This is a genomic window from Mesorhizobium sp. dw_380, assembly GCF_018588885.1.
In the GTDB taxonomy this organism is placed as follows: Bacteria; Pseudomonadota; Alphaproteobacteria; order Rhizobiales; family Rhizobiaceae; genus Mesorhizobium.
In genome coordinates, this window is record NZ_JAFFIW010000027.1 from 1 (window position 1) to 57,671 (window position 57,671).

Genomic DNA, 57,671 nt, shown 5'->3' on the forward strand with positions numbered 1-57,671 from the left:
CTTAGCCTTAGACGTTGATTGAATTTTGCCCGAGGTACGATGCCAGATGATCGCTGAGATCACGCGCGTCGTCGCCAGCGCCGTCGATCAGAGCAGACTTGCGGCGGCGCAGAAACTGCGTCCCCATCAGGTACAGGCCCGGATGTTCCACTACACCGCCGTCGTGACGGACGTGGCCCTTGCGGTCGAAGACCGGCAGTTCCAGCCAGGAGTAGTCCGGCCGGTAGCCGGTGGCCCAGATGATCGTCCTGATAGCGCCTCCGGTAAGGTTGAGGCCGAGCGGCGGGTTGTCCTCGACACGGGTCGGCGGCAGGCGATCCGGCGGCCCGACCGTAGCGTCAAGGCCGTTGGCGCGCGCCCATTCGTCGATGAGGTCGAGCAGCCGGGCCATCTTGAGGTCGGAAAGCGCGCACATGTTGCGCAACGACCCTGCAAACTGGGCCTTGCCGTCTTCGGTGATGCCGGCCAGGCGGCCGATGAGCCTGACGCCGAGGTCGACCAACGCATTGAGGTCGAGGGTTGTGCGGTCGGGTGTGCCGGCAAGCTGCAGCGAAGGAACCCGTCGCGCCCGCCTGATGTCGTCCACCTCGTCGTAACGCTCGTCGAGCACGCCGGCGGCGTCCATCCACCATTCCAGGTCCTTGCCGCGATAGACGCGGGGCGCCCGGATGTGCTCGCCCACCGACAGGGTCACTTGACGCCCCGAACGCTGCAGCTCCTGTGCGAGCTGGGTGCCGCTCGACGACGCGCCCACCACCATCACGCCACCGTCGGCGACCTGACGCGGATTGCGGTAGGACTGTGCCGTCAGCATGGCGACCGACGGCGGCACGCGGCTGGCGACGTCGGGCAGGCGCGCGATGTTGCACGCGCCCGACGCCAGCACGACGGTCCGACACCGCCACTCGCCGCGGTCCGTGCGCACAAGATATCCCGCCCCGTCGCTGCGAACCGAGGTAACGGTCGTGTGGGTTCTGACCGGAGCCGAGATCGCCTTGGCATAGTTCCCGAGGAAGTCGATCACCTCAGGCATCGTCCGGTAGCCGTCGGGATCGTCGCCGTCATAGCGGAAGCCCGGCAGCCGGCTCTGCCAGTTCGGGGTGAGCAGCCGCAGCGAATCCCATCGCTCGGTGCGCCAAGTATGGGCGATCTCGCCGCGCTCCAGCAGCACATGGTCGATAGAGCGCTCCGCGAGGCAGCGGCTCATCGCGAGCCCCGCGTGCCCTGCGCCGACGATCACTGTGGTGACGGAACTAATCGCGCCCTCTCATCAGGAGAGTCTACGGCTCGTAGCGCCTTTCAATTCACCACGACCGTGACGTTCGTCGGATTGGTGACAATGTCATAGACCGCCGATCGCTTCTGCGACTGAGCCACGAGAGCCTCGATGTCCTCGGGCTTGGCGTCGGCGTCGATGTTGTACTTCACCGTGATGCCGCTGAAGCCGTTGCGGACGTCGCTGTCGATACCAAGTATGCCCGCAATATCCATGTCGCCTTCGATGGTCGCCTTCACCGACTTCAACTGGATGTTCCGGTTCTGGGCGACCGCGGCGATGCCGGCGGTCAGGCAACTGGCCAGCCCGACCAGCACGTATTCGACAGGCGTGGCGCCCTGATCCAGCGAAGCGAAGACCTCCGGATGGTCGGCATCGAATGCGAAGGTGGTCTTGCGATGCTGATCCTGACCGAGACCGTAAAAACTCTCGACCGTCGAATGGCTGTGAGTGCCGTCCTTCCATTCACAGGCCGCGCGCCACTTGAACTGCGCAGCCTCCGGGGCGTTGGTAAGCGCTTCTTTTGCGGCGAGCAGCGCCTCTACGTTAACGCCATTGTTTGCCTGTACTTCGGAAGCCATAATTATTATCCTCCCTACCTTGCACTGGCTCAAAAACCCGACCGATTCCACTGACCTCCCGATCAGATTTCACCATGGCGCGGCATGCTATGGGTCGCGAAGCGTTTCTTCAAGTTGTTTCCGCAGCGGAATGTTCGCCCTCGTGTACCGAGTTGCGCCTTTGCAGGCTCTTGGCGCGACCACGACCTTCAGCGTGGTCAATTGCAGTGTCTGCTTCCGGGCGGAGGCAAAGTTCGCCACTATGGCCGACATAGGCACAAAGCTGCCGTTCGCGTCGTGGAAAACATACGTCGGCCTCGTATCAGACTTTCCCGTTCCCCACAGGTCTTTGCGGCACCGAGACAGGTCCATCACGCCCTACACTGTAGAAAATATCGCAGGGTCTCCGAGTGGGGGGAAAGGCGGTAGCGCTCTACCGACTCGAACCCCAAATGAGTATTTCGATCAAGTTTGCACCACTGCGGATCCACACATCCCAACTTCCTTCATAAGCGTGCGCAATTCCGCTGGAGGCACAAGGCAGAAAGTTCGAAAAGCTTCCAAGAACCCCAGCCAAACTGGATGTCTCTTAGACAACGTGGCTCCATGACTTCATCCGTTGCCGCAGCTGCCGTTGTTTCTGCTAATAAATCAAAAGGTTGCCTGAACTCTGTTCGAACTTTGCCCTAATGCCACTTATAGTTCGACAGCATGATCGCAAAAAGGATGAGCAAGAGACTCGCGTCATCCAACCGTCACGCTTCCTGGGAAAATGGACGAAGACCGGCGCGAGGTGCCGGTCTTCCTATAGCGGTCAGCGAAGGAGGTGCTCTGGTTGCGTGAAGCAGTCAGACCGCCTTGAGCTCCTTCAAGGCCTTGTCGAAGGCGGACTTGATCGGCCTGGATACGTCCTCGACGGCTTTGGTTGTAACGGCTTGGAGTTCCTTGGCCTGCTCGACGGCCGTTTCAACCTGCTTGCGGACGAAGGCGGTTTGCAGTTCAACGAATTCGGAAGGCGACTTAACGGCAACTAGGACTTCAAAGTGCGAGAAGGCGGCTTCAGTATTGGCGCGCAGAACGGCAATTGTCTTCAGCGACAAATCGCTGCCAAAGGCTTTGGCGGTTTCGAAGCTCGACTCGAGAGCCTTCTGGGCGTCATCAGAGCCCGCATTGAACTTGGCAAGAACTTCTTTTGACTGTTCGACGCCCTTTTCAGCGGCAGCGCGGAACTCGGCCGCAGCCTTGGACGGATCGAAGGTCGGCAAGGCGGTGCCTTCGATGATATCAGGGGTTTTTTCAGCGGTGGACATGGTTTCCATCCTTCAGTGGGCAGCCCCAAAACGCCTCGTCAATTTATGAGACCGACTCGACCCGATAGCAATGTTTTTGTGCGCTGCACCATGAATTTCTTCCCTTGCGGTAACCAAGAGCTGAAGGCACTATCTGCGTGTCACATCATGTCAGGCACGTCCTATCGACCGACCTGGCGGGACGGAGACGCTTCGCCTCCGGCCCGCCGTCGGCAATCACCATCGCTACGAGAGCGATGCAACTCCCACCGAGCCTCTCGAGTTCGAAGCGACGTTGGTCTTGGGCGCGGTGAAAAGGCAGCAGGAACTGCCGTTTAAAATGGTTGAGACGGAAGGCACCACCACTGAGTGGCCGCCTTTCAATCGCCTGTCTAGTCAGAGCCTCTATCTCTCAGATTCGGCAGCGCTTTCGTCTTGCCTGACAACTCCGATCGTCAGACTGCTGGGGGACCAGCCGACGAAAGCCGTCATCGCCGCATTGGATGGGGAGAGGACGGCAATGCGCTCCAACAGTGCGGCGGCGCGTATGCGGGTTGCGAATTTGACCTGAGACCCTTGTTCCCACCAGTTCAATGGAGAGTCCGGAGTTTCATTGCTCCGATACCATTCTCTGGACCGCAGGAAGGTAGAGTTTCCCGGCTTTTTCACGATGGCGGGCTGGCAGCGCCATGGGGATTTATCAACGGTATCGGAACCTCGTGTCCTATTGCGGGGCCGAGGGCACGGGCACCGGCGATCGGCCAGACCGAAGGGCATGGCGGTCGGTCATAGTACGCGGCTGGCGCGAACCGAACCAGCCAGTCGCGCGCCGGCAACTGGTCGGGTGTGGCGACGAGAAGGGCCTCGGCCATTGCACCGTTCTCGTCCAGCGCGGCCGCGCGATAACAAGACCGCGCAGGGTCGCGATAAACATTGACGCCGGGCACGTGAGTCCGCAGTGCAGCTATTCAGCTGCCTTCCCAAAGGCAGTGGGGATGTAGTTGAGGATCGGCCCGAGCCAGCGCTCCACTTCGGCCGCATCCATGCCCTTGCGTGCGGCATAGTCCTCGACCTGGTCGCGCTCGACCTTGGCGACGCCGAAATAATAGCTTTCCGGATGCGATAGATAGATTCCCGAGACGGATGAGCCTGGCCACATGGCCATGCTCTCCGTCAGGCTGACACCGGCGTTCCGCTCGGCATCGAGCAGCCGGAACAGCGTAACCTTTTCGGTGTGATCGGGCTGCGCGGGATACCCTGGCGCTGGGCGGATACCCTGATATGGTTCGCCGATCAGATCGTCCAGGGACAGGTTCTCGCCAGGCGCATAACCCCAGAACTCCTTGCGCACTTTCTCGTGCAGGCACTCCGCAAAGGCTTCGGCGAAGCGGTCCGCAAGCGCCTTGACCAGGATGGAATTGTAGTCGTCGTTGGCTCGCTCGAAGCGTTCCGCGATTGCCACTTCCTCTATGCCCGCCGTCACGACGAATCCGCCGAGATAATCTGCCTTGCCGCTCTCGACCGGCGCGACGAAGTCCGAGAGCGCGACATTCGGCTTACCGTCACGCTTGGAGAGCTGCTGGCGCAGCGTGAAAAACGTCGCGAGTTCTTGCACACGACCATCGTCGGTGAAGAGCCTGACGTCGCCGATCGCATTGGCCGGCCAAAAGCCGATCGCGGCTCTTGGCGCAAACCACTTCTCGTCGATGATCTTCATCAGCATCGCTTGGGCGTCTTCGAAGAGCTGCCTGGCCGCAGGCCCCTGTTTCTCGTCCTCGAGGATCTTCGGATAGCGGCCTTTCAACTCCCAGGTCTGGAAGAACGGCGTCCAGTCGATGTATCGGGCAAGCTCCGCCAGGTCCCAGGTCTCGAAGACCTTCGCGCCCAGGAATGACGGCGCCGGAGGCTCGTAGTCCACCCAATCGATCTTGTGGGCATTGGCGCGGGCCTTGGCCAAAGGCAGCCGCAGCTTGTCGGCTTCCGAACGGTGATGCGCTTCCGCCACCTTCTTGTACTCGGCGCGCATGGTCTCGACATAACCATCCTTCGCGTCCTTCGACAGCAAGGCCGACACCACGCCGACCGCACGGCTGGCGTCGTTGACATGGACGGTCTGGCCTCTGGCGTAGCTCGGGTGGATCTTGACCGCCGTATGAACGCGGCTGGTGGTCGCCCCGCCGATCAGCAGCGGGATTTCGAATCCTTCGCGTTCCATTTCCGATGCCACATGCACCATCTCGTCGAGCGAGGGCGTGATGAGGCCCGACAGTCCGATGATGTCGACCTTCTCGTCTTTCGCCGTCTGCAGGATCTTCGTCGCCGGAACCATAACGCCGAGATCGATGATGTCGTAGTTGTTGCAGGCGAGAACGACACCGACAATGTTCTTGCCGATGTCGTGGACGTCGCCCTTGACCGTCGCCATCAGGATCTTGCCGGCGGTCTTGCGCTCGCCATTGTCGATGCCGTTGGCGGCGTTGGCCAGCTTCTCCGCCTCCATGTACGGCAGCAGGCCTGCCACAGCCTGTTTCATGACGCGCGCGGATTTCACCACCTGCGGCAGGAACATTTTTCCGGCGCCGAACAGGTCGCCCACGACATTCATGCCCGCCATCAACGGGCCTTCAATGACATGCAGCGGTCGTTCCGCCTTCAAGCGCGCCTCGTCGGTGTCGGCGTCGATGAACTCGGTGATGCCGTTGACCAGCGCATGGCTGATGCGCTGCTCGACCGGGCGGTCCCGCCAGGCGAGGTCGCGCTCCTTGGCTTCCTTGCCGGCCGCTCCCCTGAAGCGCTCGGCGATCTCCAGCATGCGCTCTGTTGCTGTGCCGCCGGCCTTCGGTTTGCGGTTGAGGACGACGTCCTCGCACGCCTGACGCAGCTCCGACTCGATCGTGTCGTAGACAGCGAGCTGCCCGGCATTGACGATGCCCAGGTCCATGCCGCGCTGGATGGCATGGTAGAGAAACACCGCATGCATGGCCTCGCGCACCGGCTCGTTGCCGCGGAACGAGAAGGAGAGGTTGGATACGCCGCCGGAAATATGCACATGCGGCAGTGTCGAGGTGATCTCGCCGGTCGCCTCGATAAAGTCGACGCCGTAGTTGTCATGCTCATCGATGCCGGTGGCCACCGCAAAGACGTTCGGATCGAAGATGATGTCCTCGGTCGCGAAGCCTGCCTGCTCCGTAAGCAGCTTGTGGGCACGCGTGCAGATCTCGACCTTGCGTGCCTTGGTGTCCGCCTGGCCTTGCTCGTCGAATGCCATCACGACAACCGCCGCGCCATACATGCGGCAGAGGTTGGCGTGGTGCAGGAAAGCCTCCTCGCCTTCCTTCATGGAAATCGAATTGACGATCGGCTTGCCCTGCACACATTTGAGCCCTGCCTCGATCACCTCCCATTTGGAACTGTCGATCATGACGGGCACACGGGCGATGTCCGGCTCGGCGGCAATGAGGTTCAGATACTCGACCATCGCCTTCTTCGAGTCGATCAGGCCCTCGTCCATGTTGACATCGATGACCTGCGCGCCATTCGCCACCTGGTCGCGCGCAACGTCTAGGGCGGCGGCGTAGTCGCCGGCGGTGATCAGCTTCCTGAACTTCGCCGAGCCCGTGACATTGGTGCGCTCGCCGACATTCACGAAGGGGATATCCTTGGTCAGGGTGAACGGCTCCAAGCCCGAAAGCTGCATCAACGGCTTGCGCTCAGGTAGTGCGCGCGGGCCATGCCTGCCCACCGCATCGGCGATGGCGCGGATGTGCTCCGGTGTTGAGCCGCAGCAGCCGCCGACGACATTGACGAGGCCTTCGCGCGCAAATTCCTCGACCTGCGCAGCCATGAAATCCGGGCTCTCGTCATACCGGCCGAAGGCGTTCGGCAGGCCGGCATTCGGATAGGCGCAGATAAAGGTGTCGGCAACGCCCGAAAGCTCGGCCAGATGCGGACGCATCGCAGCGGCGCCTAGCGCGCAGTTCAGCCCGATCGTGAATGGCTTGGCATGGCGCACCGAATGCCAGAAGGCGGTCGGCGTCTGGCCGGACAGCGTGCGGCCGGAAAGATCCGTGATTGTGACGGAGACCATCACCGGGAGCCAGATGCCCTTTTCGGCGAAGATCTCCTCCGCAGCAAAGATCGCCGCCTTGGCATTGAGCGTGTCGAAGATCGTCTCGATCAGGATGATGTCGGCGCCGCCGTCGACCAGCCCACGCAACTGCTCGCCATAGGCAAGGCGTAGGTCATCGAAGGTGACGGCGCGAAAGCCGGGATTGTTCACATCCGGCGAGATCGAGGCGGTCCGGTTGGTCGGGCCGAGAGCACCGGCGACGAAGCGGCGCTTGCCGTCCTCCTGCTGTGCGCGGATCGCCGCACGGCGCACCAGCCGCGCACCGTCGCGATTGAGCTCGTAGACCATCTCTTCCATGCCGTAGTCGGCCTGCGCGATACGCGTGGAGGAGAAGGTGTTCGTTTCGATGATGTCCGCGCCAGCCTTGGCGTAGGCGTAGTGAATGTCCTCGATGGCCTTTGGCTGAGTCAGTATGAGCAGATCGTTGTTGCCCTGCTGATGGCAAGCGCAGCCGACGAACCGGTCCCCACGGAAATGAACCTCCTGGAAGCCCAGACTCTGGATCTGGGTGCCCATCGCACCGTCAAGGATTAGGATACGCTCGCGTGCCGCGGCCTGGAGGGCGGCAAGGATCGCAGAACCGTCCGGCTTGGCTGCTACCGGCCCGAAGAGTTCATCGACTGAGGACATAAGCGACGCTCTTCATTCTCGATACGACATGATTGGTATCATGTCACATAAAGACATCTTTATGTCAACATATGTTGTTAGGCCGAAAGGCTCTCAGGTCATGACTGCAAGCGTCAAACTAACCGCGTAGTGTGAACAGGCGCCATAGCGTGACCCCACCCGCCACTGAGATTGCAATGGCTTATCGTGCCGATCAGCGCGGAGACCCCACGCCGATTGACATACGGCTTTGCCGGTATGCGATCATGAAGGTCTGGGTTCTTCAGACGGCTGCGCCGAGGCATGGAATATCGCGTCGGTATGTTGACCTTCCAGTAACTGGAAGGCCATCCTCCTTACAAAAGGAGATTTTCAGGCATGAACATCGGCATGCATCCGAACGCTCAGGCCTGCCGGCGAAGACGATCCGCTACTACGAGGATATCAGCTTAGTGCGCCCGACCCGCACCGGCAATGGGTATCGCGACTATTCGGTCGCCGACATCCACCGTCTGCGCTTCCTGCAGCGCGCGGGCAGCCTCGGCTTTTCGGCCGACGAGTGCCGGCAGCTCCTGTCGCTCTACCACGACCGGGACCCCGAGAGCGCAGACGTCAAGGCGATCGCCGAAGTGAAGGTGGCCGAGATCGACTGCAAGATCGCCGAACTGGCCGGCTTGCGCCATGCACTGCATCATCTGGTCGAGCACTGCCAACGGGACGGGCAGCCGGATTGCCTGATCATCGACGATCTGGCCGGAGAAGGCATGGTGCATTGAGGCGGGGCGGCACTGCTGGGCGCCGGCCTGCGGCGCACGGTTCAACGATATCGGCGCAATCCAGACAGTTCACGAAACGCAAAAAGCCGCCTCGGTTAGACCGAGACGGCTAGCGTATTATGACAGAAGTGGTTGCGGGACACACGACCGCCAATACCGACATTCGCTTCGCAGCAACAGATGGCAGTAAAGGACGCGGTCGTGGCGCAGCATTGCCGGCCTCCGGCGGCTGCTCGGATGCAGGATTGCCGTCCCGCTCTACGGACGAAGCAAGTCCGAGAGGATGTCCGACTTCTCTATTTTGTCCGTGAGGTCGAGCCCTGATAGGAGGTCGACAAGATGGCTGTTCATCAGTTCGGCCGCTTGGGAACTACGCCCGGCTTCGATTGCATCGACCAGCGCGTGATGGGCGTGTTTCTCACAGGTCGCGTCGCGCCTTTTCCAATAGAGCGCGATGATGAGGGAAGAATGGGAGACAAGGTCGCGAACGAAGTTGGTGAACACCGAGTGTGCGGCGATCTCGGCAATGGCAACGTGGAAACGTGCCGAAAGCATGATCGCCTCGCTGTCTCGGCCGGCGTGAAGTGCCTCATGCTCCTTCTCGAGATGCCGCCGTAACTGTGCAATGTCGCTTGGTACTGCTGCGTTGGCGGCTAGCCAAGCCACTTTGGGTTCGATCAGCGCCCGTGCCTCGAACACCTCGCGCGCCTCAACCTTCGACGGCTGAGCCACGAACGCACCCCGGTTCGGCTCCAGCCGCGCCAACCGGTCATGAGCCAGAGCTTGCAGGGCCGCACGAATGACGGTGCGGCTCACCGAATAGATCGACGCCAACTCGTCTTCCGGCAGCTTTGTGCCTGGGGCGAGACGATGACTGACGATGGCATCTCTCAGACCATAGTAGATCGGCGACCAGCGGGCTGCCGGCTTTTCGTCGCGGTCTTCTTCTCTGAGCACTGTCAACATGCTTTTCAATGCGCAGGCACGACATTGCCTGATTTATCCCAAACCGCTCAACGGTCGATGCAATCTAGTATCGCTTGCACGGCGGTCAATCCCGGGACACAGGATCTCAATGCGTGAGGCCAGGCGCGTTCTAGATCGGCGATATAACTGTTGCGTCAGCGCGAGCCGGAGACAGCGATTCGTAGATGCCCGAAAACCGCTTGCCAAGCGGAGCGGCATAGCCGCCAACCTTCGACGTCCTCAGACCGACCCGGAACAGGCTTTCCGCCAAGGTGATCGCACAGGCGACGCCGTCGAGCACGGGAACGCCGTGTTCCTGCGACAGGCTGTTCGCCAGATCAGCCATCCCCGCGCAACCGAGGACGATCGCCTCCGCCCTGTCATCGCGAACGGCGCGCGCGATCTCTTCCGAGATCCTGTGCCTTGCATCCGAGCCCGGCAGTTCCAGATCGAGCACGGCAACCTCCGACGACCTGACCTTGGCGCAGCGCGACGCGAGGCCATATTTCACCAGGTTGTGTTCGATCGCGGGAACGGAGCGGGCGAGCGTCGTCACCACGCTGAACTTGCCGGCGACAAGGCTGGCAAGGTGGAAGGCGGCCTCGCCGATGCCGATGACCGGGGCCTCGGTCGCGCAACGAGCAGCGTCCAGCCCGGTATCGTCGAAACACGCGATGACATAGGCGTCGATGGCCGCCGCTTTGTTCATTTCGGCGATGATCCCAGGGATGGCGAAGACTTCGTCGAAATAGCCTTCGATGCTCGGCGGACCGTCGCCAGGGTTGACCGAAATAATTTCTGTCCCGGCAGAAGCAACGCTCACTGCGACCTTGCCAATTTTGGCGGTCATCGATGCGGTCGTGTTGGGATTGATGACGAGTATGCGCATGCGATCAGCCTCAAATCTCGCCGCCGAGATAAAGATGCTTGACCCGTTCGTCGGTCAGCAAATCAGCGGAGTTCCCATTCAGCGCGACGCTGCCGGTGGTCAGCGCATAGGCGCGCTGCGAAATGCGCAGCGCCATGCGGGAGTTCTGCTCGACAAGCAGAACGCTGACCTTCTCGTCGCGATTGATCGCCACGATCGAGCGGGCAATGTCCTGGACGAGCTTCGGCGCGACGCCCAGCGAGGGCTCGTCGAGCAGCAGCAGGCGCGGCCTGGCCATCAACGCGCGGCCGATTACCAGCATCTGCTGCTCGCCGCCGCTCATCGTACCGGCGGCTTGCGAATATCGCTCCTTGAGGCGGGGGAAGCGGCCGAGCACCATCTCCAGCGAGCCGACGATCTCGGCCTTGTCGGAGCGGGTGAAGGCGCCCATCAGGAGATTGTCCTTAACCGACATGTAAGGGAAGACGCGGCGCCCCTCTGGAACCATGGAGATGCCCATCTTGACGATGGCATCAGGGGTGGCGCCGTCGATGCGTCGGCCGCTGTAGTGGATCTCGCCGGATTTGATCTTGCGCAGCCCGGTGATGGCGCGAAGGATCGACGATTTGCCGGCGCCGTTGGCACCGATCAGCGCGACGGTCTCGCCCTCGTTGACCTCGAGCGACACGCCTTTCAGCGCGTAGACGTGATCGTAGTAGAGTTCGACATTAGCAAATTTCAGGACCTGGTTCATAGGCCGATAGCCTCGTCTTCGCTGCCGAGATAAGCCTCGATCACCTTGTCGTTATTCTGGATTTCCGCCGGCGTTCCCTCTGCGATCTTCTGGCCGAAATTCAAGACGACGATGCGATCAGAAATCTTCATAACGGCAGGCATGTCGTGCTCGACCAGAAGGATGGTGAGGCCGAGCTCGCGCAACCGTCTAATCATCGCCACCATTCTCATCGTCTCGTCGTGGTTCATCCCGGCGAAAGGTTCGTCAAGCAGCAGGATCGACGGGTTCGTGGCGAGGCCGATGGCAATGCCGAGGGCCCGCAAGTGACCATGCGGCAAGTTTCGGGCGGTCTCTCCAGCGAGCGAGGAGAGGCCAAGCAGCACAAGAATTTCGTCGGCTGATGTACCGAAGGCTGCCTCGTCGGCCTTGGCCGCGCTCGTGCCGAGGAAGAAGCCAAGCAGGCTCGCCCTGGAGCGCAGATGGTGTGCGATGATGACGTTCTCGCGCACGCTCATATTCTTAAAGATCGTCGTTTCCTGAAACGTCCGGACGACGCCTTTGCGCGCGGCGATGTGCGGCGCCTGGTCGGAGATGCGCTCGCCCTTTAAGCGCACTTCGCCCGATGTCGGCCTGAGGAACGACGCGATCAGCTTGAAAAGTGTCGACTTGCCGGCGCCATTGGGACCGATGACCGACAGAATCTCCTTCTCACGCACCGAGAAGGAAATATTGTTAACCGCAACGAGACCGCCGAAGCGTTTCGTCAGAGCCGAGACTTCGAGCAGATCGGCCATGGCTCAGCCCTTCTTCCGGGTCGTGGCGGCGAGGCTGAGCAGCCCATTGGGCAAGAACAGCATCAGCACGATCATCAAGGTCGAGTAGATCAGCAGCTGAAACCGGCCGGTCTGGAACAGGAGGTCCCAGCCGAAATAGAGCACCAGCGTGCCGAGCATCGGTCCGAATACATAGCCGAGCCCGCCGAGGAAGCAGTTAAGCATGAAGTTGACAGAGTCGATGACCGTGAAGCTCGACGGATAGATCGACTGCGAGATGGCGGCGAAGATCGCGCCGGCCACGCCGCCAAAGAAGGACGAGACGGCATAGGCGATGACGCGCAGATAGGCGATGTTGACGCCGATCGACGAGGCCAGCTCCTCGTTCTGCTGGAGCGACTGGCAGAGCTTGCCGACGCGCGAATGAACCAGCCGGTACACCACAGCGAAGCAGACCACCATGAGCGCGACCGCCAGCAGGTAGAAAGCCAGCCGAGCATTATGCAACGTTGCGAAATCCGGGATGATGGTGAGGCCGAAGATCGACAGCGCCCCAGGGAGCGGGATGCTGACCATGCCCTTGGCACCGTTGGTGATCGGCAGCGCCAAAGCCAGAAGCCGCGCGACCTCGGTCAGCACCAGTGTCACCATGGCGAAGTAGACTCCGCGCAGGCGCAGGATCGGCAGGCCGATAAGGACGCTTGCCGCCGCGCAGGACAGACCGGCGGCCGGCAGCGTCGGCCAGAACGACCAGCCATGGGTCACCACAAGTATGGCCGAGACGTAGCCACCCATCAGCGCATAGGCGCCCTGGCCGATGTTTATCCGGCCGATATAGAAGGTAAGCCACACGCCGGCACTGGCGATGCTGAGCAGCGCCACCGAGGTGAGCGTGTAATAGAGGTCGAACCGACCGCTCACCGAGATAAGAACCGGCACAGCGATGAAGACAATCGCCAGAAAGGCGGCAACCGAAGCGATTTTCACGCTACGCGTCATGGCACCATCAACCCCACGGCTTACCCATCAGCCCATTGGGGCGGATCGAGAGGAACACCATCAGCGCTGCGAAGATGACGAGGTAAGTGACGTCGCCATATTCGCGCAGCACAGTGAGGCCTACTGACTCCATCATGCCGAGGATGAAGCCGCCGGCGATCGCGCCGCCGACGACACCGGCACCGCCGATCATCACCATCATGAAGGCCTTGATCGAGATTGGCCCTCCGATGCCGGAATTGACGCCGGTGATGGTGACCAAAAGGCCGCCGACGATGCCGGCCAGCATGGCGCCCATGGCGAAGCCGATCATCGAATAGCGGTCGACCTGGACGCCCATCAATTGCGCGGCCACGCGGTCCTGGGCCAGCGCCCGCATGGCGCGCCCCACCCTGCTGTACTGCATGTAGAGTACGAAGGCCGCAATGAAGACCAGTGCGAGCACACCGACGACCATACGGTCATAGGGCATGATGATGCCGCCCTCGTTGAACACGCCCTTGACGATCTTGGGTACGCCGCGCTGCTTTTCACCGAAGATGAGCAGGATGACGGCGTCGAAGAAAAACGCCGTCGCCGCCGCCAGCAGCATGGTGCTTTCCTCTCGGAGACTGCGCTTGATGACGGTCCGGAAAAGAAACTTCTCCATGAGCGCGCCGATAACGGCGAGCGTGACGCCCGAAGCCAGCAGCGCCACCACGAAGGGCAGGCCGAGCTGGCCGTAGACGGTGTAGGAGATGAAGCCGCCGAGCACATACATCTGCCCGTGGGCAAAGTTGAGGACGTTCATCAATGCGAAGATCAGGGTGAGCCCCAGCGCAATCAGTGCATATTGGGCACCAAGATAGAATCCGTTAGCGATGACCTGTTCCATAGACGCCTTCGATCTTCCGCGAGGCCCGGAACATGCTCCGGGCCCCCGGCAACGCGGGAGGAAGTAACCGCTGGAAGCTAACCCTAGTCGACCGTGCCGACGAACAGGGTGTGGAAGGCGCCGTCCTTGTATTCGTTGACCACCATGGGCACTGCCAATTGGCGCTTCTGGCCGAAGGAGGTCGTGCCAACATAGCTCAGCTTGGCATCGCCCTTCAGATAGGGATTGGGCGCCGAGAAGCTGTCCATCGTCTTCTTGAACTCCCCGACATCGTTGATCGCCGCTGGATTGGCCTTCAGTGTTTCGAGGATATATTCGAGCGCATACACCTTGGTGTTGGACTCGTCGTTATACTCGCCGAACATCTTGGTGTAGCGGCTGACGAACTCCTTCATCATGTCGGAAGCAATTTCCGGCGTGGAGGCGCCACCGACTGAGATGAAACCGTTAGCATACTCGCCAGCGCCTTCTTCCAGAACCTTGGCGTCCTGAGCCGTTTCGGTTGAGATCAAGCCCTCGAAGCCCAGTTCACGGGCGGCGCGAATGAGCAACGGCGCGTTGGCTGGTGCCACGCCCGACAGTACGAGCAGATCGGGCTTCAGTGAAACGATCGGCGTGAGCACCGGGGTGAAGTCGCGGGTGTCATTTTGGTAGGTATCGTTCTGGGCAACGATTTTCAGCCCGAGCGCCTTGGCCGCCTCGACGCCGCTATCTCGCTGGCTGAGCGGGTCCGATTCGTTCGCGGCGACGAAGGCGATCGTCTTCACGCCCTTGTTTTCCTTGAGGTATTTGTATATCGCCGGGCCTGACTGATAGTTGGCGATCATGCCGAGCACGGCATTCGAGGCAGGCTTCTGATACAGCGCCTTCGGGAAAGCATAAGGGAAATAGATGATGCCGTTCGCCTCGGCGACCGGGCGGACGGCGGCGGCGCCGTCATCAACATTCGGCCCGACCACGTAGTGAATGCCTTCCTGGGCCATCTTCTCCATGCCGGCGATGGCGCGCTTGGGGTCTTTCTGATCGTCGAAAGTAACGATGTTGACGTTGTAGGTGGCGTCACCGATCTTGACGCCGCCAGTCTCGTTGATCCAGGCGGCACGCGTCTGCATCGAACGCACATTCGAGGTGCCCCAAGCGGCGGCCGGACCGCTGGTGACGCCGACGAAGCCGATCTTGAGTTCCTTGTTCTGGGCCTGCGCGGGCGGCATGCCCGCAGCGGTCATAGCGAGAGCAGAGACGGCGCCAAGCACCATCGATTTGAGAGTCGAGCGTCGGTTGATCATTCTGGCGTTTCCCCTTTTGGTTATCGCGCTTTGTTTTTGCTCATAGGCTGCGCGGATACCCTAGGGGAAACCCAGATCACCAGATTGTCAACATCTTTCTATAATTTTGTATACAATCCCCCCACAATTGGCCGCTTGGCTTTCTGCCAAAACCGCCCGCCGGTGAGGATCGTTCCCCTCCCCTCGGCTGGACTGGCGCTCCGGCCGGAACCGGCAGCTTTGTCCTTCTCTGCGATGATCCAGACGCTCCGGCGGGGATCTGGCATCACTGGGCGGCCTATGACATTGCGGCCGATTGTGTAGGGTTGGCCGAAGGCGCCGCCCGGCGCCGCGCGATCGGTGCAGCACGCCTTTCAGACCACGCGCGTTCCGCCGGGCATTCCGCGAAACCCAGAACACAGTCCGGCCCGAGATCGTCAGGATGTCCCGAAGTCGCCTGGTTGAAACGGAACCGATTGCTGGCGAGGTGGCTGTTGAGGGAGGGACCACGACGAAGCGTCCACGTAACTCGCCGAGAGGCGTCGAGCCAATCCAAGCTTCCTCTGCCCCAAAATTGGAAAAATTTCGACTAAGCCCCAGGCCTCCGATAGCAAAAGAATGCCTCTTCGATAGTGGGTCTCGAACCCCACAGTGGCTGATCAAGGTTGCATCACAGCGATCCAGGCACCCCAACGTCCTTCAGAAGCGCGCGCATTTCGACTGGAGGCGCAAGACAGAAAATTCGAAAAGCTTCCAGGTACCCCAGGCAAATTGAACGCCGCATTGGACAACAAGGGGCACGGATATTGCAGCGAACGTCCGCGATGGAACGGTGAATGTCGTCGGCAAAAACAGCTAAAAAATAGAGCTGTCGGCGGATACGTCGTGGGAACGAAAAAAGAGAAGCAGAACTTTCGTGTGCGATTTTTGCACACGCTATTCCTTAAATATCTGATTTTATTTACCTATTTGTCCAGTCCATCATTGCCACGGTTTGTGATTTTCGACCGCTCGGGAATCGATTGCGGCTTACTCACGCTGAACGTCGCCGATAGCAAAAGAACGCTCCCTCAATAGTGGGTCTAACGATGTAGCGGTCTCCCGCTACCAAAATCCGATAAGCTGTTGAAATAACTAGCAAATCATGCATATGTGGTAGCGCCCCCGGACAAAATTACCCAATAATTTCAATGCTGCCGACGACAGGATCAACAAGACGCTCATATCCGTCACGAGCAGTCATTCGGGCTGAGGTCCGAGCGCGGTCGACGGCGGACGGCGATGGGTTGTCGCTGAATGCTACATGCATCATTGGTCCGCAGAGGAGCGTCCCAGTTCCTAGTGAAGCCAAGGTGAAGCTACGTCAACGACCGCCCGTCGATGCGCGCCGCCTGACAGAATGAATAGCCGCCGGGGCAACGCACGGCCCGTGGGTCAACGTTTTTGGACGGAAAGGAGCATGCGAGCTCCGGGAACGCGTGGAAGCGCCAGTAGCGGTCATCCGCCGCCGGTTTTCAAAATGACCGCAGTAGGCCCATCGCTGCCGAACAGCAATGCACCCCAATGTCGGACGTTGAGCAAACCTTGGCTTTTCCCAAAGCTGACATTGCGCGCGAACAGGCAGACCGCTCGTTTGCACCAAGATCTGCGTCACAAAACTGTTGCAGAGCCTTCCGGGTTAGGCGCGCTACGTATGTCGCGGGATAGCAACTCATGCCGCATAAGGACCCGCTCGGTTGAGCGGATGATTGCAATCAACAACAGATTGATGACCAGGTAGAGGACTCCAGCGATGGCGAAGATTTCGAAAATCGCGAAGGTCTGGCTCATGAGCCGCTTCGCATAACCGGTGATCTCGAGCACGGTAATTGTCGATGAAAGGCTTGTGCCTTTGACGACCAGAATAAGTTCATTTCCGTAGGCTGGCAGCGCTTGGCGAATCGCCAGTGGAAACTCGATGCGACGAAACCGGAGCATGCGCGACATGCCGCACGCCTGAGCCGCCTCGACGAGACCGACCGGAACGGACATCAATCCGCCACGCAGAATCTCGGACGTGTAGGCTGCCGTATTGAGCGCGAGCGCCATCACTGCGCAGCGCGCGCCGTCGCTGACCACCCACCACAGAGCCGGGTTGTCCTTGATCAGGGACAGCTGGCCGAGCCCATAATAGAAAAGGAAAATCTGAACCAGGAGCGGCGTTCCGCGAAACACATTGCTGTAGTATTTTGCGAAGCCTGCCAAGAGACGGTTTGAAGACAATCTCATCAACGCCAATCCCAGGCCAAGATTGAAGCCGATTAGCACCGAAACAACGGTCAATACCGCCGTCATGCCCAGGCCTTTGAGCAGAACCGGAACCGCAAGCTGGATGAGTTCCATCGCCCTACTTTCCTGTCCGGAGCCGGAGCAGCCGCTCGGTTCCGTCGAAACCGGCCTGGCTTACAAGCGTGATGATCAGATAAACGACCGCCGCGATCAGGTAGAAGATAAATGGGTGACGGGTGGAGTTCGCGCCGATGAATGAAATGCGCATCAGCTCCTGGAGCCCAACCACCGAGACCAGGGCGGTATCCTTGATGGTGGTCTGCCAGACATTGTTGATGCCGGGAACCGCAATGCGCAGCATCTGCGGCGCGATTATGCGGCGGAAGATACGCCCGCGCGACAGTCCAAGGGCGCGAGCCGCCTCGATGTGCCCATTGGGAATCGCGGCCAATGCCCCGCGCACGACCTCGGTCGAGTATGCGCCCGAGATTGCTCCGATGGCGATGACCGCGATGACAAACGCATAGCCACTCTCAGCCACACCGGCGTAGCCGAATGCGGTCACGACCTTCGTCACGAATTCAACTGAACTGAAAAACAGCAGGTAGATGATGAGCAGCTCGGGCACGCCACGCACCAGCGAAGTATACGCGTCAACGAGGAGCGAAAGCGGAAATATCCGGGCCCATTTGATAAGGCCACAGGCTATACCGATCACCAGTCCGGCCGCCATGCTGACGACGCCTACGAGGATTGTTATCGACGCGCCGCGCAAGATTGCGGTCACCCAACCCGCTTCCCAAACCTGCCAGAGGCCGAATTCCATTTGAGTGCCCTAGTCTTTTTTGCGCGAACGAGAATTGCATCCACGCCGGCTGCGATGACCCGACCCAGTCCGCTGTCGTCGGACAAGCGGTACGGCCGATTATCGCATGCGTCCGGGCTCAACCGGACGCATGCGTTGCCGAAATTCCCCGACGTCAGTTGCAGGGGCGGGAAATATCCGTCTTGAACCATTTCTGGCTGGCCTTGCCGATCGAGCCATCCGCGATCAACTCGCAAAGCGCCTTGTCGATCTTTGCCTTGAGTTCGGTGTTGTCCTGGGCGATGCCGACGCCGATTCCTTCGCCGAGCGTCGGATCGAACGTGCTCTTGATCTCAACGCCGACCAGCTGAAAGTTCTTGCCATCCGGCTTGTCCAGAAAGTCCTGCAATGCGGATTGATCCGCGAAAGCGGTGTCGAGACGACTGCTCGCAAGATCGATCTGCATCTGATCGAGCGTGTCGTAGGTCTTCAGATCGGCATTCGGCACACGCTTCTCCAGAAAATGCGCATGAGTCGTGCCGGCTTGCACGCCGACCTTCTTGCCGTCGAGCGCCTTCAGCAGCGCGTCGACGTCGGTGATCCCCGCGAGATCCGAGCCTTTCGCAGCGACGAACATATTGGCCAGCTCGGCGTAGCCGACGCTGAAATTGATCTCCTTCTTGCGGTCGGCGGTGATCGACATGCCCGAGATGATGACATCGAAGCGCTTGGCCTTCAGCGCGGGAATGAGCCCGTCGAACGCCTGCACGACGAAATGGCACTTCACCGCAAGCTTGGTGCAGAGCAAAGCGCCCACATCGGCGTCGAAACCCGTGACGTTGCCACTGGCGTCGGACATGCTCCACGGAGGATACGCACCCTCCGTGCCGATGGACAGCTCACCGTCGGCGGCAACGGCATTTGCCATGCCCCCCACAAGACCTGCGAGCAGCATCAGGATTTTCAGTTTCATGGTCAGTTCCCCTTGTTGTTGGTCTTCATTGTCGTTGTCCGGGTTAACCGAACGCTTCGAGGACGCGGCCTGTACTCACAATGTCCGTGCCAGGAATTGACGCAGACGCTCCGAGCGCGGGCTGCCGAACAGCGCCGCGGGTGCACCCTCTTCCTCCACCTTTCCCTGGTGGAGAAACAGAACCTTGTGGGAGACCTCGCGCGCGAACTGCATCTCGTGCGTCACGAGGATCATGGTGTTGCCTTCCTCCGCCAGCTGCCGGATCACCCGCAGCACCTCTCCGACCAGCTCGGGGTCGAGCGCCGACGTGGGCTCGTCGAAGAGGATGACCTTGGGACGCATCGCCAACGTGCGGGCAATCGCCGCGCGTTGCTGCTGGCCGCCTGACAACTGGCCCGGATAGTGGGCGTGCTTGTCGGCAAGGCCGACCTTCTTCAGCAAGGCGTGCGCGTGTTCGACGGCCTTCTCGCGAGGCTCCTTCAAGACATGCCGGGGCGCCTCGACAATATTCTCCACCACCGTCATGTGCGGCCAGAGATTAAAGTTCTGGAAAACCATGCCGACGCGGGCGCGAATTCGTTCCACCTGAGCCATATCGGCCGGCCCGAGACGGCCGTTCGCCAATGGCTTCATCTTGATGATCTCACCGTCGATGGCGACCTTGCCGCCGTCGGGCTGTTCCAGAAGATTGATGCAACGCAGGAACGTGCTCTTGCCGGACCCGGACGATCCGATCATCGAGATCACTTCGCCGGCGTGCGCCGTGAGATTGACACCCTTCAGCACCAGAAGGGAGCCGAAGCTCTTGTGGAGTTCGTCGATCTGAACGGCCGGCGTCGTGATCTTCGCCTCGTCCGCAGGAACCGAATTGTCCGCCGGGAAGCCGACAATCGACGGCGTCTGTCCGGGAACGTGGCGATCGTCTTTTGCAATCTCGACATTCTGCAAGTCGATCAGCGCCCGGTCGAAGTAGCGCAGGCTGCTCGTCAGGCAGGTCCGCTGCCAATCCGGATCATCGGGAATGAAGGCGGTGCGCAGCGTTTCCCGGATGCGCTTGCCTAGTGCGGAATCGATCTTGCCGAAAAGATGCAGCCAGTTGTCCGCCTGCACTGCCTCCATGACGGCAGCTCCGTCCAGCGTGCCGCATTCGACAACAAGCGGCAGCACGCGTGCGTTCGGCATGGCCTTGCGGACAGCATCGGAGACATAGCCGGTCGCCGTAGCCGCAATGCCGGTGCCAGTCTTGGCCTCCGGACCTGTGATGACGGTGGCTAGCGCTGGACCGAAGATGGATTTGCCCCAAGCCAGGCCGGCATGCTCTGAACTCGCTACGGAAAGCAGAGCCGGATAACCATAGGGCCCTGCCCCGGTATGCATGTCGAAGACTATGACCTGGCGTGCCGCGCCGGCAAAGGTCTTCAGGATTTCGTTCAAGGTGCGGTTCGACCAGACCGGGCCACCGCCGCCGTAGAACATACCGTCGGCGAACTCATACTGGCCGGCCTCGACGATGGCCGCCAGTCCGACATGCCCAAGCCTCCTGCGCGCAACGGCGAGCTTCTCGTCGGACGCAATGCGGCCCGGCCCTTCCCATTCACGGTACGCCACGGCGTCGTGCAGGCCGGCATAACCATTGTTGACGGGAACGGCCTGTGACCAGTCGATGAAGTTGCGGTTGAGGTCGACGTTGTCCTCGTTGACGCGCCGCGACCATGCCGTACCCCAGGGATTGATGAGATGGATGGCAAGGATCGCCGTGTCGTCGGGCAGGCGTCGCAGGTTCTTCTGGCCGAGCCAGGCGGTCTGGCAGATTGAGCCGAACGGGCCCTCGACGCCATGCGTGCCGGAGATGAGCACGATCAGCTTGCGTGCATTGCGGCGGCCAAGGAGCGCCACATCCGTCGCCAGCGTCTCGCCATACGGGCCGTTGAGCGGATGAACATACTCAGATAGTTCCGCGCCCGCCCGCTCGGCGGCTTCGCGAAATCCCTTGCGCAGGGCGGCGAAATCACCTGCATGGGCCGGGGCTGTCTCATCATAGCGCATGGTCGATCCCACTGGACCGTTGACGGTTGCGATCAATCCGTTCATTCCCTGTCGTTCCACCATGGGGCTATTCATCGTTTTGATCGCTCGCGTTCGGAGGCCTGGAGGACCTGACGTACCAAGCGTCGGAGGGAAGCACCTTGTCGGGGTTCATGATCGACTGACCGTCCAGCGCTCGTTTCACCAGCTCCATCGCGGCGAGCTTCGTCGGGTCAGCCGTCGCCAGCAGCGATTGGATGCGCTTGGACCCAACACCGTGCTCGGCGGAAAAGGAACCGCCAATCTCCCGCAGTTGTTGATACAGGACGCTGTCGACAGCCTGCGCCACATCAGGCGCCAGCGGACCCTGGTTGAGGATGATGTGCAGGTTCCCATCGGCCAGATGCCCGAAGACATAGGGGGCCAGACCCGGTTCGATCGCGGCGAGCCCGGGCAAGATTCTGTCGAGATAGGACGGTATTTCCGACAAAGGAACCGACACGTCGAAGGAAGGCGCATGGGGATGGGTGCGATAGAGCACGCCGGTGTCCTCGCGCAACCGCCACAGATCGTCCTCTTGCCGCCGCGAGGCGGCAATGATGCCGGTGGTTTCGGGATAGCGCTCCATCACTTCAGAATAGATCCGCTCGAAATCCTCGCGCAGCGCTTCTTCGTTCGCGCCGCCAAGCGACAGCAGCAGGAACAGCGGTTGGTCGAGCGGCACGCCGGGTTCAGACCACCCAAGCGCGGCGGCGGCCAGGCTGAAATATGAGGTCCACATCGCCTCCGCCGCGCGCAGATGCCCGGCACCCGATTCAAGCGCCAGGCGAATGGTTTGCAGCGCCGCTTCGACGGACGGCAGCCCGAAAAGCGCGGTGGCGGTGGCTCGTGGCGAAGGGTCGAGCTTGACGACCACGCGGGTCACGATGCCGAGCGTTCCTTCGGCGCCGATGAAGAGATGCTTCAGATCGTAGCCGGCGGAATTCTTCACCACCCGCGTCAGATCGGAATAGATGGACCCGTCGGCAAGCACGGCCTCGAGCCCAACGACGCGATGGCGCATGACGCCGTTGCGAAAGGCCATCACGCCGCCGGCATTGGTGGACACCATGCCGCCGATCGTCGCCGAGCCGCGTGCCGCAAGGTCGATGCCCGGTTCCAGCCGGTGTTCAAATGCGGCAGTCTGCAAAGCCTCCAGTGTGACACCGGCACCGACCACCGCCACGCGTTCGAGTGGATCAAGACGCTCGATGCGGTTCATGCGTGCCATCGAAAGAACGATCTCGCCCGGCCGCGAGACAGTTCCATCGACCAGGCCAGTCCGACCGCCTTGCGGCACGATCGGGATCTCATTCTGACGGCAGATGCGCACCACCGCCGCGACTTCGCCGGTCGATGACGGCGCAACGACGATGCCGGCGCCGCACGCGACACTGTTCGACCCAAGGTCCGGTATCTCGGCATCCTCTCCCGCCAGCACATTCGAGGCACCGACGACATCACGGATGCTGTCGACAACTGGCAGCGGCACCGCATGGTCGATGCAATTCGCCCGCGTTGGAGAAACAGGGCCGCTCATCGCGCCGCCAGTCCCTGAAGCGCGACGATCAGCCGGTCACTATCCGCCGGTGAGCCGATGGTGACACGCAGATAGTGTTCGTAGCCGGTTTCGCGCCAGGCCTTGACGATAATCCCTTGCTGCAGGAGGCGGGCGGCGATGCTCGAACTGTCGTCCTTGCAGTCGAAGAACAGAAAGTTGGTCTGCGACGGCGAGACCCGAAATCCAAGGCGGGCAAGCGCCGTGGAGACACGCTCACGCTCGGCCCTGACACGGCCTGTCGATGCCTTCATCCAGCTTTCGTCGGCGAGCGCCGCGATGGCGGCCGTTTGTGCCGCCGCATTGACGTTGAATGGCGTCTTGGCGGCCGCGATCACTCTGGCCAGTTCGAGGCCGGAACAGACGGCATAGCCCACGCGCAGCCCCGCCAGACCATAGGCCTTCGAAAATGTCCGCAGAACCACATAGTCGATGCCGCTGTCGCGCAGGACCTGAATGCCGTCGGGCGCGCCAGGATCGGCGAATTCGAAATAGGCCTCGTCCAGGACAAGAAGCGTGCCGGGCCGCACGGCGCCGATCAGCCGCCGCAGGCTAAGATGGTCGAGACCCGGCCCAACCGGATTCCACGGCGAGGATATGAAAACGATCCGCGGCCCGGTGGCGATCGCCGTTTCGAGCGCGGCAAGATCGAACCCCATTTCGGGCGCCATCGCGACCTTGACGACATCGGCGCCTGCAGCCAGCGGCTCTATTTCATGAAGCCCGAAGCTCGGCACCGTCGTGACGACCGAGGCGCCCGGCACCAGGACGGCGCGCGAGATGGCGGCGATCATCTCCTCGGAACCATTGCCGGCAACGATCAGGCCGGGATCGACCGCCAGTTTTTCGCCAAGCGCCTCCCGCAACGCCGCGCAGGCCGGATCGGCATAGCGCCATGGCTCGAAGGATGAGGAGGCCAACGCGGCTATGACGGCGGGAGAACACCCATCGGGGTTCTCGTTGCTGGCCAGCCGAGCGATATCGTGGCGGCCACTGAGCGCCCGCGCCATCGCGATGTTCATGCCGGCATTGTAGGGCGGCAAGGCGGCGACATGTGGATTGAACGCGAGGCTCGATGCTGACTTGACCGACTGTTCCAAAACCCGACTTCCGTTTCCCCGCGTCCAGGCGCGGCATCATGATCTTGTCAAATATCCAGGACGACTGATCCGCGTGGCTTGGAGCAGCACAGCAGCACTTCGCCTTCCCGAAGCTCGTCCAGCGGTTCTTCGAAATAGGCGACATCGCCCGCGATCAGCCGCGACTTGCATGTGCCGCAGATGCCGGCCCGGCAACTGAACTCCGGCAACAGACCCTGGTTCTCGGCGAAGTCGAGCAACGATGCCGCCGAGCCATCCCAGACGGCCGTCAGGCCCGACTTCCGGAATTCCACGGTTGTCGCCTCCCCGGCCGGCTCGATCCTTGCCGGCTGTGCCGGAGCCGCGGGTGCTCGCATGGCATCGGGCTCAAGCACCGTCGCCGGGCCGAAAAATTCATAGGCAATGCGATGCCTCGGTACGCTGAGCTCGCGCAGCATGGCGTAGATGGCCTGCATGAACGGTGGCGGGCCACAGAGATAGAAATCATAGTCATCGATCGGCAGCAGCCGCTGCAGCAGCTCGCGCGAAATCATCCCTTCGCTGTGGAAGCGCTGCTCGGCTTTGTCGCGCTCGGACGGGGACCGGTAGCAATAGTGCGCGGTGAGGCCGGGCCGAGTGGTGATCAGGCCGGTCACCTCCTCGCGCAAGGCATGCACATCGCCGTTCTCGCAGGCATGAATGAAGACAGCGCGGCCGTCGGGCAGCGAAGCCAGCGCATGCAGCATCGACACCATCGGCGTCAGCCCGACGCCACCGCTGAGCAGAACGACTGGACGGTCGCTGGCCTTGTCGAGTACGAAATCACCGCGAGGCCCTTCCGCCTGAAGCACATCGCCGACGCCGATCCGCTCATGCAGGAAGCACGAGCTTAGCCCGTGAGGCAGGCCCGGCGCGGGTGCTGTTTCACGCTTCACGCTGATCCGATAGCGAATGCTGTCTGGCGGACCGGAGACACTGTAGTTGCGCAGCACATATCCCCTTTCGCCGGCTGCATCCCGCGCTACCGGAATCCGGAACACCAGGAACTGACCCGGCTGGAAGTCGTGCCAGTCCCGTGGATTGACCGGCTCGAGATAGAACGACGTGATGATGGCGCTTTCCTTCACCTTCGCGACCACCTTCAGGTCGCGAAACCCGCTTCTTTCAATACTGTCACGGGCGGTGAATGCGTTCATTCGGCGGCGGCCAATTGCCGGCTTTCGGCGGCGATCAGTTTGGCGAGGTTGCGGCGAAACCGCAGCGGCCCGACATCGATCTTGAGGTCGAGATTGGGCGTCCGCTTGTTGGCCATCCCCTTGTGCACGGCATTGAGCACGGCGCGGTCCTCGTCGAACGCGCCGCGCACGGATGTGGCGAACTTGCGCGAAACCTCCAGATCGTCGGGCGCGAAATTGCGCATCTGGAACCAGTAGTATTTCGTCTGGTTCTCATCGACCGGCGTCATGAAGTTGTAGCTGTCCATGAGGAACACATCCTTGTGGAGCGGCTTGCCTTCCCCGCCGGTTTGGGCCGGCACGAAAATCGCCTTAATGATCGCGTTGGAGGGATAGCGCACCTCATAGTGCTGCTTGCGGTCGCAATTGCCGGCGAATTTCAGGAAGGGCGCATAAAATGGCGCTGGCGCCGCATCGACAACCCAGCGCCACACAGTCACGCCGTCCGCACCGACCGTGGTTTCGAGCGGCGCATCCTCCATCGCCTGCACACCGCCGAACGAGGATTGGTGCACCCATGATACGTGTGACGGATCGAGCAGGTTGTCCGTCATGTAGAGATAATTGCAGTCGAGCATCATCGACTCGCCGCGATTCACACCCCAGGCCGGGTCGCCCCAGTGATCGACCTCGAAGATCAAGCCAGGATCGGCCTTTTCTGCTTCGCCCATCCAGATCCACAGCAGCCCGTATCGTTCGGTGATGGGATAGGAACGAACGCACGCCACGTGCGGTATCTTTTCAGCACCGGGCACACGCGTACAGGTTCCGGTGCTGTCAAAGGTCAGACCGTGATAGCCGCATTCGACCGTGTCACCTTTGATGCGGCCCATGGATAAAGGCAGCTTGCGATGCGGGCAGGCGTCTTCGAGCGCTGCAACCACTCCGTCGCTCTTGCGATAGAGAACGATGTCTTCCCCGAGGACCCGTACCGGCTTCAGCTCATTGGAGACTTCCTGGTCCCACGCGGCCACATACCAGCAATTTCGAAGAAACATGGCGTCCTCCCGTGCTCGTGAACGCCAAAACGAATAGCTCTCGGGCACGAGACGACATAGTGCTTGCATCTGCGTTCTATTTTAGAAATGCTAAAACAAGCGGACCCCCAGGATCTACCCAGGTGAAGAAAACGCCCCCTCTGCGTGCGATACAGGCCTTCGAGGCTTTCGGTCGCTGCGGCAGCGTGACGGCTGCCGCCGATGAACTTGGCGTTTCGGTCGGCGCAGTCAGCCAGCAAATCCGCAAGGCAGAGGGCGTGCTGGGGCTTAGTCTGCTCGAGCGCCGTGGCAGGAATGTTACGCTGTCGTCCTGGGGGCGAACCTACCATGCGGCGATTTCGTCGGGGTTCGACCAGATTCGCAACGCCCAGGACCTTGTCGAGCGAGCACGATCGGAAAGCGCGCTGACCATCTCCTGCCTTCCCTCGCTTGCCAGCAAGTGGATCGCGCCAAAGCTTTTGGACTGGCAAATTGGCCATGCCGGCGCGACGGTGCGTCTTATCGGCGCTGAACAGGAGCCGCGTTTTGACAAGGATCAGGTCGACTTCCGGATCTCGTACGGCACCAAGATCCACGAATACGACCACTATACCGAATTGTTCACGGATTGGGTGGTGCCTGCTTGCGCACCCGGATTGCTGGCCAATCGACCGCTCGGCAAGCCCTCGGATATTCTTGATTTTCCTCTCTTGGGCATCGAATGGGCGCGGGATCATCAATCGCCGCCAAGTTGGACAGAGTGGGCGAGCACGATCGGTGTGTCACATCGAAGGACGTCAGGCGAAGTTGCGTTTTCATTGTCGAGCGCCGCGATCGACGCGGCGATCAATGGAAAGGGGTTTGTGCTTGCCCAATTGTCTATGGCCGCGGACGATATCGCGGCGGGCCGGCTCATCGTGCCGTTCAACCAGCGGATAAGGTTGTCCGATGCCTATTTCCTTGCCTGGGACCGTTCTGCGCTCGAGAAGCCATTTGCACCGGAGCTTCGTGCCTGGATCGTTACGATTTCCAAACGCCTGAACGCTTCCCCGGGCCATTGATCGCTGAACCGCGGTCTCGGGGCAGTTCGTTCATCGCCGATGTTTTCGCTCCCTGAAAAAGCCGATTCGCATGCACCAATTTCCAGACAGTTGGGGCAGAGACTTAAGTTGGTCCACTTGCGATGAGAGTTAAGCCCTTTGGCTAAAGAGCACAATTGACCTGGGGTTAGGTTCACTCCGGCGTAATGCTGCCAACCCGGCGCCGCGGTCGAACGTGTTTTGTTTGCAGTGACAATGAGCATAATCGCGGCTGAGGTCAGAAACGGAACGACCGCTTTTGCCGGGTTTGTTCAAAATATCCGACGGTCAGCTTCCGTGAAGAGTTTCGGGCGCCGGCAGGCGTACGAAAGTCCCCGAGGAAGGAACCCGCGGGCCACCGGCGATGGCTATGGGGATTTCGATTTGCGGCAGATGTCGGCGATGGCGCGACCGCCGCCGCGAAGCGGCGGGTTTGATGCGGACGGACCGCTTCGTTGCGCCACGTCGATCAGCGCGCCGGCCTCCCCAGCCACCGGCGAGATCGACGGCCAGGAGGTGATTGGACAAGGCATCTTCACGCGCGCCGATGGTTCCTCCGGCTCTTTTGTAGAAGTGGCGCTTGAAACCGCGCTCGGCACTCCGGCCGGCGATCAATTGCTCATAGGCGGAGATAGCGATGACGTGTTGCTCGGCGCGGCATCGCAGATACTTTGGTGGGAGGCAACGGAGCTGACAGGTTTGTCTTCAACGACGTCAAGGCCGTTGACATGGTCGCCGACTACAACTTCGCCGAGGACAAGGTGGACCTATCCTTACTTTTCCAGGCGGGGGCAGGCGATGTCCACGATTTCGTCTCATATGATTCCCAGAGAGGCGACCTGAAGGTCGATGTCGACGGAACTGGCAGCGGCGGAATCGCTACCATTGCCACCTTCGAGGACCTACCGCCGAACCTGACTATTATCTCTAACAGTGATGTATTCGTACTTTGAAAAAAGATGCCCACGAGGTGCCGAGACCCGAGCGTCATTGATTGCGGGGGGCCACCGCAGTAGACCATGCCCGCGGCGCACGACCCAACGATAGGGGTGACCGCAAGCGGCAGCAGCTCGCTTTCCGTAGCAGCGGAGCCTGGACTGGCTCGATGAGTGGGGGAAAGGCGGTAGCGCGGTTTCGCTACAAAAATCCGAGGGAGCGCGCAGAGAACTGATACGGATTGCAAGGGCTTCGTGCGGCCGTTGACGAGTGGCAGGCAGCAGTTCACCTTTCGCTTGGTTTGCCACGCTCAGGCGCCTCAATATTCGGAATTTGATCAACCCCTATGCAAGACACGGCAATACCGGCGACGAAGCGCACCGCAATGACCAACCAGAGCCAGGCTGTCAGCGCGGACCTGATCGCCGTCGTGATTGCTGTGACGAACGGTGAGCCACGCGTCCTGACCATCGGAAAGCCGGGGGCTTTGCCGTCCGGCCCCTTTGAACTGGGCCACCGCTCCCTGCAGTCCGGTCTGAGGGCCTGGGTAGAACGGCAGACCAATCATCCGCTTGGCTACGTCGAGCAGCTTTACACCTTTGCCGACCGTGACCGGATCGGCGATGAACGCGTGCAGATCTCGATCAGTTACCTCGGCCTGACGCGGGAAGAGCAGGCGGAGAGGTCGCCGACGCATGGATGGCACGGATGGTACGACTATTTTCCGTGGGAAGATCACCGCGCGGGAGTGCCACCCATCCTGCCTGACATCCTCACGCCCCGACTTTTGGCCTGGGCCGACGACGTTGAAGATCCGAGCATGCGCCGCGACCGCCGGCAGCGCGTGGCATATGCCTTCGGGCTGGATGATCGCGACTGGAACGAGGAACTCGTCCTGCAGCGATACGAACTGCTCTATGAAGCAGCGTTGGTGGCTGAGGCCGCACGCGGCCGAGACACCAGCGGTGCTCCGGCTCTTCCCGGTCGGCCGATGATCGCCGACCACCGCCGCATTCTGGCGACCGGGATCGCCAGGCTTCGAACCAAGATCAAATACCGCCCCGTTGTGTTCGAGTTGATGCCGCCAGCATTCACGCTATTGCAATTGCAGCGTACCGTTGAAGCGCTTGCTGGCAGGCTGGTGCATAAACAGAACTTTCGGCGGCTTATCGAACAGCAGGATTTGGTCGAAGAGACTGGCGAGACGATGTCGGACACAGGCGGGCGTCCGGCGAAGCGTTTCCGCTTCCGTCAGGCGGTTCTTGCGGAACGAGCTGTCGCAGGGACGAAATTACCACTTACACGCGCTTGACATTTCTTATGCTCAAAGTAAGCATATGTCCAAGTTATACTCGCTATGAGCATAAGGAGCGCAAGCATGCTCAACGTCTCCACGCGTACGGCCGCGCTCTACGATCGGGTGAGGCGGGTCATCCCGCCAATCGAGTGGCCAGCGTTTACCGATGATATCGAGGCAATTCTCGATCTGAGACGGCAGCGCAATGCCGTCATCCTGGCGCACAACTACCAAACGCCGGAGATCTTCCACTGTGTCGCCGACATCGTCGGCGACAGCCTGGCGCTTGCCCGCAAGGCAATGGCAGTCGAAGCGGATGTCATCGTGCTGGCCGGCGTGCATTTCATGGCCGAGACGGCGAAGCTGCTCAATCCGGGAAAGACGGTGCTTATTCCCGACGTGAGGGCCGGTTGCTCCCTCGCTGACTCGATCACTGCGGAAGATGTCCGTCTCATGCGGCAGCGCTACCCCGGCGTGCCGATCGTCACCTATGTCAACACCTCCGCCGCGGTGAAAGCGGAGTCCGACATCTGCTGCACTTCGGGCAATGCGAAAGCCGTGGTGGAGTCCCTGGCTGTTCCCCAGGTGATCATGCTGCCGGATGAATACCTGGCCCTGAACATCGCCGCCCAGACCGATGTGCGGATCATCGCCTGGAAAGGGCATTGCGAGGTGCATGAGCGGTTCAGCCCCAGCGACATCCGGCAGCTGCGGGAGGATCATCCAGGCGTAACCGTGCTGGCGCACCCGGAATGTCCACCGGAAGTGGTCGCGGAAGCGGACTTCTCCGGCTCGACCGCTGCCATGTCCGATTATGTCGGACAGCAAAAGCCGCCGCGCGTCGTGCTGATGACGGAGTGCTCGATGAGCGACAATGTCGCGGTCGAGCATCCCGAGGTCGAGTTCATCCGGCCCTGCAATCTGTGCCCGCACATGAAGCGAATAACGCTCGCCAACATCCGCGCGGCACTTGAGCAGAACCGCCATGTCGTGACCATCGATCCCGAGATCGCCGGACGCGCACGGCTGGCCGTCGAGCGGATGCTGGCTATATGAGCATGGACGTCCGCGATCTCACCGGCCTGCCGGTGATCATCGGCGGCGGCATAGCCGGGCTGATGACCGCACTCTATCTGGCGCCCGAGCCGGCGCTTCTGCTGTCGAGATCACCGCTTGGCGCGGACGCTTCCAGCGGGTGGGCGCAAGGCGGGCTTGCCGCGAGCCTGGGCGAGGATGATGAACCGGCGCTCCATCTTTCCGACACGCTCGCCGCAGGTGATGGTCTTTGCGATACGCAAGCAGCAAGACGCATCGTCTACGCCGCGCCCGCCGCGATCGAGGATCTGGCACGCCTTGGGGCTCGCTTTGATCGGACGCCGGCAGGCGCGTTTCGTCTCGGACTGGAGGCTGCGCACGGCCGGCGACGCATCGTTCATGCCGGGGGCGACGGCAGCGGACGGGAGGTCATGCGTGCGCTTGTCGCCGCCGTTCGCTCCACGCCCGCGATCACGGTCGTCGAAGGCATCGAAGCGCGCAGGCTGGCCGTGCAGGACGGCAGGGTCACCGGTGTGCTGGCCAACCGTTCGACGGGTCCGGTGTTCTTCGCCACGGGACGGGTCGTTGTCGCCACTGGAGGGATCGGCGGCCTCTTCCATGACTCGACAAACCCATTGGGCAGCTGCGGGCAGGGCCTGGCGCTCGCGGCGCGCGCCGGTGCTGTCCTTGCCGACCTGGAGTTCATCCAGTTCCACCCGACCACGCTTGACGGGCCGGATCGGCCGATGCCGCTGATCAGCGAAGCGGTTCGCGGCGAAGGCGCGGTGATCGTCGACGAGACAGGGCGGCGCTTCCTCGACGGTGTGCGAGGCGCGGAACTCGCGCCGCGCGATATCGTCGCGCGCGCTGTCTGCAAGCACGTCGCGGAGGGCCATCGCGTTTTCCTCGACGTACGCGAAAGGCCGGGCGCGACATTCGCCCGGCAGTTCCCGACGATCGCGTCGGCCTGCGGCAAGGCCGGCATCGATCCGGCGAGCGACCTCATTCCCATCCGGCCGGCACAGCATTATCACATGGGCGGCATCGCCGTGGATCTGGCCGGGCGTACCTCCGTTCCGGGACTTTGGGCCTGCGGCGAAGTCGCCTCAACCGGGCTGCACGGCGCCAATCGGCTTGCCAGCAATTCACTGACCGAAGCCGTTGTTTGCGCGCGCTGGGTTGCGGAAAGCGTCGCCGCTTCACCCGACTGCGGCGGAAAGCGAGATATAACAACGTATCTGCCTGTGCCGGATCCAACGCCAGTCCGCCCTCTCCTGTCACGTGGCCTTGGCGTCACGCGAGATGGCGAAGGGTTGAAAGAGGCAGCGAGGGCCTTGCTACCGCTGTCGCAGAGACACGACGCGGCATCCGATCCTGCCGCTGTCGGGCTGATGATCACAATTGCCGCCTTGCGGCGCCGGGAAAGCCTCGGCGCTCATTTCCGGATGGACTTTCCGCACCACGCAACCGTCGCCCGCCGTTCCGAAATCACGCTCGACGCGGCCGTGGCGGCAGCGCGGGAACTTGCATCCTGCCCAACACTGGAAAGCGTCCTGTGAACCTCTCACCACTTCCCGCGATCATGCTCGAGCCTCTGTTGCGGGCGGCTCTGCTCGAAGATCTCGGCAGGGCCGGCGACTTGACCACCGATGCCATCGTGCCGAAGGACCTTCGGACAACGACCGTCCTTTCGGCACGCCAGCCGGGCGTAGTCGCCGGCCTCGATCTGGCGATGCTCGCATTCCACCTGATCGACCAGAATGTCGAAATGGCCGTGCATCGGCCGGACGGTAGCACCGTCGCGCAAGGCGAGATCATTGCCTCGGTGAGCGGTCCGGCCCGCGCCATACTCACGGCGGAACGGACGGCGCTCAACTTCTTGTGCCATCTGAGCGGCATCGCCACGGCGACGGCTTCCGTCGTCGCAGCGGTTTGCGGCCATGGTGCAAAGATCGTCTGCACCCGCAAGACGACACCGGGACTGCGAGCTGTCGAAAAATATGCCGTGCGCGCAGGTGGCGGATCCAACCACCGTTTCGGCCTCGACGACGCCATCCTGATCAAGGACAACCACATCGCCATCGCTGGTGGAATTCGCCCGGCAATCGAGCGGGCGCGGAGCAGCGTCGGCCATCTCGTCAAGGTCGAAGTCGAGGTCGATACGCTGGCCCAGTTGGAGGAAGCCTTGGACCTGGGACCCGACGCTGTCTTGCTCGACAACATGTCGGTCGACGAGCTTCGCCAGGCAGTGGCGACGATTGCTGGCCGGGCGATCACCGAGGCGTCTGGCAGGATCACCGCCGCGATTGCGCCAGCCGTTGCCGCAACTGGTATCGACCTGATTTCCATCGGCTGGTTGACTCACAGCGCGCCGATCCTCGATATCGGCCTCGACTACCGTGAGCCTTGATCGTCGAGGCTGACCATCTAGCCTACCCAGCTTCTCTCGACCGTGTCCGCCAGTCCAAAGGCGCTCGTGTCGCCACATCGCAAGGAACAGGATGGAAATGCGCGCAGCAATTTCGGAAAAAACCCTGCCTGAAGCTCAATCCTTCGACGGCCACCGGATGTGGACCCTGGAAGAAGCCCGGGCGCTCCACGATGCGCCCTTCAATGACCTTCTGTTTCGGGCACAAAGCGTTCATCGCCAGAATTTCGATCCCAACAAGGTCCAGCTCAGCCGGCTTCTCAGCATCAAGACGGGGGGATGCCCGGAGGATTGCGGCTATTGCAGCCAGTCGGCGCATCACGAAAGCGGGTTGAAGGCGTCGAAGCTGATGGAGGTCCGACGCGTCATCGCCGAGGCGACCAAGGCACGCGATGCCGGCGCCACCCGCTATTGCATGGGCGCTGCCTGGCGAAACCCCAAGGCCCGCGACATGGATGCGGTGGTGGCGATGGTCGAGGGCGTCAAGGCGCTTGGCATGGAAACCTGCATGACGCTTGGCATGCTCGATCTTGAGCAGGCCGCTCGTCTGAAACAGGCCGGTCTCGACTACTATAACCACAACATCGACACCTCCGAGCGCTACTACTCAGAGATCATCTCGACCCGCAAATTTGCCGACCGGCTGGATACGCTCGCCAATGTCCGCGACAGCGGCATCAAGGTCTGCTGTGGTGGCATTGTCGGCATGGGTGAAGAACCGGTCGACCGGATCGACATGCTGGTGACGCTGGCCAACCTGCCGGAGCATCCCGAAAGCGTTCCAATCAACATGCTGATCCCGATCGACGGCACCCCGCTTGCCGAAGCCAAGCCCATCGAGCCGATCGAGTTCGTGCGTGTGATCGCGCTGGCGCGCATCATGATGCCGAAGTCGCATGTGCGTCTTTCCGCCGGCCGCACCGCCATGACCGACGAGATGCAGGCGCTGTGCTTTTTTGCCGGCGCCAATTCGATCTTCGTCGGCGACACGCTGCTGACGGCGGACAATCCCGGCGAGGACAAGGATACCCTTCTGTTCCAGCGTCTCGGCATCGAGCCGATGGAAATCGGCACGCAATGAACGAGGCACTTCTTGCCCGGTATGACGCATCCTTGCGTGGACTGGCGCGAAAGGACCGGCTGCGGACGCTTGCGCCGCGCGCCGGTCTCGACTTCTCGTCGAACGACTATCTCGGGCTTGCCGCCTCCAAAAGACTGGGCGACGCGGTTGCGGCGGCGATCGCGCGGGGTACGCCGGTCGGCGCCACCGGGTCGCGCCTGTTGCGCGGCAACGCGCCGGAGCATGAGCAACTGGAGGCGGACGCGGCGACGTTCTTTGGCGCCGAACGCGCGCTGTTCTTCGGCAGCGGCTACATCGCCAACTTCGCTCTCCTGACCGCGCTGCCCCAGAAGGGCGACCTGCTGGTCCTCGACGAGCTCGCCCATGCCAGCATGCATGAGGGCGCGCAGGCCGGGCGCGCCGAGTTCAAGCTGGCCGCGCACAACGACGTTGGTGCTATCGAGGACGCGATCAGCCGCTGGCGCGCCGAAGGCGGCATGGGGCGCGTCTGGATCGCGGTCGAAAGCCTTTACAGCATGGATGGCGACCGCGCGCCGATGGAGAGTATCGTCGCGCTTGCCGATCGGCACGAGGCATTCCTCGTCGTCGACGAGGCGCATGCCACCGGCGTCTGGGGACCGGACGGCCGCGGGCTGGCCGCCGCTTTCGAGGGCCGCGACAACATCATAGCGCTCCACACGTGCGGCAAGGCGCTCGGAGCGTCGGGCGCGCTCGTCACCGGACCGCGAACGCTGTGCGACTATCTCGTCAATCGCTGCCGGCCGTTCATCTACGCCACCGCGCCATCGCCGCTGATGGCAGTGGCGGCGCGACAAGCGCTCGCCATGTTGTCCGACGAGCCCATGCGCCGCGTTCAACTGCAGGAACGCGTTGCCTTCGCCGGCCGGCAATTGGCCGCGCGCTGCGGCGTGACGCCCAGCGGCTCGCAGATCCAGCCCTTTGTCATCGGCGATAACAGGCGCACCATGGCGGTGGCGGCGGCACTGCAGGCCCGCGGCTTCGATATACGCGGCATTCGTCCGCCGACGGTGCCCGAAGGCACATCGCGCCTGCGCATTTCCCTGACGCTCAACGTCGACGAAACCGATATTTCCGCCATGGTCGAGGCGCTCGCCGAAGTGTTGGCCACGGGATGACCAAGCGCATCGTCGTCACCGGAACAGACACCGGAATTGGCAAGACAGTATTTTCGGCCGGGCTCGCCGGCCTGCTCGACGGCTTTTACTGGAAGCCCGTGCAATCGGGCCTTGACGAGGAGACTGACAGCGAGGTTGTTGCCCGGCTTTCCGGTTTGCCCGCCGGCCGCGTGCTGCCGGAGGTTTACCGTCTGAGCATGCCGCTGTCGCCGCATCGATCAGCCGAAATGGACGGCGTCGCGATCGAGGCGGCCAAGCTCTCACTTCCAGACTTGCCGGGTCCGCTTGTCATCGAAGGCGCGGGCGGGCTGATGGTGCCGCTCAATCGACAGACAAGATTCATCGATATTTTCCAGGAATGGCAACTGCCGGTCATCCTTTGCGCCCGCACCGCGCTCGGTACCATCAATCACACCCTGCTATCGATTGAGGCCCTGCGGGCGCGATCCATTCCGCTCATCGGCATCGCCTTCATCGGCGAAGAGGTCGCCGATACGCAAAGGACAATCGTGGAATTCGGCGGCGTGCCGCAGCTCGGCAGGCTGCCGCGCCTCGATCCGCTCACGGGTGAAATGTTGAGAGATGCAATGGTTGCCGGCTTCGACCTCGCCCTTATTGCCGGAGGCGCCTGATGCCGCAGTCTCGAGTCTGGCATCCCTTCACCCAGCACGCGCTCGAGCCCGCGATCCCTGAAATCGTCCTGACGGAAGGCGCCTATCTCCACAAGGCCGACGGCGCGCGCATCCTGGACGCCATTTCCTCCTGGTGGGTCGTCACCCATGGCCATCGCCACCCCCGCATCATGAAGGCCATCGAGACGACCGCATCGAGCCTCGACCAGATCATTTTCGCGGGCTTCACCCACGAGCCTGCAGAACGGCTGGCCGAGGCGCTTGTCGGCCTTGCTCCCGCCGGCCTCGACCGGGTGTTCTATTCCGACAGCGGCTCGACCTCCGTCGAAGTCGCGCTGAAGATGGCGCTCGGCTATTTCCGCAACATCGGCGCGCCGCGCTCGCGCATCGCCGTCATGGAGCACAGCTACCATGGCGATACCATTGGCACGATGAGCGTCGGCGCCCGCGGCGTGTTCAATGCTGCCTACGAGCCCTTGCTGTTCGAGGTCGACACCATTCCCTTCCCGGCCACCGGGCGCGAGCAGGAGACCCTGGATCGGTTCGAGGTTTTCTCTCGCGACCGGCGCGCGGCCGCGCTGATCGTCGAGCCGCTGGTGCTTGGTGCTGGTGGCATGCTGATGTATCCGGCCTGGGTTCTGGCGGAATTGAAGAAGATCGCCGAGGCCTCCGGCACACTGCTGATCACCGACGAGGTGATGACCGGCTGGGGTCGCACCGGAACCATGTTCGCCTGCGAGCAGGCGTCGATCTCACCGGACATATTGTGCACTTCGAAGGGCTTGACCGGCGGCGCCGTCCCGCTGGCCGCCACGCTCGCCACCGATGCCATCTTCCAGGCCCACTATTCCGAGGACCGGCAGAAAACCTTCTTCCATTCGAGTTCCTACACCGCCAATCCGATCGCCTGCGCGGCCGCACTGGCTAATGTCGAGATCTGGCAGGACGAGCCGGTCGCCGAGCGGATCGCGGCCTTGAGCGTGAAGCAGGCCGAGGGGCTTCGACGCTTCCGGGAGAACCCATATTTCACCGACTGCCGGGCGACCGGCACGATCGCTGCTCTCGACCTACGCACCGGCTCTGCCGGCTATCTGGCCGAGATCGGACCGAAGCTGCGCGCTTTTTTCCTCGAACGAGGCATGCTCGTGCGCCCGCTCGGCAATGTCGTCTATCTTCTGCCGCCGTATTGCATCACCGGCGACGAACTGGACGGGCTCCATGACGCCATCGAGGAGGCCGGCGAACGTTTCGGCTCGCGACAATGAACCGATCGTCGCGCATCCTCGGCTTTGGCCATCATGTGCCGTCGCGCAAGGTGGAGAATCCGGAAATCGAAGACCGTCTCGGGCTTGAACCCGGCTGGATTGAGCGCCGCACCGGGATACGGTCGCGCTTCTGGGCAACCGACGAAGACACGTTGTCGGGCCTTGCCGCCTCTGCCGGCGACATGGCCCTGGCCAATGCCGGCACCGACCGCAGCGACATTGGCCTGCTGTTGCTCGCCACCTCGACACCCGACCACCTTCTGCCGCCCAGCGCGCCACTGGTCGCGCATCGCCTCGGGCTCAGCCGCGCCGGCGCGATCGATCTGACCGGCGCGTGCGCCGGTTTCATCTATGCGCTGATGTTTGCCGACGGATTCACCCGCCTGCACGGCAAAGCGAGCCTTGTCATCGCCGCCAACATACTCAGCCGTCGCATCAATCCCGCCGAGCGTGCCAGTGCCGTGCTGTTTGCCGATGCCGCCGGCGCCGTGGTCATCGGTCCGTGCGAGGATACCCACCGGGGCATTCTCGGTGCTTCGGTGGATTCGGACGGCTCGCGCTACGGGCTGATCCAGATTCCCGCCGGCGGAAGCAACACCCCGTTCCATGGCGACCTCGACCTAGAGCAGACCCGGATGACGATCACTGACGGCCGCGAGGTGTTCGCCAAGGCCGTGGAGATGATGACTGTATGCTCGCAGGACGCGCTCACTGCAGCCCAAATGCGGCCGCAGGACATCGATCGGTTTGTGCCGCATCAGGCCAATGCGCGCATTTTCGATGCGGTCGGCAGGAACCTCGGCATCCCCGATGAAGCGATCGTCAAGACGATCGCCGAATATGGCAACTCTTCCGCCGCGACGATCCCTTTCTCGCTGTCGCTGGCCCATCAGACCGAGCCGTTCCGGCCGGGCGAGAAAATCCTTCTGGCTGCGGCAGGCGCCGGTCTTAGCGGCGGAGCGCTCGTGGTCGGAATTTAGCGGCGGGAACCGGCTGCGAAAATTTGATCTTGTATTATGATGAATAGGGACAACACAACCAATGCGAAAACTAGTCGCCGGCAAGCTGCACGGCATCCACATCACCGAAGCAAATCTCAACTACCATGGCTCGATAACGCTCGACCCCGACCACTGCGAGGCAGCGGGGATACTGCCCATGGAATTCGTGGAGATATGGAACAAGAATTCCGGTGCGCGGATTTCGACCTATGTCATCCTCGGCGAGCGCGGCTCACGATGCTGCATCCTCAACGGAGCGGCCGCCCGCACCTGCCAGGCCGGCGACCAGATCATAATCTGCAACTCGATCTACCTGGATGAAGCGCAGATCACCTCGCTGAAGCCGCGGATCGTCACCTTCGACCAGGACAACCACATAATCGACCGGTTGAGCTACTCCGTCGACCTTGACGCAAATGGCCGGCACAGTTTCTCGATCCTTGACGAGGCGAATAAGGCTTTGGCCATACCTGCCCTCGTCTCCAGGACGTGACTCGCGACCGACATTTGCGCGAGCTTTTCCGGCCAGTTTGATTGGCCGCCGGTCAACGCCGCACGGCCAAATACGCTTGACAAGATAGCGACGGCCCGTTCAGGCGTGTAATGAGGTAATTGTGGATTCCAAAAGACCGTTGATGAGCTGACCTGCCCTTCAGCTTTTGCCGGAACCCATCAATTAATCCTTGGGTTTCCTTCACGGTGTCGCGACTCGCAACTTGGCTGCTTCATAATCGAACGAAACGCGGTTTCGTCCACGTTGTTTCGCCTCAAAAAGGCATCGTCCGGCGGTGCGTAGTACATCCTGAGTATCTGCGTTGCGGTGAATTTCCGTACCCCCGATGCTGACAGTCACCTTCACATCGTCTTTTTGCCCTTTGACGCGAGGAAGGGCTTCGATGAGCCGACGGATGTTCTCCGCAACGGTCCCTGCCTGCTCTTTGCGCACGCCGTGTAATAGAACCCCGAACTCTTCTCCGCCAAGGCGCCCCACCGCGTCCCCTGGGCGTGTCGTGTAGACGAGCGCCTTTGCAATCCGAACCAGAACCTCGTCACCCTTGGCGTGTCCGAGCCGATCGTTGACTGAAGAGAAGTGATCTGGATCGATCAGGAGAAGTGTGTCGCATTCCCCTTCGTCGCGGCTTCTGTCCACCCGTGCCATGAATCCTCCACGGCTAAGGAGTCCCGTCATCGGGTCGTGGCTGGTTACGAAGGTGAGCCTGTCGTGTGCCTCTTTCAGAGCTGCATGTGACTTCTCCAGCTTGTCACAAGTATCTTGGATCGTTTCCGACTGAGCGAAGATGTAGGCGCTGACCGGCATTCCAATCAGAATGGGAATTAAGGTACATTCGACCCAACTCAGCCAATCGATCGGCATCTTCAGCGCAAGTCTTGCCGTGAACGACAGACCGAAGGTCGCGACGACTGCAATAGTCGTTACGACCAGTGATCTACCCGCAATTCGCTTTGTGCGCGGCGTCATATATTGTTCTTTAGAGAGGGGCGCTGAACAGGCCGTCACCACGTCGATTAAAATTATCTCCAACTGGAAGCGATGGAGCTACCAGTCAAGTTTGAGCGAGCGAGTTTCTTCGAATCTGCTGCTGTCGGTTTCAAATGCTGGCCCATGCTGCATGGACGGTGACCGTCGAATGTGCGTGGCCTAGACTGGACTAAAGGCTTACAGCAAGCTGAAGGTCAGCAGAAGCGCTGTCGAGATTTCTCACGCAAACCGACGTCCGGGGAAAGCTATTGCCTCGGCGGTCCTTCCTCACCACTTGATCCAGAACCGCCTCATCTTCATCGCATCGATTCTTCCGCAACATAGCTCGCCGACATTGTTCGGCTGCGCCTCAGGCGATGATCGAAACCTTTGACGAGAGCGCGAATACCGGCGAAGTGTTCGCGCGGCTCGAGCGCGGCAAACGCAAGCGCGCATACGTGGATCTGTAGCAAATCAGACCGACCGCGCAGTTTTCCGAGAATTTTGCAGCCTTTGCGCCGCGCGCGCACTGCCGCCTCCGTGTTGTTGTGTGTCAAACAGGGCCGGTAACAAGACGAGGGAGCACGTTCCATAACGACCGCAAATGAGATCGCCGACAAGATCACAGCCGACAACGGTCTGACGACGACGCAGGCCAAGAGCATCATCGACAGCGTGTTCAAGGCGATCGCCGATGTGGCCGCAAGCGGTGCCGAAACGAGCCTGCCCGGTTCGGCAAGTTCAAGGTGAAGGAAACACCTGAACGTGAGGGCCGCAATCCGTCGAGGGGCGAGATCTCTGCCTCGAGCAAGCTGTCCTTTACGCTGGCAAAAGCGATCAAGGACGCGCTCAACGGCTGATCTTTTGCCGGGACATACCCCGACAGAAAGAGCCCGGCGGTCTACCTTGCGGGGATCAGGTGCAGTGCAGACTTCCCGCCCTTCACGGCCGCCGGCGACAGCTTGCGGTCAAAGCTCGCAAGTTGGCCGCCATGCGCCTTGGCGAGCGCAAGAAGATAGGTATCGGTGACCTGTGCCGAGGTCAGGATTTTCGCCGCATCGATGTCGCCGGAGCCTACGAGGCTCACATCGTCAGGCCAGAAGCTGTGCCCATGCAGGGCGCGCAACTTGGTAATGATTTGCGCAACGACGGCAGGTGAGCCAGGAGAATTGGGATATTTTTGGTTGCCGAGGATGCGGAGGACGCCGTTTTCGGTGATGGGACAGGTAGCCCATGCGGCGTGACCGGTCACTTCGAACCAGCCATGCGCGTCGTCATGGGCGACATGGCCAGGATCAATCAGCGCGATCAGCACATTTACATCTAACAGGAAGGTCACGGCAGCTCGTCACGCAAGGCGTTGACCGTCTCAAGCGTGACAGGAGGTGCATCCGGCCGGGGCGACAACAGAGGAATCCCATTGCGCTCCCCGCCGGCTTGAGGCCGGCGCAGCGAGCGCCGGGCGAGATCGGTAATGACCTCGCCAACGCTGCGATCCTGCTGCCTAGCCATGGCCTTGGCCGCCACCAGGACATCGTCATCGATCGCGAGTGTCGTTCTCACATCGCACTCCTTAGTTCGCATCAATCATCACGCATCATATAGAGCAGCAATCACGGATACTCAAGCAGTACGACTTCATAGTCCTGGGACAGGGAGCCGTATTCGCCTGCGTGGCGTGTCCTGGCGGCGCTCGAGGGCGTGAACGGGTTCTTGCTTATTGGCTGGTCGACCGCCTATCTGATCGCGGCAGGCACCCGCATCGGGCCGTTCAAGGCCGGCGAGCATTTCTGACCAGCCGACGCAAGGATTTGCTCCCGATCAATGAACGCGCGGCAATCTGTCGGTAACTTTTGTCGATGGGATACCCCACGATTGGCCAGGTGATAGGCGGGAGACATCCGCCTTCTGCTTCTTTCGGCCAATTGACTATGCGCTGATCGAGCCGCAGACCGGTCAGACCGGGAGGAAAGACGTCGGGTTGGCCAGTCCACTCCAGCTTATATCGTCTTCAAGCCTGGCGTCGATCTCAATACAACGCAGACAGCGAAAGACGAGTGCAAGATTGCGTCTTTCAAAGAGATTCCGCAGTCGATAGCGACCGACTACCATCCCGGCTACAACAACCCTGGGACAGTCCAGTGTAATACAATCGGGACAATCGTCTCCTGCAACACGATCGGCGCGGTAAACATCCCAGGATCAACGACGACATATGACGTCAACCAAGACCTCAGGGACCGCTACATGGTTCGGTGTCTGGAAAGCAAAGGCTTTGGCGTCAAGCTTGCAAAGACGTGCTCCACAAAATCGGAGGAAGCGAAAGCTCTTGCTGACCGGGCGGCCGGCCAGTTCCCGACATGCGCTGTTGCTACGGGCAGTAGGCTAACAAAGAACGTCTATCTGACCGTCCACGAATTAGACGACGACAGCGAGACGGACGAGAGTGCTTAGGCCACGGGTTTCGCGATCACACCTAACGCGATCACGCAGTTCACAATACAGCTACAAGCGGTAGGGATGTAGCCACTCCGGAAGCCCGCCGCAGGTCGCTCCCGTGGCGGGCTTTTCATCGATCAGGGATTAGGGTTTCGGGCTAGAATTTCGGGCTTCCCGCATAAGCGAGGCCCAATGGTTCCAACCCTGTCGTGAAAGCTATTTTGATCGACCTCTCTGCGAAAACAGCTCGGCAGTGATTTCGTCTCTGTCCCCACTATGCCTAGCAATCAAAGACAGCGCTTCCTGGCGGCCAATGTTGCCGAGCTTCATGAGGTACGGAACCTCAAACGTTCTCTTGTTGAGGCGCCATTCTGGCACGTACCGTGTTGCTGCTTTTCGGGCTGTTGTTCCATCTTGACGCATCATTTTGACTCCTCCCTGATATGATGATGCAGTCGCAAATTCCGCGCCACGTCCCGCTTCGGAGGGGTATCCGAGGGCGTGGTTGTCGAGCCGGCGCGCTTGCTCCCGCGCTCGTCCTTGCCGCCTCCCCTCGAGCCAGACTGGTCAGGCCCAGCGGCCACCGCTGCTAGTCCCCCTCGACCCAAGCCGCTGGGCCGCCCCGGTAAAAAATCCGCTCCCGTCAGCGCTTTACCTTTGGCGTGATCTCCTCGACCCTCACCTTGTCGCCGATCTCCTTCGCCATCGCCGGCGCTTTGGCCTTGTCCTTGGTGGTCAGGACCGTGCGCTAATGCGGTTTCTCGAAGACGCTCACGTTGTTGCCCCGATCTTCAGCAGGTGATGGAGGGCAACCTGCCGCCAGGCAGGAACATTTAGAGGTCGCTAATGTTCCGGCGACTGATGATGCTATTCATCCTCGCTCGAAAGTCGGCTTCCAGTCTCGGTTTCGCTCCCGCTGCTGGCCTTCGTAATCAGGGATCACCGTGAAGAACACCGACCGTCGATCGCGCCTCGCGGCCTTGCAATCCGAGCATCCAAAGAGCACTACCAAATCCCAATGCATCGAGCCGTGACAAGGTCCGAGCCTGTCGATCAGCACCTGGATATCGAGCTTTGTCGATTTGCAGCACATAGGGTGCCCGCAGGTGACATAGATGGTTTCACCGGCGGCCAAGGTATCGGCGAGGGTCTTTTGAGGCATGGCAATCTCCGTCAAAGGGATCGCCGCAACGGAAGGATTATATTCCTGATCTCCGCCGGAACTGGCAAGGCAAATCCGCGCCTGAATATTAGTCATTGCTAATCCTTGACGAGGTTAAGAGCCACCCAAGAATCGGGTCTATGGCACGCGGGATCAAGGTTGGTGACGAGGTGGCGATCATGGCGACCGTGCGGCGGCGCGTCACGGAGGATCGCGTCAGCGTCACGATACCCAGCTACAATTTCCCGCATTCGATTGTCGACCCGACGACCAAGGTGAAGAAGGGTCAGCCGATCGAGTTGATCGGCGATGTCACCAGGATCGACGAGGACAAGGTGACCGTGAACCTTGGCGTCCTCGTCACGGTCGACGCGAACACGGTGCGCCTGGTGCAGAGCTATGTTCCGCCGAAACGAAGGAAGGCACTAATTGACAACCCGGATTGACGACCCCGAGACAGCGCGGCGCCCGTGGGCCCGCACCAAATAGCCTCAGAGCCTCGCCAGCGCGCTTCGACCCGACGCGCCTAGCCGGCAGACTTTGGAACGCCCGCAATTCAAGTAGCGGGGAGCCGTTTCCGTTTCCATTAGCAGTTGCTGAAATACCTTGCCGCGATAAAGCATTCGCACTAAAGTCATCCGTTCTCGCAGCGTGCCACGTCCTCCGGTTTGACACAGGGTGCCGAATGCGCATGTCCCTGCTTTTCATTCCACTGCTGCTTGCACCGATTGTATCGCATGCCACCGCCATTCACGACGCCGCCATGAAGGGCGATGTCGCGGCGATCACGGCAGCGCTTGACGCTGGTGCCGGCGTCGATGAGAGCGACGGGCGCACGACACCACTCTATCTTGCGGTTAGGGGCGGGCATTTCGCGGCGGCAAAACTGCTCATTGAACGCGGTGCCGACGTCAACGCCGCCTCGGAGCCGCTTTTGGGTCCTGCCCTCATGCTGGCTTTGGCAAAACGCAGGATCGACTTGATCAATCTGCTGCTGGACGCGGGCGCAAATCCTAATGCGCAGCGCGGCCGCGAGGCCGCCCTCCACATCGCCGTCAGATCCGGGTGCCTCGATTGCGTGAAGGCACTGGTCGAGGCCGGCGCCGATGTGAATGCGAAGACAAAGGACGGCAAGACACCGCTCCATCTGGCAAAATTCAAGGGGCAACGCGAAGTTGCCGACTATCTCATGTCGCACGGCGTCGTCTTGCCAACACCAGCCCCGATCTCAATGAAATTGGCTTCTGCCGATGTCGAGAAAGGCCGAACCTACTTCACCCATGTGTGTCACGGTTGCCACAATGCCGAGCCACAGGGAGGGACCAAGACGGGACCCAACTTGTGGGACGTCGTCGGCCGCGACAAGGCATCCATGGCAAATATGCGTTACTCCGACACCTTGCTGGGCTGGGAGGGTGTATGGACGTACGAGGACCTGAACAGATATCTCTTCGGGCCCATGCTCACCACCCCAGGCGTTAAGATGGAGACTCCTGGTGTCCCGGACGAAACCGAACGGGTCAACCTGATCGCCTACTTGCGAACACTCAGCGACAAGCCGATCCCGCTGCCCTGACCCGTCGTCCCCCCAGAAGGACGCGCGTGCAGCTCCACATTGCAGAAGCGGCACAGATTAAGTCTGCCGAAGCGCGCCCGCCTGTGGCCAGCCGCATGCATTGATGCGCCATCGACCGGGATAACCTCGTCCTGCCGATCGACCCATGGCCCGAAACGACCGTGCACGCTTGGGGGGCGATGCGGGCCCGGCCAAGGCTTGCGGACCTCAGCCAGCAGCGACGGGGGCGCTGCCACCGTTGAAACGTGCCTCGAAATATCAGGTTCCGCTTATGCAACAAAGAAGCTCGCCACATTTCGGCGCGTCAACGACAAGTCTAGTGAGATCATCCAGCGCCGAACTGTCGTCCGTCAACCATGGCACGCGACCGCGCTTCGCCCAACTTTCTCCCTTGCCCGAGGAACATGCTTCCGACATCGACGTTCTGACTGGGCTTAGTGTCCTCCAAGCAAACTAGCAGGGGCCCGTCACTGTTTCCCTCAAGCCAGTGACGGGCCTTCGCTTTTCGAAGCGCTGGGCAGTCGATGACAAAGCTATCCGACCTTGGACCTCCCATCAAAGGTACGCGGCACGGCGGGCCGCCAGCCAGCCAAGCTGACCATTTCTATACTTGCCCGACCTGCGGCCAGCCCGTGGACCGGCGCGACCTGCGGCAGGTCATCTGGCACGAACAGCCAGGGCACGAGCCGCTGGAAATGGACGCTTAGAGAGCGGTGCGGCCGTTTATGTCACCACCCGGAATGCAAAGCGGTTGCGGTCGTTAAAAATAGCGGCCTTTGGCAAAGGCAGATTTGAACGCGGCGAAAGTCTCCGGTGGCACGTCCAAGAACTCGTAATGCCTGCCGCTTGCTACAAACCATACTGAGGGAACCCTGCTGTCTGGATGATATTCGAAGTTGCGTATCGAGGTCGACGGCATGGCATGCCCGAAAAAGCCCGCCGACCGGAGCCAGCGAGAAGGGTCTGGAGTGTGCTGGGATCAACCAGCATAGGTCAACGAGCCCCGGCGGGGTTGGTTGCGATAGTCAGGCGGACGCCAACACTCCAACATCGTCAACAATGCCCGCTTGTCGGTCTTCACGAGGTGATGCGACGAAAAATCCGCCGCCTGCTGATCTTGCCTCTGGCTCAGGATTTCTCAACGGCTTTCCTGCGGCTCGTGCGGCATGCTGGCACCATTTAACGGAGGTTGGAGGCAGTGGCCCGCGAAGTCGAGTTCCAGGATGACGATGTGGTCGTCACATCGCGCAATCCGTTGAAAGGCACCTTGCTGCTGATCGCGGATGACCATGCTGAGGTCGAGCTGCAACTCGACAGGGAAACCGCCGAGGCATTGATGAGTGCGCTGGGAGCCTTTCTAATGGAAGGCGCGATCGGCCCACTATAGCCGCCCTGCCGAACCTCCAGCGCGCGTTATCCGCCGCCGCTGTCCTAAGCCCTGAATGGTCTGCCCGCTCCCTGCGGGTGGATCAATCGGGCAAGTATCCTCCGATGCATAACTTGGGAGGCGGGGATCGCTTCCGGGCTCTTATTGCGCAAGCCTTAGCGATAGCGGCCTTGGCGCCGTTCAGTTGCACCTGCGCTCTGGTGAGCTCGTTAAGGAGCTCGGGCATTTGAGCGACGGTATCCTCAACGAACCGCATCGCTGGGGCGCAAGCCAGGTACTCGCCTCGCAAATGGTCCGCTGCATCACGCTCAGCGCTGGCAAGCATCCCCGGGCTAAATCTGTCCTGGGATTTAGCCGTTTCCTCAACCCCGACGCCTACAACTTTAGTGTACGATTTTGCAGGGAAGCAATATCGGTCGATCGCTTCCGCGTAAGCCTATGCCCTGATGAACGGCATCCCCATCCACTGCTCCTTAATGCCCTCGACAGCAGCTTCAAGCGTCCAGTTCTCGCGAATAATGACAACAGGCTCAGCCGTGTTGTCGGTAGCCTTCGCCATGTCAGCGTTGGGGCCAAGGATCAATAGGCAGGAAACAATCGCCCGCTTCATCGAAATGTCCATCGGACGTTCGTATGGACCAAATAAGCGCAAAAGAATGGCCGGAGCAGAACGTTCCTTGCATTTTAGCTAAATTAGTTGTGTCAGTGTGGCCATGGAATTCCGAGCGGGGGCTCATGACCACAGACCTATTCCTCACTGGTGTCGCGGCATTCGCAATGCTCGTCCCGCTCTACTTTGTCCTCAAATGAGAACCATGCTCTTCTGAGGCCTGCCTTGGCACAGAGGGCGCCGCTTCTGGACTCTTTATCGAAACGGCCGCATCCTCCCGTCGGGGAGAGAGGGACGTGGGCAAACGCCAGCTTCACATTGCTGCCGATCAGGCAGACCGGTGGCGCAAGCGCGCTGGACGGCGTTCCAGTGCGCCCATGCGGCTGATCTTCCTCACAGTGGCCGCTGCCGCCGCCTTTGCCACACAGTATTTAAGCACCAATGGCACGGTGTTGCCGTCAACCTGGTTCGAGCCTTTGCCTGCGCCAATGGGCGGGCGTGCCTCGGTCATCGACGGGGATACGATCGAGATCGCCGGCCAGCGCATCCGCTTCAACGGGATTGATGCGCCAGAGAGCCGTCAATACTGCAACGATGCAAAGGGCTTCGAATACCCCTGCGGTCAACAAGCTGCCCAGGCCCTAGACGAGTTTTTGGCTGCGTCGCGGCCGCTCTACTGCAGTTTCGTCGATCGCGATCGATACGGACGGCTTGTCGGCGATTGCTGGAGAGCCGATCGGCAAAACGTGCAGAGGTGGCTTGTCGAACAGGGCCTCGCTCTGGACTGGCCGCGCTATTCGAAGGGAGCATTCGCAACCGAGCAGGCCACTGCCAAGGCTGCGCACAGTGGCCTATGGCAGGGGCGATTTGACCAGCCCTGGGACTGGCGAGCCGCCAACGCCGACAAGGTGGAAACCAACGAGCAATCGAGGGGCTTGTTCGGTCTTCTAGGCATTGGCTGCAATATCAAAGGCAACATCAGCGTCAATTCCGGCGAGCGCATCTATCATCTGCCTGGCCAGGAATATTACAGCCAGACAGTGATCACGCCCGGCAAAGGCGAGCGCTGGTTCTGCTCTGAAGCCGAGGCACAGGCGGCCGGCTGGAGAAAGGCAAGACGATGACTTTGCAGGGCCAATGGCCGGCCGCCCTAGTTACACTTGATCCGCAACCTTTCAGATGCCGATGACCTGCCGGCGACCTGGGAGAGTGGCCCTCCTGCGGGCGGTGCGTTGTGAGCGCTGGCATCCACTCGATTCTTGCTGAAATTCCGGCTAGCTTGGGCGACAGATGGCTCAGTTCTGGTCGGTGAATCACAATCAGACCGCCCGTCAAGAGATTGATGGGCAGCACCTTTGGTCCCCCAAGACCGAGAGCAATGGCGCGCGAAATGAGTTCTACAACAATATGGCCGTGCGACGCCCGGCGACCGATCAATTGGCTATATGGGCAGGATAGCGGAATTCGCCTTCACCGCTCCGAAACCAATGGAGTTCGGAGACACCGGAACTTATTGGAATCAGGAGGGATGATTTCTGCCGATCTTTTGGATACCACTTTCCCCTTCGATCCATCCCAAAACAACAACAGCGAGTCTCGGCCCGCTCCCGCCGAGGCGATATTCGTTAATCCATCAAGTTTCGGACTCAGGCAATCAGAAAGCCGATCTGACAGGCATTCCACAGAAGTAATACAGATTGAAAATGGCGGCCTCATTTTTCAAAACCAGGATGGTTTCGAAGCCGGCGCGTCGCTCACGGTCCTCAAGGCGAGAATTCTAAGAGACGTTCAACAATGACCCATCACGCAGAAGACGCTCGAATTCTCATGTACAGCCACGACACGTTCGGGCTCGGCCATTTGCAGCGCTGCCGGACTATCGCGCATTCGCTGGTCGAGGATTTCCGCGGACTTCAGGTGCTTATCATTTCGGGTGCGACCATCGCTGGCGCCTTCGACTACCGCGCTCGCGTCGACTTCGTGAAGATCCCCAGCGTCATCAAGTTGCGCAACGGCGAGTACACCTCGCTGGAAAAGGACATCGATCTGCATGAGACGCTAAGGATGCGCCAGTCGATCATCCGCCACACAGCCGAGACCTTCCGGCCGGATATCTTCATCGTCGACAAGGAACCGCTCGGCCTGCGCGGTGAGATTGAGGACACGCTGTCCTACCTCAAGACACGGGGCACTACGCTGGTGCTTGGCCTGCGCGAGGTGATGGATGCGCCGCACCTGCTCGAAGCAGAGTGGGCGCGCAGGGATGTGATGCGCAAGATAGGCCTGTTCTACGACAAGGTCTGGGCCTATGGCCCGCCGGATTTCTACGATCCGTTGACCGGCTTGGATGTGCCGCCGGCTGTCAGGGCAAAGATGAGGTTCGTCGGTTTCCTGCAACGGAGCCTGCAGCGGAACGAGTTGCCCGGCCACCGGCCCGAGGGCGACTATATCCTCGTTACCACCGGTGGCGGCGGCGACGGCGCCGAATTAATTCACGACGTCATCGATGCCTATCAGCAGGATCCGCAATTGCAGCACAGGGCGCTGATCGTGCTTGGGCCTTACATGCCGGCGCGCAAGCGCAACAAGCTGCTCAAGAAGGGGTCCAAGATCCCCTACATCAAGATCATCGAGTTCGACAACCGCATGGAAGACCTAATTGCCGGCGCCAAGGCGGTGGTGGCGATGGGCGGTTACAACACCTATTGCGAGATACTATCTTTCGACAAGCCGGCGCTGATCGTGCCGCGCATCGAGCCCCGCCAGGAACAACTGATCCGCGCTCGCCGCGCAGCCGAACTCGGCCTCATCGAGATGCTTTTGCCGGAGGAAGCCAAGGATTCCCAGCGGTTTGCCGATGCACTGGTGGCGCTGCCGGACCGGCCCCGCCCATCACAGAGCAATCCGCATCTGACGCTCGAAGGGCTGCCTCATATCTCCGAGATCGTCGCGGAACTGCTCGACCGGCGGGCCGGCCATCACCTTTCGGTCATTGAAGGAATCAACTGACTTGCAACATCGCAAGATCGTCGTGGTTCTGAAGGGCTATCCGCGGCTGTCGGAAACTTTTATCGCGCAGGAACTGCTCGGTCTGGAACGTGCGGGGTTCGCCCTGATACTCGTCGCACTCAGGCGGCCGACCGACGCAAAACGCCATCCCGTGCATGACGAGATCAAAGCGCCCGTCCACTACCTGCCGGAATATCTGCACGAGGAGCCGCTACGCGTGCTTCGCTCGCTTCTTGCTTATTTGCCGCGGCCGGGCTTCTGGCGCGCGCTCGGATCGCTGGCCGCCGATATCCCCCGCGACTTTACGCGCAATCGCGCACGCCGCTTCGGGCAAGCGCTCGTGCTGGCGGCCGAATGGCCGGAAGACGCGGGATGGTTGCATGCACATTTCGTGCACACGCCGGCATCGGTGACGCGGTATGCCAGCCAGCTTCGTGGCCTGCCCTGGAGCTGCTCAGCCCATGCCAAGGACATCTGGACATCGGCGGACTGGGATTTGGCTGGCAAGCTTTCCTCGGCGCGCTGGACGGTCACTTGTACGAAGACCGGCTTCGATCGTCTGAAAAAACTTGCGAACGGCAACTCGTCTGTGCATCTGAGTTATCATGGGCTCGACCTTCATCGCTTCGGCAGTTTCGGCGAGGCGCGAAAACAGCATGACGGCTCGCAGCCGGGCGGACCGGTTGTCGTTCTGAGTGTCGGGCGCGCCGTCGAAAAGAAAGGTTACGATACCTTGCTGGAGGCCCTTGCCCTCTTGCCTGGCGATTTGGCCTGGCGTTTCGAGCATATCGGCGACGGCGAGGAACTGGAACGGCTCAAGGCGCTGGCGCAAAAGCTCGGACTGGATGATCGCGTCTCTTGGAAAGGCGCGCTTGCGCAGGAGCAGGTGCTTGAGCACTACCGCTGCGCGGACATCTTCGCCCTGGCCTGCAGGATCACGGCAAATGGCGACCGGGACGGTCTGCCAAATGTTCTTGTGGAGGCAGCTAGCCAGCGGCTTGCCTGCGTGTCCACCGATGTTTCTGGTGTGCCGGAGCTTATATCGTCGGATGAAACCGGGCTGCTGGTACCGACCGATAGCCCAATTGCCCTTGCACAGGCGCTGGAGCGCCTGATCCGTGATCCCGTGCTGCGCGCCCGCCTCGGCGACGCCGCGGAGCGGCACGTGCGCGGCAATTTCGATCATATGGCGAGCATTGGACAGCTCAAGGAACTGTTCGAGCGCGAGTGGCGGGTCGCCGATTGAAGCAGCTGCGTGCCTTCCTCTATGTCCAGCACCTGCTCGGTATCGGCCATCTCGCACGCACCAGCCGCGTCGCGGCGGCTCTGGTCGATGACGGCTTTGACGTAACCGTCGTGACCGGCGGAGCGCCGGTCGCCGGGTTTCCGGGACTGGGGGTAAAATCTGTAACCCTGCCACCTGTCACCTCCGGTGATGAAGGATTTTCCGGACTTGTCGACCCGCAGGGCATACCCATCGACGATGATTTCAAGAAACGGCGTTCAGAGATGCTGCTTCAGGCATACCGGGATTGCGGGCCTGATATCGTGATTGTCGAGGCGTTTCCATTTGGACGCCGGCAAATGCGATTCGAACTCTTGCCGCTGATCGAGGCCATCGAGGCGACGTCGCCCAGACCGCTGCTGGCGACGTCCGTCCGTGATATACTTCAGGAGCGCCTCAAGCCGGGCCGAAACGAGGAAACGATTGATCTTGTCAACAAGCATTTCGACCTTGTTATGGTCCACGGCGACCCGGCTTTCGCAACCGTCGACAAGACATTTCCACTGGCCGGGGCGATCAAGGCCGAGGTCACCTACACGGGACTCGTTGCCGCGCCGCCATCGCCCGCGGCCTCCGAGCGCTTCGACGTTCTGGTGTCTGTTGGCGGCGGAGCTGCCGGAAAGAGCCTTGTCAGGTCCACCATCGCGGCGGCGCGGAATGCCAACAACGGTTGGAAATGGTGTTTGATCACCGGCCCAAACCTGCCGAAAGACGAGTTTGACGCGATCGCACGCGATGCCACGCCGGGCCTGTCCATCTTCCGGTTCCGCGAGGATTTCGCCAGCCTGCTGACCGGCGCCCGCCTGTCAGTCTCGCAGGCGGGTTACAACACGGTCTGTGATGTCCTGCGCGCGGGTTGTCGCTCCCTGCTCGTCCCATTTGCAGCCGGCGGGGAAACAGAACAAACGGTTCGCGCCCTGATGCTCGAAGAACTCGGTCTTGCGACGGTTGTGATGGAAAAGGACCTAACGCCTGAAGGTTTGGCGCAAGCGATCGAAGAGGCGCTTGTGGCACCGGGACCATCCGCGCATCGTCTCGATCTGGAAGGCGCGCGTCACTCAGCGCAAATCCTGCGCGACCGGTATCGATCATGGTCCCTAAAAATGGGGCCCGGTTTCAGAAAAGCCCATGATCAAACAGACGATGGATCCTAAAGCGGTTCATCGTTTCACGGAAACGCAGAACCGCTCTATCTCTTTGTTTTGACGCAAGTCCGGACGGGAAACCGTTTCACACTTTCCTGGAATTGCTCAGTGCGCGTCGCGTCTGGTGAGATTCGTGCGACGCGCTTCAAGTCCTTGTTTTTATGCATGTCCCAAAACCGCTACGCAATTTTGGGCGAAATGCATTAGACAGTTCCAATCAGCATGAAGCGCGTATAATTTTTTGTCGGCAGTTCGCCGGAGAACCGCATCTCCCGTAGCGCCGCCATTGCTTCGAAGGCTGCCAGTGACGCCACGCAGTTGACGTGCGTCGGCTCGCTGAAATAATCGTTCGATTGCAGCAGAACATTCGTGCCCTGCGGAAGCAGAGCAAGCCAGGCGCTGAGATCGGCTATGTGTTCGCAGCTCGTATTGACCGTCAGGTCGGGACGCCCGGCCGCATAGTCGAGTGCGTACATATCTGCCGTCAGCGCCCGGAACCGGTCGCCGGCTTCCCGGTTTAGGGTCAGGGCGACCGGCGCGACTTCGGGATCGATGTCGATGCTATCGACCGCCGCGATGTCGAAGCGGGCGTCGTTGAAAAGCATTGCCGGCAATACGCCATACCAACCACCGAGAACCCATATGCGCCCGTACCGGCCGCCGCAGCTTTCGAACAGCCTATCGAGCGCCCACATCTTGCAGGCGATCTGCTTGTGGTTAAAGGCGTTGGCGATGTCGGCCTTCGGATGCTTGGCGATGACGCGCGCCAGCCCTGCCACGAGAGGGTGGTTAACGTAGGCAGCAATTCCCCGGGTGAGGTCCAGGGCTTGCTCGCGCCCGTCCATGCCGGCATTGCGTGGCTGCGTGACATCCATCATATTCGTCTTCTATGTTGGGATTTCGGGCGACACAACGCAATATTGCCTCACGCAAGGCTGTTCGACTTGCGGATGAGACTATGCCGCAAGCCGTTTTGCCATCGCACGGTGGCGAAGGGGGCCGGTTGCATCTGTCCGGACGATCGGCGTCCATCCGCCAGGCTCCCAGTTGCAGCTGCGAGCCTGGCGCTGGCGACGAAGACATTGCCGATACATCATTTGCCAGCAGGTGCTTTCACCTCCTGCATCCTTCAAACTGACAGTCGCATATGGAACCCAGCCTAGCCCGCTATATCTGGACGCACACCCGGAAGCAGCAGATCTGGATATTGATGATCGTCTTGCTTTCGATGATCCCGTATTTCATGTCCTTCGACCTCCCGAAGCTGATCGTCAACGGCCCAATCCAGGGCAAGGGGTTCGAGCAACCGGGCGCGACCCTGCCCTTCATGAGGTTGCACTATAACCTGCCGCTTATTGGCGAGGTCCTGATCTTCTCCGGTTTTCAGCTCGGCCGCAAAGCGACGCTGTTTGCCCTGAGCCTTGTGTTTCTCTTGCTGGTCGTCATCAACGGCCTCTTTAAACTCTACATCAACACCTACAAGGGCCGTCTCGGCGAACGCATGCTGCGGCGTATCCGCTTCGATCTGGTCGATCGTGTGCTGCGGTTTCCGCCGGTTTATTTCAAGCGGGTGAAATCCGCCGAAGTGGCGACCATGGTGAAGGACGAGGTGGAGCCGCTGGGCGGCTTTATCGGCGATGCCTTCCTGCAGCCGGTACTGCTCGGCGGCCAGGCGCTGACGGCCATGCTCTTCATCATGGTCCAGAACGTCTGGCTCGGAATGATAGCGGTCGTAATCGTGGTGATCCAGATCGTGCTCATCCCGCGGATGCGGCGGCGGCTGATCGTCCTCGGGCGCCAACGGCAGTTGACGGCGCGCGCACTTTCGGGCCGGGTTGGCGAAATCGTCGACGGCATCGGCGCGGTTCACGTCCACGATACATCAAACTATGAGCGCGCCGACATAGCTGCCCGGCTCGGGCTCATCTTCAAGATCCGCTTCGATCTTTACCAATGGAAATTCATGGTAAAGTTCCTCAACAATTTTCTCGCGCAGCTCACGCCCTTTCTGTTCTACATGATCGGCGGGTACCTGGTCATCCTTGGGCGGCTGGACGTCGGCCAGCTCGTGGCCGTGATCGGCGCCTACAAGGACTTGCCCGGACCGATGAAGGAACTGATCGACTGGGATCAGGATCGGCAGGATGTCCAGGTCAAGTATCAGCAGGTCGTTGAACAGTTCACCGTCGAGGGTCTCATCGCGCCGGCAATCGGCGCGTTGACGATCGACGATCCCGATCCGATGACCAAGCCGCTGTCGGCGATCGGTCTGTCCATAGCAGACGACGGCGGTGCAATGCTCCTCAACCGTATCTCCCTCCAGGTGAAGCCGGGTGAGACGGTGGCGCTGGTCAGTACGGCAACAGGTGGAGCCGAAGCGCTTGCAGAAGCCTTCGCGCGGCTGAACTGGCCCGACAGCGGAAAGATCGCTTCGGGCGCCGACGACCTGCTTGAACTCCCCGAAGCAGTGACCGGACGGCGCATGTCCTATGCCTCTTCGGATGTTTTCCTGTTCCAGGCAAGCCTCCGCGATAACCTGCTATACGGGTTGAAGCATGCGCCGCTGACACCGGTGACTTATGACGGTGCCGCGGCAGACCAGCACCGATGGAACATCGATGAGGCACGCCGGTCGGGCAATCCGGATCTTGATATCCATAGCGACTGGATCAACTATGCTTCCGCCGGCGCCACCGGCCCGCACGACCTCTTTGAAGCCGTGCGCCGGGTGCTCGACGCGGTTGTTCTGTCGCGCGACATTCTGGATCTTGGCTTGCGCTCCTCGGCCGACCTCAAGCGTCACACGGAGCTTGCCAGGCGGATCGTCGAACTGCGTGCGGCGCTGCGAACCCGGCTGGAACAGGAAGGGCTGAGCGGACTGGTGGTTCCTTTCGAACCGGGCGCCTACAACAAGGAAGCGACGATCGGCCAGAACCTGCTCTTCGGCGCTGCCGCCGGCCCCGAACTGGCCGACAGGGCCCTGGCGGCCAACCCCTATTTTGCTTCTGTGCTGAAGCAAGCCGGCCTCGACCGCACGCTCTACGAAATGGGCATGGAAATCGCCGAACAGGCGATCGAGCTGTTTGCCGACCTGCCACCCGATCACCAGTTCTTCCAGCAGCTCGCCTTCATGAGCGCCGAGGAGATACCGGCCTACGAAACCTTGCTGCAACGGCTCAAGAACCGTCCCTACGAGGCGGTTTCGGAGAACGACCGCGCCATGATCGTTAGCTTGAGCTTTGCCTATATCGAGCCCCGGCACCGCTTCGGCCTGCTGAGCGATGAGCTGATGAGCAAGATCGTCGCTGCCCGCAACCGGTTCTATGAAAACCTGCCGCCCGAGCTGCACAACGCGATCGAACGGTATGATCCAACCAAGTACATTGCCGCGGCCACCGTCATGGACAACGTTCTGTTCGGACGTGTGGGCAACAATCATCCCGACGCGCCGGACCGCATACGCTCCATCCTCTATGACATTCTTGACGAATTGGGGCTTTATGGCGAACTTCTCAATGTCGGCCTGGATTTCAACGTCGGCGCCGGTGGCAGGCGGCTGACCGGTGGACAGCGACAGAAGCTCGATGTTGCCCGAGCCCTGCTCAAGCGTCCCGATTTTCTCATTCTGAATCGGCCGCTGTCGGCGCTCGACCAACGCATGCAGGATAAGGTGCTGCGAAACGTGCTCGAGGAAGCCAGAAGCGACGGCCATTCGCCGGCAATTGTGTGGGTCGTGACGAATCCGTCAATGGCGATGATGTTCGATCGCGTTATCGTCTTCGACTCGGGTCAATTGGTGGAAGACGGAACACACGAGACACTTTTGGCAGGGAACGGTATCTTCAAGGAACTGGTGTCGTAGAGCGACGTCTCGGATACGGAATCAATTCCATCTGGACGCCCGTTGCTCTAGTCTGGCAAACGCGAATTTTGAGGTTTGCGACAATGCTGCTCAAGGATGAAGTTGGAATGCTGCAACGCGTTCCCTTGTTTTCTGGCATCGAGTTGACAAAGCTCAAACTGCTTGCGTTCACATCCGATCGCGTGAGCTACAGCGCGGGCCAGATCCTTTTCCGGCAGGGCGACGAGGGAGATGCCGCCTATGTCATCCTTTCAGGCAGGGCCGATATTCTGGTCGATTCCGACAGCGGACCGATAAAAGTAGCCGAAATGGTGCCAAATTCGATTGTTGGCGAGATCGCCATACTGTGCAACAGCTCCCGCACTGCCACCGTCAGAGCGGCAAGTCAGCTGGAAGCCTTGAGAATCCGCAAGGATCATTTCCTGAGGCTTATGAAGGAGTCCCCGGAAATGACTATTGAGATATTGCGGGTTCTTGCCGATCGCCTAAGCCATACCACCGCGGATCTGATCGACGCACGAAGCGCCAAATAGCCAATGACGTGCGGTCGATCCTCCCCGTCGTGGTAGCACTGGCCTCTTGCTGAGAAGGTCACTGGAAGAAACCAGTCTCGCCTCTTGTTTTGACGCAAATTCCGGACGGAAAACCGGTTCAAACTTTTCCTGGAATTGCTCTAGCAGCAGTTGTTTGGCTACGATGAGCGACGGGAACTGCGAAGGGGCTACCATGGACGACGACGTTTTCCTGGTCAGGTTTTGGGGTGTGCGCGGCAGCATTCCGGTATCGGGGCCAGAATTCTCTCGCTATGGCGGCAACACAAGCTGCATTGAGATGCGATGTGGTAAGCATACGCTTCTGTTCGACGCGGGCTCTGGCCTACGGCCTGCTGGCGGGGCGCTTCGGACGTCGGGCGTGACCGATTTCGACCTGCTCTTCACCCATTGCCACTACGATCACATTATCGGGCTGCCGTTCTTTGCGCCGATCTACGACCGGAGCGTCAAGGTTACGCTTTGGTCCGGGCATCTTGCAGGACGCATGACGACCCGGCAGATGGTCGATGAGTTCATGCGGCCGCCGTGGTTTCCGGTGAAACTGGAGGTCTGCAAGGCAAGCCTCGACTGCCGCGACTTCGTGCCCGGAGATGTGCTTCGGCCGCGCGAAGGGGTGGTGGTCCGGACGGGCAGTCTTGTTCACCCAGGCGGCTGCATCGGCTACCGGGTCGAATGGGGCGGCCGCGTCGTGGCGGTGATCACAGACACTGAGCACGAGCCGGACAAACTCGATCGCGCGGTGCTCGGCCTGATCGAAGATGCCGACCTCGTCATTTACGACTGCACCTACACCGAGGAGGAAATGGAACGCCGCCGCGGTAACGGGCACTCTACATGGCAACAGGGCGTCAAACTCTGTGGGGCGGCCGGTGCGCGAGGGCTTGCGCTGTTTCACCACGATGCGACACGCACCGACGAGGAACTGGATGAGATCGAGAAACTGGCCAAAGACAGGTTTGCCGGCGCTTTTGCCGCGCGGGATGGCCAGACCCTCGAATTTCCAGTCTCATTGCACAAAAAGGGCTGAGCTATTTTCCTCTACCTGCGCAGCGCCCGATCAATGTCCTGATTGGAACCCACGCGCAGGGTTCAGTCCGTGCAGTGACTGTGAACAGCCGTTCGAGGAAAAGCCATGCCGATTCATCATGTACGAGATGGTGGGTGAGCAGGCCGACCGGTTCGTCGTCGAATGC

The 57,671-nt window shown here is 60.9% G+C and carries 54 protein-coding genes and 2 pseudogenes (1 of these 56 running past the window's edge); 28 read left to right on the top strand and 28 right to left on the bottom strand.

Annotated elements, in window-relative coordinates; all coding sequences use genetic code 11:
• Positions 1-7: 7 nt before the first annotated feature.
• From JT360_RS22710 to metH, 4 genes are all read right to left on the bottom strand, one after another.
• Entirely contained in the window at positions 8-1,240 is a 1,233-nt protein-coding gene (locus tag JT360_RS22710; RefSeq protein WP_352128133.1) for an NAD(P)-binding domain-containing protein, read from the bottom strand.
• A gap of 59 nt (positions 1,241-1,299) precedes the next feature.
• Positions 1,300-1,908 carry an OsmC family protein gene (locus tag JT360_RS22715; protein WP_352128135.1) on the bottom strand — a complete coding sequence of 203 codons (609 nt, stop codon included), beginning with the start codon at positions 1,906-1,908 and terminating at the stop codon, positions 1,300-1,302.
• A 776-nt stretch (positions 1,909-2,684) separates the two neighbouring features.
• The gene (locus JT360_RS22720; RefSeq protein ID WP_502845485.1) at positions 2,685-3,146 is read right to left on the bottom strand and encodes a phasin; all 462 of its coding nucleotides are present in this window, start codon (positions 3,144-3,146) and stop codon (positions 2,685-2,687) included.
• A 943-nt stretch (positions 3,147-4,089) separates the two neighbouring features.
• The gene (gene metH / locus JT360_RS22725) at positions 4,090-7,884 is read right to left on the bottom strand and encodes a methionine synthase (RefSeq protein ID WP_214474260.1); all 3,795 of its coding nucleotides are present in this window, start codon (positions 7,882-7,884) and stop codon (positions 4,090-4,092) included.
• Positions 7,885-8,241: 357 nt separating this feature from the next.
• Here metH and JT360_RS22730 point away from each other — a divergent pair.
• A pseudogene (locus JT360_RS22730) lies at positions 8,242-8,639 on the top strand (MerR family transcriptional regulator).
• Positions 8,640-8,897: 258 nt separating this feature from the next.
• Here JT360_RS22730 and JT360_RS22735 read toward each other — a convergent pair.
• From JT360_RS22735 to JT360_RS22765, 7 genes are all read right to left on the bottom strand, one after another.
• Positions 8,898-9,605 carry a GntR family transcriptional regulator gene (locus JT360_RS22735; protein ID WP_214474262.1) on the bottom strand — a complete coding sequence of 236 codons (708 nt, stop codon included), beginning with the start codon at positions 9,603-9,605 and terminating at the stop codon, positions 8,898-8,900.
• A 130-nt stretch (positions 9,606-9,735) separates the two neighbouring features.
• Positions 9,736-10,494, bottom strand: a complete 759-nt coding sequence (locus tag JT360_RS22740) for an aspartate/glutamate racemase family protein (RefSeq protein WP_214474265.1) — start codon at positions 10,492-10,494, stop codon at positions 9,736-9,738.
• Positions 10,495-10,504: 10 nt separating this feature from the next.
• Positions 10,505-11,227 (bottom strand): ABC transporter ATP-binding protein, encoded by a 723-nt coding sequence (locus tag JT360_RS22745; RefSeq protein ID WP_214474267.1) that lies wholly within the window; start codon positions 11,225-11,227, stop codon positions 10,505-10,507.
• On the bottom strand, positions 11,224-12,003 hold the full coding sequence (locus tag JT360_RS22750; protein ID WP_214474272.1) for an ABC transporter ATP-binding protein: 780 nt from the start codon (positions 12,001-12,003) through the stop codon (positions 11,224-11,226). The genes JT360_RS22745 and JT360_RS22750 overlap by 4 nt, the downstream gene beginning before the upstream one ends.
• A 3-nt stretch (positions 12,004-12,006) precedes the next feature.
• A complete protein-coding gene (locus JT360_RS22755; protein ID WP_214474274.1) occupies positions 12,007-12,981 on the bottom strand; it encodes a branched-chain amino acid ABC transporter permease in 975 nt (324 codons plus the stop codon).
• A 7-nt stretch (positions 12,982-12,988) separates the two neighbouring features.
• Positions 12,989-13,855, bottom strand: a complete 867-nt coding sequence (locus JT360_RS22760) for a branched-chain amino acid ABC transporter permease (protein WP_214474276.1) — start codon at positions 13,853-13,855, stop codon at positions 12,989-12,991.
• 83 nt (positions 13,856-13,938) lie between these two features.
• A complete protein-coding gene (locus JT360_RS22765) occupies positions 13,939-15,141 on the bottom strand; it encodes an ABC transporter substrate-binding protein (protein ID WP_214474278.1) in 1,203 nt (400 codons plus the stop codon).
• A gap of 143 nt (positions 15,142-15,284) precedes the next feature.
• Here JT360_RS22765 and JT360_RS22770 point away from each other — a divergent pair, with 143 nt between their 5' ends.
• Both JT360_RS22770 and JT360_RS22775 read left to right on the top strand, forming a co-directional pair.
• Positions 15,285-15,713 carry a YbhB/YbcL family Raf kinase inhibitor-like protein gene (locus JT360_RS22770; protein WP_250889008.1) on the top strand — a complete coding sequence of 143 codons (429 nt, stop codon included), beginning with the start codon at positions 15,285-15,287 and terminating at the stop codon, positions 15,711-15,713.
• Positions 15,714-15,771: 58 nt separating this feature from the next.
• The gene (locus JT360_RS22775) at positions 15,772-16,197 is read left to right on the top strand and encodes a hypothetical protein (RefSeq protein WP_214474279.1); all 426 of its coding nucleotides are present in this window, start codon (positions 15,772-15,774) and stop codon (positions 16,195-16,197) included.
• A gap of 573 nt (positions 16,198-16,770) precedes the next feature.
• Here the strand turns inward: JT360_RS22775 and JT360_RS22780 are convergent.
• The 8 genes from JT360_RS22780 to JT360_RS22815 all read right to left on the bottom strand — a co-directional run bounded on the left by JT360_RS22780 (position 16,771) and on the right by JT360_RS22815 (position 26,100).
• Positions 16,771-17,502, bottom strand: a complete 732-nt coding sequence (locus JT360_RS22780; RefSeq protein WP_214474281.1) for an ABC transporter permease — start codon at positions 17,500-17,502, stop codon at positions 16,771-16,773.
• Positions 17,503-17,506: 4 nt separating this feature from the next.
• Positions 17,507-18,214 carry an ABC transporter permease gene (locus JT360_RS22785; RefSeq protein WP_214474282.1) on the bottom strand — a complete coding sequence of 236 codons (708 nt, stop codon included), beginning with the start codon at positions 18,212-18,214 and terminating at the stop codon, positions 17,507-17,509.
• 154 nt (positions 18,215-18,368) lie between these two features.
• The gene (locus JT360_RS22790) at positions 18,369-19,166 is read right to left on the bottom strand and encodes a transporter substrate-binding domain-containing protein (RefSeq protein WP_214474285.1); all 798 of its coding nucleotides are present in this window, start codon (positions 19,164-19,166) and stop codon (positions 18,369-18,371) included.
• A gap of 75 nt (positions 19,167-19,241) precedes the next feature.
• Positions 19,242-21,212 (bottom strand): DUF2817 domain-containing protein, encoded by a 1,971-nt coding sequence (locus JT360_RS34005; RefSeq protein WP_214474377.1) that lies wholly within the window; start codon positions 21,210-21,212, stop codon positions 19,242-19,244.
• 67 nt (positions 21,213-21,279) lie between these two features.
• Positions 21,280-22,770, bottom strand: coding sequence for an FAD-binding oxidoreductase (locus JT360_RS22800; protein WP_214474288.1), 1,491 nt, complete (start codon positions 22,768-22,770; stop codon positions 21,280-21,282).
• Positions 22,767-23,888 (bottom strand): histidinol-phosphate transaminase, encoded by a 1,122-nt coding sequence (gene hisC, locus JT360_RS22805; protein WP_214474289.1) that lies wholly within the window; start codon positions 23,886-23,888, stop codon positions 22,767-22,769. The genes JT360_RS22800 and hisC overlap by 4 nt, the downstream gene beginning before the upstream one ends.
• Positions 23,889-23,935: 47 nt before the next feature.
• Complete coding sequence (locus JT360_RS22810) at positions 23,936-25,063, bottom strand: 2Fe-2S iron-sulfur cluster-binding protein (protein WP_214474291.1); 1,128 nt, start codon at positions 25,061-25,063, stop codon at positions 23,936-23,938.
• Complete coding sequence (locus JT360_RS22815) at positions 25,060-26,100, bottom strand: aromatic ring-hydroxylating dioxygenase subunit alpha (RefSeq protein ID WP_214474293.1); 1,041 nt, start codon at positions 26,098-26,100, stop codon at positions 25,060-25,062. Before JT360_RS22815 ends, JT360_RS22810 begins: the two co-directional genes overlap by 4 nt.
• Positions 26,101-26,222: 122 nt before the next feature.
• On the opposite strand from JT360_RS22815, the gene JT360_RS22820 reads away from it, so the two are divergent.
• The 13 genes from JT360_RS22820 to panD all read left to right on the top strand — a co-directional run bounded on the left by JT360_RS22820 (position 26,223) and on the right by panD (position 38,462).
• A complete protein-coding gene (locus tag JT360_RS22820; protein ID WP_352128144.1) occupies positions 26,223-27,140 on the top strand; it encodes a LysR substrate-binding domain-containing protein in 918 nt (305 codons plus the stop codon).
• A gap of 234 nt (positions 27,141-27,374) precedes the next feature.
• Complete coding sequence (locus JT360_RS33670) at positions 27,375-28,001, top strand: hypothetical protein (protein WP_250889003.1); 627 nt, start codon at positions 27,375-27,377, stop codon at positions 27,999-28,001.
• Positions 27,920-28,111: a hypothetical protein gene (locus JT360_RS34105; protein ID WP_352128163.1), complete on the top strand. Its 192-nt coding sequence runs from the start codon at positions 27,920-27,922 to the stop codon at positions 28,109-28,111. Before JT360_RS33670 ends, JT360_RS34105 begins: the two co-directional genes overlap by 82 nt.
• A 329-nt stretch (positions 28,112-28,440) precedes the next feature.
• Entirely contained in the window at positions 28,441-29,406 is a 966-nt protein-coding gene (locus JT360_RS22830; RefSeq protein WP_214474297.1) for an NrtR DNA-binding winged helix domain-containing protein, read from the top strand.
• Positions 29,407-29,472: 66 nt separating this feature from the next.
• On the top strand, positions 29,473-30,447 hold the full coding sequence (nadA, locus tag JT360_RS22835) for a quinolinate synthase NadA (RefSeq protein WP_214474298.1): 975 nt from the start codon (positions 29,473-29,475) through the stop codon (positions 30,445-30,447).
• Positions 30,444-31,985: an L-aspartate oxidase gene (locus tag JT360_RS22840; RefSeq protein ID WP_214474299.1), complete on the top strand. Its 1,542-nt coding sequence runs from the start codon at positions 30,444-30,446 to the stop codon at positions 31,983-31,985. The genes nadA and JT360_RS22840 overlap by 4 nt, the downstream gene beginning before the upstream one ends.
• On the top strand, positions 31,982-32,836 hold the full coding sequence (gene nadC / locus JT360_RS22845) for a carboxylating nicotinate-nucleotide diphosphorylase (protein ID WP_214474300.1): 855 nt from the start codon (positions 31,982-31,984) through the stop codon (positions 32,834-32,836). The genes JT360_RS22840 and nadC overlap by 4 nt, the downstream gene beginning before the upstream one ends.
• Positions 32,837-32,993: 157 nt before the next feature.
• Positions 32,994-33,935: a biotin synthase BioB gene (gene bioB, locus JT360_RS22850; RefSeq protein WP_214474382.1), complete on the top strand. Its 942-nt coding sequence runs from the start codon at positions 32,994-32,996 to the stop codon at positions 33,933-33,935.
• Positions 33,932-35,071, top strand: coding sequence for an 8-amino-7-oxononanoate synthase (locus tag JT360_RS22855; protein ID WP_214474302.1), 1,140 nt, complete (start codon positions 33,932-33,934; stop codon positions 35,069-35,071). Before bioB ends, JT360_RS22855 begins: the two co-directional genes overlap by 4 nt.
• Positions 35,068-35,703 (top strand): dethiobiotin synthase, encoded by a 636-nt coding sequence (gene bioD / locus JT360_RS22860; protein ID WP_214474304.1) that lies wholly within the window; start codon positions 35,068-35,070, stop codon positions 35,701-35,703. The genes JT360_RS22855 and bioD overlap by 4 nt, the downstream gene beginning before the upstream one ends.
• Complete coding sequence (locus JT360_RS22865; RefSeq protein ID WP_214474307.1) at positions 35,703-36,968, top strand: adenosylmethionine--8-amino-7-oxononanoate transaminase; 1,266 nt, start codon at positions 35,703-35,705, stop codon at positions 36,966-36,968. Before bioD ends, JT360_RS22865 begins: the two co-directional genes overlap by 1 nt.
• Positions 36,965-37,948 (top strand): 3-oxopimeloyl-[acyl-carrier-protein] synthase BioZ, encoded by a 984-nt coding sequence (gene bioZ, locus JT360_RS22870; RefSeq protein WP_214474311.1) that lies wholly within the window; start codon positions 36,965-36,967, stop codon positions 37,946-37,948. Before JT360_RS22865 ends, bioZ begins: the two co-directional genes overlap by 4 nt.
• A gap of 61 nt (positions 37,949-38,009) precedes the next feature.
• The gene (panD, locus tag JT360_RS22875; protein ID WP_214474313.1) at positions 38,010-38,462 is read left to right on the top strand and encodes an aspartate 1-decarboxylase; all 453 of its coding nucleotides are present in this window, start codon (positions 38,010-38,012) and stop codon (positions 38,460-38,462) included.
• Positions 38,463-38,663: 201 nt separating this feature from the next.
• Here the strand turns inward: panD and JT360_RS22880 are convergent, their stop codons facing one another.
• Together JT360_RS22880 and JT360_RS22885 are read right to left on the bottom strand one after the other, a co-directional pair.
• Positions 38,664-39,449, bottom strand: coding sequence for a GGDEF domain-containing protein (locus JT360_RS22880; RefSeq protein ID WP_214474315.1), 786 nt, complete (start codon positions 39,447-39,449; stop codon positions 38,664-38,666).
• Between the two features lie 317 nt (positions 39,450-39,766).
• Complete coding sequence (locus tag JT360_RS22885; protein ID WP_214474317.1) at positions 39,767-40,132, bottom strand: hypothetical protein; 366 nt, start codon at positions 40,130-40,132, stop codon at positions 39,767-39,769.
• Between JT360_RS22885 and JT360_RS22890 the strand changes: the two are divergent.
• Positions 40,041-40,309 (top strand): annotated as a pseudogene (locus JT360_RS22890) (HU family DNA-binding protein). The gene JT360_RS22885 and the pseudogene JT360_RS22890 overlap by 92 nt on opposite strands.
• A gap of 41 nt (positions 40,310-40,350) precedes the next feature.
• Here the strand turns inward: JT360_RS22890 and JT360_RS22895 are convergent.
• The 3 genes from JT360_RS22895 to JT360_RS22910 form a co-directional block, all read right to left on the bottom strand.
• Positions 40,351-40,788: a TA system VapC family ribonuclease toxin gene (locus JT360_RS22895; RefSeq protein WP_214474319.1), complete on the bottom strand. Its 438-nt coding sequence runs from the start codon at positions 40,786-40,788 to the stop codon at positions 40,351-40,353.
• Positions 40,785-41,012 carry a CopG family transcriptional regulator gene (locus JT360_RS22900; RefSeq protein ID WP_214474321.1) on the bottom strand — a complete coding sequence of 76 codons (228 nt, stop codon included), beginning with the start codon at positions 41,010-41,012 and terminating at the stop codon, positions 40,785-40,787. Before JT360_RS22900 ends, JT360_RS22895 begins: the two co-directional genes overlap by 4 nt.
• Before the next feature lie 1,747 nt (positions 41,013-42,759).
• On the bottom strand, positions 42,760-43,146 hold the full coding sequence (locus JT360_RS22910) for a hypothetical protein (protein WP_214474323.1): 387 nt from the start codon (positions 43,144-43,146) through the stop codon (positions 42,760-42,762).
• 44 nt (positions 43,147-43,190) lie between these two features.
• Between JT360_RS22910 and JT360_RS22915 the strand changes: the two genes are divergently transcribed.
• Entirely contained in the window at positions 43,191-43,496 is a 306-nt protein-coding gene (locus JT360_RS22915) for a hypothetical protein (RefSeq protein WP_214474326.1), read from the top strand.
• A gap of 245 nt (positions 43,497-43,741) precedes the next feature.
• Positions 43,742-44,626 carry an ankyrin repeat domain-containing protein gene (locus JT360_RS22920; RefSeq protein ID WP_250889005.1) on the top strand — a complete coding sequence of 295 codons (885 nt, stop codon included), beginning with the start codon at positions 43,742-43,744 and terminating at the stop codon, positions 44,624-44,626.
• A gap of 760 nt (positions 44,627-45,386) precedes the next feature.
• Here the strand turns inward: JT360_RS22920 and JT360_RS22925 are convergent.
• Positions 45,387-45,545: a KTSC domain-containing protein gene (locus JT360_RS22925; RefSeq protein ID WP_214474330.1), complete on the bottom strand. Its 159-nt coding sequence runs from the start codon at positions 45,543-45,545 to the stop codon at positions 45,387-45,389.
• Between the two features lie 279 nt (positions 45,546-45,824).
• On the opposite strand from JT360_RS22925, the gene JT360_RS22930 reads away from it, so the two are divergent.
• The gene (locus tag JT360_RS22930; RefSeq protein WP_250889015.1) at positions 45,825-46,013 is read left to right on the top strand and encodes a hypothetical protein; all 189 of its coding nucleotides are present in this window, start codon (positions 45,825-45,827) and stop codon (positions 46,011-46,013) included.
• 436 nt (positions 46,014-46,449) lie between these two features.
• Here JT360_RS22930 and JT360_RS22935 read toward each other — a convergent pair whose 3' ends face one another.
• The gene (locus JT360_RS22935) at positions 46,450-46,635 is read right to left on the bottom strand and encodes a hypothetical protein (RefSeq protein WP_214474334.1); all 186 of its coding nucleotides are present in this window, start codon (positions 46,633-46,635) and stop codon (positions 46,450-46,452) included.
• 284 nt (positions 46,636-46,919) lie between these two features.
• On the opposite strand from JT360_RS22935, the gene JT360_RS22940 reads away from it, so the two are divergent.
• From JT360_RS22940 to JT360_RS22960, 5 genes are all read left to right on the top strand, one after another.
• The gene (locus JT360_RS22940; RefSeq protein WP_352128152.1) at positions 46,920-47,747 is read left to right on the top strand and encodes a thermonuclease family protein; all 828 of its coding nucleotides are present in this window, start codon (positions 46,920-46,922) and stop codon (positions 47,745-47,747) included.
• A 404-nt stretch (positions 47,748-48,151) separates the two neighbouring features.
• Positions 48,152-48,421 carry a hypothetical protein gene (locus JT360_RS22945; protein ID WP_214474335.1) on the top strand — a complete coding sequence of 90 codons (270 nt, stop codon included), beginning with the start codon at positions 48,152-48,154 and terminating at the stop codon, positions 48,419-48,421.
• A complete protein-coding gene (locus tag JT360_RS22950) occupies positions 48,418-49,632 on the top strand; it encodes a glycosyltransferase family protein (protein ID WP_135901635.1) in 1,215 nt (404 codons plus the stop codon). Before JT360_RS22945 ends, JT360_RS22950 begins: the two co-directional genes overlap by 4 nt.
• A gap of 1 nt (position 49,633) precedes the next feature.
• Positions 49,634-50,878, top strand: coding sequence for a glycosyltransferase family 4 protein (locus JT360_RS22955; protein WP_214474336.1), 1,245 nt, complete (start codon positions 49,634-49,636; stop codon positions 50,876-50,878).
• Positions 50,875-52,071, top strand: coding sequence for a glycosyltransferase family protein (locus tag JT360_RS22960; RefSeq protein ID WP_214474337.1), 1,197 nt, complete (start codon positions 50,875-50,877; stop codon positions 52,069-52,071). Before JT360_RS22955 ends, JT360_RS22960 begins: the two co-directional genes overlap by 4 nt.
• A 194-nt stretch (positions 52,072-52,265) precedes the next feature.
• On the opposite strand, the gene JT360_RS22965 is transcribed toward JT360_RS22960, so the two are convergent.
• Entirely contained in the window at positions 52,266-52,940 is a 675-nt protein-coding gene (locus JT360_RS22965) for a class I SAM-dependent methyltransferase (protein WP_502845486.1), read from the bottom strand.
• A 269-nt stretch (positions 52,941-53,209) separates the two neighbouring features.
• Here JT360_RS22965 and JT360_RS22970 point away from each other — a divergent pair, with 269 nt between their 5' ends.
• The 3 genes from JT360_RS22970 to JT360_RS22980 all read left to right on the top strand — a co-directional run bounded on the left by JT360_RS22970 (position 53,210) and on the right by JT360_RS22980 (position 57,505).
• Complete coding sequence (locus tag JT360_RS22970) at positions 53,210-55,924, top strand: ABC transporter transmembrane domain-containing protein (RefSeq protein ID WP_214474339.1); 2,715 nt, start codon at positions 53,210-53,212, stop codon at positions 55,922-55,924.
• 83 nt (positions 55,925-56,007) lie between these two features.
• Positions 56,008-56,457 (top strand): cyclic nucleotide-binding domain-containing protein, encoded by a 450-nt coding sequence (locus tag JT360_RS22975; protein ID WP_214474341.1) that lies wholly within the window; start codon positions 56,008-56,010, stop codon positions 56,455-56,457.
• Positions 56,458-56,650: 193 nt separating this feature from the next.
• Positions 56,651-57,505, top strand: coding sequence for an MBL fold metallo-hydrolase (locus JT360_RS22980; protein ID WP_214474343.1), 855 nt, complete (start codon positions 56,651-56,653; stop codon positions 57,503-57,505).
• 1 nt (position 57,506) lies between these two features.
• On the opposite strand, the gene JT360_RS22985 is transcribed toward JT360_RS22980, so the two are convergent.
• On the bottom strand, positions 57,507-57,671 hold the final stretch of the coding sequence (locus tag JT360_RS22985) for a polysaccharide deacetylase family protein (protein ID WP_214474346.1). The gene runs 597 nt beyond the window's last position; the window shows 165 of its 762 coding nt (coding positions 598-762); its start codon lies off the right edge, out of view; its stop codon occupies positions 57,507-57,509.

Excerpts from the sequence above, each read along its gene's own strand:
- JT360_RS22720 (WP_502845485.1), bottom strand. The coding sequence starts at position 3,146 with ATGTCCACCGCTGAAAAAACCCCTGATATCATCGAAGGCACCGCCTTG.
- metH (WP_214474260.1), bottom strand. The coding sequence starts at position 7,884 with ATGTCCTCAGTCGATGAACTCTTCGGGCCGGTAGCAGCCAAGCCGGAC.
- JT360_RS22735 (WP_214474262.1), bottom strand. The coding sequence starts at position 9,605 with ATGTTGACAGTGCTCAGAGAAGAAGACCGCGACGAAAAGCCGGCAGCC.
- JT360_RS22740 (WP_214474265.1), bottom strand. The coding sequence starts at position 10,494 with ATGCGCATACTCGTCATCAATCCCAACACGACCGCATCGATGACCGCC.
- JT360_RS22745 (WP_214474267.1), bottom strand. The coding sequence starts at position 11,227 with ATGAACCAGGTCCTGAAATTTGCTAATGTCGAACTCTACTACGATCAC.
- JT360_RS22750 (WP_214474272.1), bottom strand. The coding sequence starts at position 12,003 with ATGGCCGATCTGCTCGAAGTCTCGGCTCTGACGAAACGCTTCGGCGGT.
- JT360_RS22755 (WP_214474274.1), bottom strand. The coding sequence starts at position 12,981 with ATGACGCGTAGCGTGAAAATCGCTTCGGTTGCCGCCTTTCTGGCGATT.
- JT360_RS22760 (WP_214474276.1), bottom strand. The coding sequence starts at position 13,855 with ATGGAACAGGTCATCGCTAACGGATTCTATCTTGGTGCCCAATATGCA.
- JT360_RS22765 (WP_214474278.1), bottom strand. The coding sequence starts at position 15,141 with ATGATCAACCGACGCTCGACTCTCAAATCGATGGTGCTTGGCGCCGTC.
- JT360_RS22780 (WP_214474281.1), bottom strand. The coding sequence starts at position 17,502 with ATGGAACTCATCCAGCTTGCGGTTCCGGTTCTGCTCAAAGGCCTGGGC.
- JT360_RS22785 (WP_214474282.1), bottom strand. The coding sequence starts at position 18,214 with ATGGAATTCGGCCTCTGGCAGGTTTGGGAAGCGGGTTGGGTGACCGCA.
- JT360_RS22790 (WP_214474285.1), bottom strand. The coding sequence starts at position 19,166 with ATGAAACTGAAAATCCTGATGCTGCTCGCAGGTCTTGTGGGGGGCATG.
- JT360_RS34005 (WP_214474377.1), bottom strand. The coding sequence starts at position 21,212 with ATGCGCTATGATGAGACAGCCCCGGCCCATGCAGGTGATTTCGCCGCC.
- JT360_RS22800 (WP_214474288.1), bottom strand. The coding sequence starts at position 22,770 with ATGAGCGGCCCTGTTTCTCCAACGCGGGCGAATTGCATCGACCATGCG.
- JT360_RS22810 (WP_214474291.1), bottom strand. The coding sequence starts at position 25,063 with ATGAACGCATTCACCGCCCGTGACAGTATTGAAAGAAGCGGGTTTCGC.
- JT360_RS22815 (WP_214474293.1), bottom strand. The coding sequence starts at position 26,100 with ATGTTTCTTCGAAATTGCTGGTATGTGGCCGCGTGGGACCAGGAAGTC.
- JT360_RS33670 (WP_250889003.1), top strand. The coding sequence starts at position 27,375 with ATGAGCATAATCGCGGCTGAGGTCAGAAACGGAACGACCGCTTTTGCC.
- JT360_RS22830 (WP_214474297.1), top strand. The coding sequence starts at position 28,441 with ATGCAAGACACGGCAATACCGGCGACGAAGCGCACCGCAATGACCAAC.
- nadA (WP_214474298.1), top strand. The coding sequence starts at position 29,473 with ATGCTCAACGTCTCCACGCGTACGGCCGCGCTCTACGATCGGGTGAGG.
- JT360_RS22840 (WP_214474299.1), top strand. The coding sequence starts at position 30,444 with ATGAGCATGGACGTCCGCGATCTCACCGGCCTGCCGGTGATCATCGGC.
- bioB (WP_214474382.1), top strand. The coding sequence starts at position 32,994 with ATGTGGACCCTGGAAGAAGCCCGGGCGCTCCACGATGCGCCCTTCAAT.
- JT360_RS22855 (WP_214474302.1), top strand. The coding sequence starts at position 33,932 with ATGAACGAGGCACTTCTTGCCCGGTATGACGCATCCTTGCGTGGACTG.
- bioD (WP_214474304.1), top strand. The coding sequence starts at position 35,068 with ATGACCAAGCGCATCGTCGTCACCGGAACAGACACCGGAATTGGCAAG.
- JT360_RS22865 (WP_214474307.1), top strand. The coding sequence starts at position 35,703 with ATGCCGCAGTCTCGAGTCTGGCATCCCTTCACCCAGCACGCGCTCGAG.
- bioZ (WP_214474311.1), top strand. The coding sequence starts at position 36,965 with ATGAACCGATCGTCGCGCATCCTCGGCTTTGGCCATCATGTGCCGTCG.
- panD (WP_214474313.1), top strand. The coding sequence starts at position 38,010 with ATGCGAAAACTAGTCGCCGGCAAGCTGCACGGCATCCACATCACCGAA.
- JT360_RS22880 (WP_214474315.1), bottom strand. The coding sequence starts at position 39,449 with ATGACGCCGCGCACAAAGCGAATTGCGGGTAGATCACTGGTCGTAACG.
- JT360_RS22910 (WP_214474323.1), bottom strand. The coding sequence starts at position 43,146 with ATGACTAATATTCAGGCGCGGATTTGCCTTGCCAGTTCCGGCGGAGAT.
- JT360_RS22915 (WP_214474326.1), top strand. The coding sequence starts at position 43,191 with ATGGCACGCGGGATCAAGGTTGGTGACGAGGTGGCGATCATGGCGACC.
- JT360_RS22920 (WP_250889005.1), top strand. The coding sequence starts at position 43,742 with ATGTCCCTGCTTTTCATTCCACTGCTGCTTGCACCGATTGTATCGCAT.
- JT360_RS22925 (WP_214474330.1), bottom strand. The coding sequence starts at position 45,545 with ATGCCGTCGACCTCGATACGCAACTTCGAATATCATCCAGACAGCAGG.
- JT360_RS22935 (WP_214474334.1), bottom strand. The coding sequence starts at position 46,635 with ATGGACATTTCGATGAAGCGGGCGATTGTTTCCTGCCTATTGATCCTT.
- JT360_RS22945 (WP_214474335.1), top strand. The coding sequence starts at position 48,152 with ATGATTTCTGCCGATCTTTTGGATACCACTTTCCCCTTCGATCCATCC.
- JT360_RS22950 (WP_135901635.1), top strand. The coding sequence starts at position 48,418 with ATGACCCATCACGCAGAAGACGCTCGAATTCTCATGTACAGCCACGAC.
- JT360_RS22965 (WP_502845486.1), bottom strand. The coding sequence starts at position 52,940 with ATGATGGATGTCACGCAGCCACGCAATGCCGGCATGGACGGGCGCGAG.
- JT360_RS22970 (WP_214474339.1), top strand. The coding sequence starts at position 53,210 with ATGGAACCCAGCCTAGCCCGCTATATCTGGACGCACACCCGGAAGCAG.
- JT360_RS22975 (WP_214474341.1), top strand. The coding sequence starts at position 56,008 with ATGCTGCTCAAGGATGAAGTTGGAATGCTGCAACGCGTTCCCTTGTTT.
- JT360_RS22980 (WP_214474343.1), top strand. The coding sequence starts at position 56,651 with ATGGACGACGACGTTTTCCTGGTCAGGTTTTGGGGTGTGCGCGGCAGC.